The 57470-nt window shown below is 35.5% G+C and carries 62 protein-coding genes and 4 pseudogenes (1 of these 66 running past the window's edge); 19 read left to right on the top strand and 47 right to left on the bottom strand.

The genetic code is table 11. The features are described from left to right. On the top strand, positions 1–545 hold the 3' portion of the coding sequence (locus tag ACIQVU_RS17120) for an L-2-amino-thiazoline-4-carboxylic acid hydrolase (protein ID WP_340808131.1). The gene continues 151 nt to the left of window position 1, outside the view; only the last 545 of its 696 coding nucleotides appear in the window; its start codon lies beyond the left edge, outside the window; its stop codon occupies positions 543–545. 5 nt (positions 546–550) lie between these two features. Further along, on the top strand, positions 551–1762 hold the full coding sequence (locus ACIQVU_RS17115; RefSeq protein WP_340808133.1) for a Zn-dependent hydrolase: 1212 nt from the start codon (positions 551–553) through the stop codon (positions 1760–1762). Positions 1763–2176: 414 nt separating this feature from the next. Here ACIQVU_RS17115 and ACIQVU_RS17110 read toward each other — a convergent pair whose 3' ends face one another. Further along, complete coding sequence (locus ACIQVU_RS17110; RefSeq protein WP_340808134.1) at positions 2177–2725, bottom strand: TetR/AcrR family transcriptional regulator; 549 nt, start codon at positions 2723–2725, stop codon at positions 2177–2179. Between the two features lie 162 nt (positions 2726–2887). Between ACIQVU_RS17110 and ACIQVU_RS17105 the strand changes: the two genes are divergently transcribed. Next, positions 2888–3805, top strand: a complete 918-nt coding sequence (locus tag ACIQVU_RS17105) for an alpha/beta hydrolase (protein WP_402896461.1) — start codon at positions 2888–2890, stop codon at positions 3803–3805. A 59-nt stretch (positions 3806–3864) separates the two neighbouring features. Here ACIQVU_RS17105 and ACIQVU_RS17100 read toward each other — a convergent pair whose 3' ends face one another. The 19 genes and pseudogenes from ACIQVU_RS17100 to ACIQVU_RS17010 all read right to left on the bottom strand — a co-directional run bounded on the left by ACIQVU_RS17100 (position 3865) and on the right by ACIQVU_RS17010 (position 23123). Continuing rightward, positions 3865–4863, bottom strand: coding sequence for a LacI family DNA-binding transcriptional regulator (locus ACIQVU_RS17100; protein ID WP_402896459.1), 999 nt, complete (start codon positions 4861–4863; stop codon positions 3865–3867). 76 nt (positions 4864–4939) lie between these two features. After that, on the bottom strand, positions 4940–5938 hold the full coding sequence (allD, locus tag ACIQVU_RS17095; protein ID WP_340808139.1) for an ureidoglycolate dehydrogenase: 999 nt from the start codon (positions 5936–5938) through the stop codon (positions 4940–4942). Positions 5939–5953: 15 nt separating this feature from the next. Then, positions 5954–6961: a zinc-binding alcohol dehydrogenase family protein gene (locus ACIQVU_RS17090; protein ID WP_402896457.1), complete on the bottom strand. Its 1008-nt coding sequence runs from the start codon at positions 6959–6961 to the stop codon at positions 5954–5956. Continuing rightward, entirely contained in the window at positions 6949–8214 is a 1266-nt protein-coding gene (locus ACIQVU_RS17085; protein ID WP_402896455.1) for a mannitol dehydrogenase family protein, read from the bottom strand. The genes ACIQVU_RS17090 and ACIQVU_RS17085 overlap by 13 nt, the downstream gene beginning before the upstream one ends. A gap of 12 nt (positions 8215–8226) precedes the next feature. After that, positions 8227–9726, bottom strand: coding sequence for a UxaA family hydrolase (locus ACIQVU_RS17080; RefSeq protein WP_340808143.1), 1500 nt, complete (start codon positions 9724–9726; stop codon positions 8227–8229). Positions 9727–9747: 21 nt separating this feature from the next. Further along, positions 9748–11007 carry an MFS transporter gene (locus tag ACIQVU_RS17075; protein ID WP_402896453.1) on the bottom strand — a complete coding sequence of 420 codons (1260 nt, stop codon included), beginning with the start codon at positions 11005–11007 and terminating at the stop codon, positions 9748–9750. A gap of 25 nt (positions 11008–11032) precedes the next feature. Next, positions 11033–11857, bottom strand: coding sequence for an SDR family oxidoreductase (locus ACIQVU_RS17070; protein WP_340808647.1), 825 nt, complete (start codon positions 11855–11857; stop codon positions 11033–11035). Next, complete coding sequence (locus ACIQVU_RS17065) at positions 11850–12881, bottom strand: zinc-binding alcohol dehydrogenase family protein (protein WP_402896451.1); 1032 nt, start codon at positions 12879–12881, stop codon at positions 11850–11852. The genes ACIQVU_RS17070 and ACIQVU_RS17065 overlap by 8 nt, the downstream gene beginning before the upstream one ends. A 9-nt stretch (positions 12882–12890) precedes the next feature. Further along, positions 12891–13955 carry a mannonate dehydratase gene (gene uxuA, locus ACIQVU_RS17060; RefSeq protein ID WP_402896449.1) on the bottom strand — a complete coding sequence of 355 codons (1065 nt, stop codon included), beginning with the start codon at positions 13953–13955 and terminating at the stop codon, positions 12891–12893. Positions 13956–13968: 13 nt separating this feature from the next. Continuing rightward, on the bottom strand, positions 13969–14589 hold the full coding sequence (locus tag ACIQVU_RS17055) for a bifunctional 2-keto-4-hydroxyglutarate aldolase/2-keto-3-deoxy-6-phosphogluconate aldolase (protein ID WP_340808147.1): 621 nt from the start codon (positions 14587–14589) through the stop codon (positions 13969–13971). Between the two features lie 13 nt (positions 14590–14602). Next, entirely contained in the window at positions 14603–15547 is a 945-nt protein-coding gene (locus tag ACIQVU_RS17050) for a sugar kinase (RefSeq protein WP_402896447.1), read from the bottom strand. 301 nt (positions 15548–15848) lie between these two features. Continuing rightward, positions 15849–16895 (bottom strand): alpha/beta fold hydrolase, encoded by a 1047-nt coding sequence (locus ACIQVU_RS17045; protein WP_340808150.1) that lies wholly within the window; start codon positions 16893–16895, stop codon positions 15849–15851. A 57-nt stretch (positions 16896–16952) separates the two neighbouring features. Next, a pseudogene (locus ACIQVU_RS17040) lies at positions 16953–17057 on the bottom strand (helix-turn-helix domain-containing protein); the annotation flags it as partial. A gap of 198 nt (positions 17058–17255) precedes the next feature. Then, positions 17256–18515: an Nramp family divalent metal transporter gene (locus tag ACIQVU_RS17035; RefSeq protein WP_402896444.1), complete on the bottom strand. Its 1260-nt coding sequence runs from the start codon at positions 18513–18515 to the stop codon at positions 17256–17258. Between the two features lie 87 nt (positions 18516–18602). Then, the gene (locus ACIQVU_RS17030) at positions 18603–19235 is read right to left on the bottom strand and encodes a helix-turn-helix transcriptional regulator (protein WP_340808152.1); all 633 of its coding nucleotides are present in this window, start codon (positions 19233–19235) and stop codon (positions 18603–18605) included. Between the two features lie 16 nt (positions 19236–19251). Then, positions 19252–20175 carry a glutaminase gene (locus ACIQVU_RS17025; protein WP_340808154.1) on the bottom strand — a complete coding sequence of 308 codons (924 nt, stop codon included), beginning with the start codon at positions 20173–20175 and terminating at the stop codon, positions 19252–19254. After that, the gene (locus ACIQVU_RS17020; RefSeq protein ID WP_402896442.1) at positions 20141–21115 is read right to left on the bottom strand and encodes an agmatinase family protein; all 975 of its coding nucleotides are present in this window, start codon (positions 21113–21115) and stop codon (positions 20141–20143) included. The genes ACIQVU_RS17025 and ACIQVU_RS17020 overlap by 35 nt, the downstream gene beginning before the upstream one ends. Positions 21116–21310: 195 nt before the next feature. Then, positions 21311–22480 (bottom strand): MalY/PatB family protein, encoded by a 1170-nt coding sequence (locus ACIQVU_RS17015; RefSeq protein WP_402896440.1) that lies wholly within the window; start codon positions 22478–22480, stop codon positions 21311–21313. Between the two features lie 274 nt (positions 22481–22754). Then, positions 22755–23123, bottom strand: a complete 369-nt coding sequence (locus tag ACIQVU_RS17010; RefSeq protein ID WP_340808158.1) for a winged helix-turn-helix transcriptional regulator — start codon at positions 23121–23123, stop codon at positions 22755–22757. Positions 23124–23475: 352 nt separating this feature from the next. Here ACIQVU_RS17010 and ACIQVU_RS17005 point away from each other — a divergent pair, with 352 nt between their 5' ends. Then, entirely contained in the window at positions 23476–24477 is a 1002-nt protein-coding gene (locus tag ACIQVU_RS17005) for a zinc-dependent alcohol dehydrogenase family protein (RefSeq protein ID WP_402896438.1), read from the top strand. 102 nt (positions 24478–24579) lie between these two features. Next, the gene (locus ACIQVU_RS17000) at positions 24580–24960 is read left to right on the top strand and encodes a DUF6220 domain-containing protein (protein ID WP_402896437.1); all 381 of its coding nucleotides are present in this window, start codon (positions 24580–24582) and stop codon (positions 24958–24960) included. A 53-nt stretch (positions 24961–25013) separates the two neighbouring features. Here ACIQVU_RS17000 and ACIQVU_RS16995 read toward each other — a convergent pair. Continuing rightward, positions 25014–25193 (bottom strand): annotated as a pseudogene (locus ACIQVU_RS16995) (winged helix-turn-helix domain-containing protein); the annotation flags it as partial. Here ACIQVU_RS16995 and ACIQVU_RS16990 point away from each other — a divergent pair. From ACIQVU_RS16990 to ACIQVU_RS16980, 3 genes are all read left to right on the top strand, one after another. Next, positions 25170–25469 carry a phosphatase PAP2 family protein gene (locus ACIQVU_RS16990; RefSeq protein WP_340808162.1) on the top strand — a complete coding sequence of 100 codons (300 nt, stop codon included), beginning with the start codon at positions 25170–25172 and terminating at the stop codon, positions 25467–25469. The pseudogene ACIQVU_RS16995 and the gene ACIQVU_RS16990 overlap by 24 nt on opposite strands. A gap of 126 nt (positions 25470–25595) precedes the next feature. After that, positions 25596–25910: a PadR family transcriptional regulator gene (locus tag ACIQVU_RS16985; protein ID WP_340808163.1), complete on the top strand. Its 315-nt coding sequence runs from the start codon at positions 25596–25598 to the stop codon at positions 25908–25910. Between the two features lie 159 nt (positions 25911–26069). Then, positions 26070–26534 (top strand): hypothetical protein, encoded by a 465-nt coding sequence (locus ACIQVU_RS16980; RefSeq protein ID WP_340808165.1) that lies wholly within the window; start codon positions 26070–26072, stop codon positions 26532–26534. Between the two features lie 50 nt (positions 26535–26584). On the opposite strand, the gene ACIQVU_RS16975 is transcribed toward ACIQVU_RS16980, so the two are convergent. From ACIQVU_RS16975 to ACIQVU_RS16960, 4 genes are all read right to left on the bottom strand, one after another. Beyond that, positions 26585–27589, bottom strand: a complete 1005-nt coding sequence (locus ACIQVU_RS16975; protein ID WP_340808167.1) for an anti sigma factor C-terminal domain-containing protein — start codon at positions 27587–27589, stop codon at positions 26585–26587. Beyond that, on the bottom strand, positions 27579–28067 hold the full coding sequence (locus ACIQVU_RS16970) for an RNA polymerase sigma factor (RefSeq protein ID WP_340808168.1): 489 nt from the start codon (positions 28065–28067) through the stop codon (positions 27579–27581). The genes ACIQVU_RS16975 and ACIQVU_RS16970 overlap by 11 nt, the downstream gene beginning before the upstream one ends. A gap of 160 nt (positions 28068–28227) precedes the next feature. After that, positions 28228–28737 (bottom strand): YfiT family bacillithiol transferase, encoded by a 510-nt coding sequence (locus ACIQVU_RS16965; RefSeq protein WP_340808169.1) that lies wholly within the window; start codon positions 28735–28737, stop codon positions 28228–28230. A gap of 328 nt (positions 28738–29065) precedes the next feature. Further along, positions 29066–30364: a CitMHS family transporter gene (locus ACIQVU_RS16960; protein WP_340808170.1), complete on the bottom strand. Its 1299-nt coding sequence runs from the start codon at positions 30362–30364 to the stop codon at positions 29066–29068. 1368 nt (positions 30365–31732) lie between these two features. Here ACIQVU_RS16960 and ACIQVU_RS16955 point away from each other — a divergent pair. Further along, on the top strand, positions 31733–32185 hold the full coding sequence (locus ACIQVU_RS16955; RefSeq protein WP_340808171.1) for a VOC family protein: 453 nt from the start codon (positions 31733–31735) through the stop codon (positions 32183–32185). Positions 32186–32337: 152 nt separating this feature from the next. Here ACIQVU_RS16955 and ACIQVU_RS16950 read toward each other — a convergent pair whose 3' ends face one another. The 17 genes and pseudogenes from ACIQVU_RS16950 to ACIQVU_RS16875 all read right to left on the bottom strand — a co-directional run. Then, a complete protein-coding gene (locus tag ACIQVU_RS16950) occupies positions 32338–32502 on the bottom strand; it encodes a hypothetical protein (protein WP_340808172.1) in 165 nt (54 codons plus the stop codon). A 500-nt stretch (positions 32503–33002) separates the two neighbouring features. Beyond that, positions 33003–33137: a hypothetical protein gene (locus tag ACIQVU_RS16945; RefSeq protein ID WP_340808173.1), complete on the bottom strand. Its 135-nt coding sequence runs from the start codon at positions 33135–33137 to the stop codon at positions 33003–33005. Positions 33138–33148: 11 nt separating this feature from the next. Further along, the gene (locus ACIQVU_RS16940; protein ID WP_340808174.1) at positions 33149–34030 is read right to left on the bottom strand and encodes a helix-turn-helix transcriptional regulator; all 882 of its coding nucleotides are present in this window, start codon (positions 34028–34030) and stop codon (positions 33149–33151) included. A 276-nt stretch (positions 34031–34306) separates the two neighbouring features. After that, positions 34307–34849: an SF0329 family protein gene (locus ACIQVU_RS16935; RefSeq protein WP_340808176.1), complete on the bottom strand. Its 543-nt coding sequence runs from the start codon at positions 34847–34849 to the stop codon at positions 34307–34309. 117 nt (positions 34850–34966) lie between these two features. Then, positions 34967–35368 (bottom strand): DUF4279 domain-containing protein, encoded by a 402-nt coding sequence (locus ACIQVU_RS16930; protein WP_340808177.1) that lies wholly within the window; start codon positions 35366–35368, stop codon positions 34967–34969. Between the two features lie 19 nt (positions 35369–35387). Beyond that, positions 35388–35777 carry a DUF5071 domain-containing protein gene (locus ACIQVU_RS16925; RefSeq protein ID WP_340808178.1) on the bottom strand — a complete coding sequence of 130 codons (390 nt, stop codon included), beginning with the start codon at positions 35775–35777 and terminating at the stop codon, positions 35388–35390. After that, positions 35774–36286, bottom strand: coding sequence for a YcxB family protein (locus ACIQVU_RS16920; RefSeq protein ID WP_340808179.1), 513 nt, complete (start codon positions 36284–36286; stop codon positions 35774–35776). The genes ACIQVU_RS16925 and ACIQVU_RS16920 overlap by 4 nt, the downstream gene beginning before the upstream one ends. A 71-nt stretch (positions 36287–36357) precedes the next feature. Continuing rightward, complete coding sequence (locus ACIQVU_RS16915) at positions 36358–36693, bottom strand: hypothetical protein (RefSeq protein ID WP_340808180.1); 336 nt, start codon at positions 36691–36693, stop codon at positions 36358–36360. A gap of 95 nt (positions 36694–36788) precedes the next feature. After that, a complete protein-coding gene (locus tag ACIQVU_RS20270) occupies positions 36789–36995 on the bottom strand; it encodes a hypothetical protein (protein ID WP_483869654.1) in 207 nt (68 codons plus the stop codon). A 64-nt stretch (positions 36996–37059) separates the two neighbouring features. Continuing rightward, positions 37060–37719 carry a hypothetical protein gene (locus ACIQVU_RS16910; RefSeq protein WP_340808182.1) on the bottom strand — a complete coding sequence of 220 codons (660 nt, stop codon included), beginning with the start codon at positions 37717–37719 and terminating at the stop codon, positions 37060–37062. Between the two features lie 19 nt (positions 37720–37738). Then, positions 37739–39004, bottom strand: a complete 1266-nt coding sequence (locus ACIQVU_RS16905) for a hypothetical protein (RefSeq protein ID WP_340808183.1) — start codon at positions 39002–39004, stop codon at positions 37739–37741. 109 nt (positions 39005–39113) lie between these two features. Then, the gene (locus ACIQVU_RS16900; protein WP_340808184.1) at positions 39114–39995 is read right to left on the bottom strand and encodes a M23 family metallopeptidase; all 882 of its coding nucleotides are present in this window, start codon (positions 39993–39995) and stop codon (positions 39114–39116) included. A 31-nt stretch (positions 39996–40026) separates the two neighbouring features. After that, the gene (locus ACIQVU_RS16895; protein WP_402896429.1) at positions 40027–40380 is read right to left on the bottom strand and encodes a hypothetical protein; all 354 of its coding nucleotides are present in this window, start codon (positions 40378–40380) and stop codon (positions 40027–40029) included. Between the two features lie 43 nt (positions 40381–40423). Next, the gene (locus ACIQVU_RS16890) at positions 40424–40759 is read right to left on the bottom strand and encodes a hypothetical protein (RefSeq protein WP_340808186.1); all 336 of its coding nucleotides are present in this window, start codon (positions 40757–40759) and stop codon (positions 40424–40426) included. 22 nt (positions 40760–40781) lie between these two features. Further along, positions 40782–41210 carry a YhfM domain-containing protein gene (locus tag ACIQVU_RS16885; RefSeq protein WP_340808187.1) on the bottom strand — a complete coding sequence of 143 codons (429 nt, stop codon included), beginning with the start codon at positions 41208–41210 and terminating at the stop codon, positions 40782–40784. A gap of 142 nt (positions 41211–41352) precedes the next feature. Then, a complete protein-coding gene (locus ACIQVU_RS16880; protein WP_340808188.1) occupies positions 41353–41664 on the bottom strand; it encodes a hypothetical protein in 312 nt (103 codons plus the stop codon). Positions 41665–41693: 29 nt separating this feature from the next. Beyond that, positions 41694–42500, bottom strand: a pseudogene (locus ACIQVU_RS16875) (TnsD family Tn7-like transposition protein); the annotation flags it as partial. Between the two features lie 107 nt (positions 42501–42607). On the opposite strand from ACIQVU_RS16875, the gene ACIQVU_RS16870 reads away from it, so the two are divergent. After that, positions 42608–43941 (top strand): IS3 family transposase gene (locus tag ACIQVU_RS16870; protein WP_402896426.1). Its coding sequence is split into 2 segments (ribosomal slippage): positions 42608–42995 and positions 42995–43941, totalling 1335 coding nucleotides; the frame shifts between segments, so codons are not numbered across the junction. Between the two features lie 33 nt (positions 43942–43974). On the opposite strand, the pseudogene ACIQVU_RS16865 reads toward ACIQVU_RS16870, so the two are convergent. The 3 genes and pseudogenes from ACIQVU_RS16865 to ACIQVU_RS16855 form a co-directional block, all read right to left on the bottom strand. Next, positions 43975–45042, bottom strand: a pseudogene (locus ACIQVU_RS16865) (TnsD family Tn7-like transposition protein); the annotation flags it as partial. A 4-nt stretch (positions 45043–45046) separates the two neighbouring features. Beyond that, positions 45047–46642 carry an AAA family ATPase gene (locus tag ACIQVU_RS16860; RefSeq protein WP_340808191.1) on the bottom strand — a complete coding sequence of 532 codons (1596 nt, stop codon included), beginning with the start codon at positions 46640–46642 and terminating at the stop codon, positions 45047–45049. Further along, positions 46632–46988, bottom strand: a complete 357-nt coding sequence (locus ACIQVU_RS16855; protein WP_340808192.1) for a hypothetical protein — start codon at positions 46986–46988, stop codon at positions 46632–46634. The genes ACIQVU_RS16860 and ACIQVU_RS16855 overlap by 11 nt, the downstream gene beginning before the upstream one ends. Positions 46989–47626: 638 nt before the next feature. Between ACIQVU_RS16855 and ACIQVU_RS16850 the strand changes: the two genes are divergently transcribed. Continuing rightward, entirely contained in the window at positions 47627–49600 is a 1974-nt protein-coding gene (locus ACIQVU_RS16850) for a DEAD/DEAH box helicase (protein WP_340808194.1), read from the top strand. Positions 49601–49932: 332 nt separating this feature from the next. Here the strand turns inward: ACIQVU_RS16850 and ACIQVU_RS16845 are convergent, their stop codons facing one another. Further along, a complete protein-coding gene (locus tag ACIQVU_RS16845) occupies positions 49933–50586 on the bottom strand; it encodes a helix-turn-helix transcriptional regulator (RefSeq protein WP_340808195.1) in 654 nt (217 codons plus the stop codon). A gap of 228 nt (positions 50587–50814) precedes the next feature. On the opposite strand from ACIQVU_RS16845, the gene ACIQVU_RS16840 reads away from it, so the two are divergent. From ACIQVU_RS16840 to ACIQVU_RS16825, 4 genes are all read left to right on the top strand, one after another. Beyond that, positions 50815–51096 (top strand): hypothetical protein, encoded by a 282-nt coding sequence (locus ACIQVU_RS16840; RefSeq protein ID WP_402896423.1) that lies wholly within the window; start codon positions 50815–50817, stop codon positions 51094–51096. A 134-nt stretch (positions 51097–51230) separates the two neighbouring features. After that, complete coding sequence (locus ACIQVU_RS16835) at positions 51231–51497, top strand: hypothetical protein (protein WP_402896421.1); 267 nt, start codon at positions 51231–51233, stop codon at positions 51495–51497. A 443-nt stretch (positions 51498–51940) separates the two neighbouring features. Further along, the gene (locus ACIQVU_RS16830; protein WP_340808197.1) at positions 51941–52198 is read left to right on the top strand and encodes a hypothetical protein; all 258 of its coding nucleotides are present in this window, start codon (positions 51941–51943) and stop codon (positions 52196–52198) included. A gap of 42 nt (positions 52199–52240) precedes the next feature. Beyond that, positions 52241–52573, top strand: a complete 333-nt coding sequence (locus tag ACIQVU_RS16825) for a DUF2442 domain-containing protein (RefSeq protein WP_340808198.1) — start codon at positions 52241–52243, stop codon at positions 52571–52573. A 146-nt stretch (positions 52574–52719) separates the two neighbouring features. On the opposite strand, the gene ACIQVU_RS16820 is transcribed toward ACIQVU_RS16825, so the two are convergent. Then, entirely contained in the window at positions 52720–53160 is a 441-nt protein-coding gene (locus tag ACIQVU_RS16820) for a hypothetical protein (protein WP_340808199.1), read from the bottom strand. Positions 53161–53330: 170 nt separating this feature from the next. Between ACIQVU_RS16820 and ACIQVU_RS16815 the strand changes: the two genes are divergently transcribed. The 4 genes from ACIQVU_RS16815 to ACIQVU_RS16800 all read left to right on the top strand — a co-directional run bounded on the left by ACIQVU_RS16815 (position 53331) and on the right by ACIQVU_RS16800 (position 56947). Beyond that, positions 53331–54344, top strand: coding sequence for an HNH endonuclease (locus ACIQVU_RS16815; RefSeq protein WP_340808200.1), 1014 nt, complete (start codon positions 53331–53333; stop codon positions 54342–54344). Positions 54345–54387: 43 nt separating this feature from the next. After that, on the top strand, positions 54388–54840 hold the full coding sequence (locus tag ACIQVU_RS16810; protein ID WP_340808201.1) for a hypothetical protein: 453 nt from the start codon (positions 54388–54390) through the stop codon (positions 54838–54840). 28 nt (positions 54841–54868) lie between these two features. Further along, a complete protein-coding gene (locus tag ACIQVU_RS16805) occupies positions 54869–55738 on the top strand; it encodes a DUF7662 domain-containing protein (RefSeq protein WP_340808202.1) in 870 nt (289 codons plus the stop codon). A gap of 171 nt (positions 55739–55909) precedes the next feature. Next, the gene (locus ACIQVU_RS16800; protein ID WP_340808203.1) at positions 55910–56947 is read left to right on the top strand and encodes a hypothetical protein; all 1038 of its coding nucleotides are present in this window, start codon (positions 55910–55912) and stop codon (positions 56945–56947) included. The last annotated feature ends 523 nt before the right edge of the window (positions 56948–57470 follow it).

Raw genomic sequence — 57470 nt, 5'->3', positions numbered from 1 at the left:
ATGCTGAAGCAATGGCGAAAAAGGCAACAGCAGAAGGCGAAAATCATACATTCTTTGAATACTTACCCCAAATTGTTGAAGGTCAAGAGCAATATGCAGATTTAACAACATTTGCTCGCTTCTCAAAAATGTTTGCACAAATTGCGAAGCCAGTTGTTGATGAATTTGGCGAAGAAGGCGAGCAAGTCATTATGCGTGCAGTAGAACGTTTTGGCAATAAGCGTGGTGCAGGTATTGCTCAACGTGCACGTACAAATGGCTTAGAAAATTCATTGGAAAACTATTTAACAAACTATGACATGGGACGCAGCGATTTATTTGAAATTGAAACGGTTTATAAAGAAAATGAGGTTGAACAAACATTTACACATTGTCCACTTGGTCAGCAATGGGCGGATGATGGAATGGGTAAATACGGTATTTTATATTGTAAAATGATCGACCCTTCAATTGCAAAAGGGTACAATAAAAACTTTGAAGTGGTGCATGATGAGTATGTATTACGTGAAGGGCAATGCCACTTCCAATTCCAAATGAAAGAGTGATAGCTATGATTAATGGAGAAAGACTCTTACAACATCTTGAAGATTTAAGTCAGATTGGCCGCAATGAAGCAACAGGCGGGGTTAACCGTTTCTCTTTTACACCAGAGGAAAAGCAAGCGATTGAATTAGTAACGACTTATATGGAAGAAGCAGGTATGGTTGTGACAATTGATGCTATAGGAAATCTTATTGGTACGTATGGCGAAGGAAATGACACAATTATGCTAGGCTCACATATCGACACAGTACCAGAAGGTGGTAAATATGATGGAGCATTAGGCGTACTAGCTGCCATTGAGGTTGTACACACAATGCATGAACAACAATTAGTCCCATCTAAAAAAATCCAAGTTGTTGCGTTTAAAGATGAAGAAGGCACAAGATTTGATTTTGGGCTAATTGGTAGTAGAGCAATGGCTGGTCTTTTAACAGAGGATCAACTACAGTTCACGGACAAAAATGGTATTTCTATTGAAGAAGCTATGAAGGCATTCCAATTATCACCGTATCCTTTCGAACAACAACCACGTGATGATATTAAAGCTTATTTAGAAATGCATATTGAACAAGGAAAAGTATTAGAAAACGAAGACCTACCTGTTGGTATTGTTACAGGTATCGCAGCTCCTGCTTGGTTAGAGGTAACCGTAACTGGTGTTAGTGAGCATGCTGGTGCAACACCAATGCCGCTTCGTCACGATGCTCTTACAGCCGCAAGTGAAATGATTTTAGCTATTGAACAGCTATTAAATGATACAACTGGCTCCGTTGCGACTGTTGGTAAACTCACTGTATCTCCTAACGGTACAAATGTTATTCCAGGGAAGGTTACATTCACTATCGACCTACGAGATATTGATGAAAGTACGGTCAATGCATTGGAAGCAACCATTTTACAACAGCTACACCAAGTTGCTACACGTAGAAATGTAACGCTATCTTCTAAAGTTTTACAACGTGTGAAGCCAGCGAAAACAGATGCAGCGCTACAACAGCAATTAGCAACAAGCATTGACAAACAAGGAATACAACCCTACTTCCTTGTAAGTGGTGCTGGACATGATGCCATGAATATCGCTGAAATCGCACCAATTGCTATGCTATTTGTACGTTCCAAAGATGGCATTAGCCATAACCCATTAGAATACAGCTCAGATAAAGATATTATCATCGCAACAGATATCTTTTATGATACGGTTGTGGAGCTTGCTAAATAATCCTTTATATAGAACAAAGCTATTCTCTAAACTTTTGAGAATGGCTCAGGCTGTAGACAAACTCAATGAATTTTGAGTTTGTCTACAATTTTTTTCTTTTACAATAAAATAAAGGTAAGTCGTTGATTTCCACTACGGGCGGACACTTTCCGCGGGAGTCGCTGCCCTTCATTCCAATCAACTTCTACATAAAGAACACCTTATGCATAAGTAAGCTTTCGAGGTGATCAACCCTGATGACAAAGCATCAAATCCATGAACGTGAACAAGTAGAAATGCTACCGGTTGTTCCCCAAAACACTTCTTTCTATCTGTTCTACTTTATAAACAAATGACTGCTAAAAAAGGTTCATCTTTTTTGGAAACAACAATAAAATCACCCTGCTCTGAGAAAAGAACAGGGTAATTTTGCTATTAGGATAAATTTCTTTTCACAAGTATACCTACTTGCCTTGCGATAGCTTCAATATCATCATCAATCTCATCTAACGTATAGGATTCTAAAACACCCATAACGGCTGTTCCTAAAAATTTCAAAATCATATACCTGTCTATCTGTTCATTTAGGGCCGTATTGCTATCGAGCTTTTTATCAATTTCGCCCATAATAAATGTTAATAATTTTTTTCGAAACGATAATGTACTTTCACTTCTAAATAAGGCAGCAAAAAAAAGCTTATGCTGCTGAAAATACGAAAACCATATAATCGTACCTTCTATAAAGCCTTTATCCTTTTTAGCGTCACATATTTCTCTTAAACACTTTAAATGATTATCAACAATCTTATCTAATAAATCATATTTATCAATATAATGAAGATAAAAGGTTTTTCTACCAATATTAGCTTTTTCGCTAATATTTTTAACTGTAATGTCATCAAAGCCTTCATGAATCAGCATCGTTAAAAAGGCAGATTGGATTGCCTGCTGAGATTTCAATATTCTTCGATCAATTTTCTCCATGGAAAGACCTCCACTTATTTATTACACACATTTTCATTTATGTGTAATAGCACACAAATTATTAAATATGGTTATTGCAATGATTTGCGCTCTTTTTTATTATAAATATACACGAGTGTATTAAGTCACACAAGTGTATATTTTAAAAAAGGTGGTCTTCATATGACAGTTACAAAGAAAAATGTAAGATTCAATGCACGAGGATTAAAACTTGCTGGAATTTTAAATTTACCAGAGAATGCTGAAGAAAAGAAAGAAAATCCTGCAATTGTTTGTGTACATCCAGGCAGTAGCTGTAAAGATCAAACAGCAGGTCTCTACGCTGAAAAATTAGCAGAACTTGGCTATGTAACGATTGCTTTTGATGCAGCTTATCAAGGGGAAAGTGAAGGAGAGCCTCGATATATTGAAGAGCCCGCTGCACGTGTGGAAGATATTCGTTGTGCAGTGGATTATTTAACGACGCTTGATTATGTAGATGAAAATCGTATTGGCGTTTTAGGCGTTTGTGCAGGCGGTGGCTATGCAGTTAATGCGGCTATGACAGAGCGACGTATCAAAGCTGTTGGTACAGTTGTTGGCGCAAATATCGGTCGTGTAAACCGTGAAGGTGACCCTATTAAAACATTAGAAGGCATTGGACAGCAACGTACTGCTGAGGCACGTGGCGCAGAAACACTCATTACAAATTGGATTCCTAAAAGTCAGGCTGAAAGAGAGCAGGCTGGAATTACTGATATTGATATTAAAGAAGCTATTGACTACTACACAACACCTAGAGGTCAAAGTCCTAACTCACCAAACAAACTAAACTTTACAAGCATGGCATCAGTTATTGCTTTTGACGCTTTCCATTTAGTGGGGGAATTACTAACACAGCCTTTACAAATTATTGTTGGTGATGTACAAGGTGCTTTCGGCTCCTATAAAGACGGTCATGAGCTTTATAATCGTGCAGCCTCTAAAAACAAGGATATATTAGTTGTTGAAGGTGCAAGTCACTATGATTTATACGACCAACCAGAGCCTGTTGGCATTGCAGTTGAGAAATTAGCTAGTTTCTATAAAGAGTATCTATAGTTATTTCCTATAAAATAAGCCATCTAGCATTGATAACGTATCAATACTAGATGGCTATTTTAGTTTGTTGAATCACGTTTCATTACTATTGGCTTGAAACGATATAGTTGTTGCTCATCGGGCATTTGTTCTTTTTTGATTTTACCTAAAAGGAGAGCAGCTGATTTTTTTGCCATTTCTAAAATCGGTTGCTGTAAGGTTGTAATCGAAGGTGTTATAAATTTAGCATATGGGACATCATCTACAGCAATTACCTGCAAATCGTCTGGCACCTGTAAATTGTGCCTCTTGATATACACCATTAATTCCTGTGCAATTCGATCATTTGCTGCAATAATGCCCTTCGGTGGCTGCTCCAATGCAAATAGCTGCTGCAAAATTTCTTCCATCTCTGAAGGATCGCCATTTTTTATATAGCGCTCATCAATAGGGAGCTTACGCTTTTTTAATGCTTGACGAAACCCCTCTAAACGTTCAACCCGAGGTGTAATCGGTAATGCTAAAGACGTTGTTATAATAGCTAATGGCTGCTTTTGAAATAGCTCAACAGCCATATCCATTGCCGAAAAATTATCTAACAAAACAGCAGGAATATCTACCCCTTCGATAAAGCGGTCAATAAATACAATCGGCATTGTTTGCTGGTGAAGTCTTATATAAAGCTCTTTATTTTCGCCTGTTGGAAAAACAATCAGACCATCTACTTGCTTTTCAAGTAATGTTTCAACATGTTCCTTCTCTTTCTTTGGATTATCTGCTGAGTTACAAACAATCATATGGAAGCCTTCTTTATCAAACTCCGCTTCTAGCGCATTTATAATTTTTGTTGAAAAGTCATGAATAATATTCGCTACAATAATACCAATCGTAAAGGTAGATTTCTGTTTTAGGCTACGGGCCATTATATTAGGTCGATATTGCAACGCTTCCACAGCTTCTTCAATTTTTTTTCGGGTTTCTGCACTCATATATTCATATCGCTTATTTAAATATTGCGATACGGTGCTGTTTGAAACGTTTGCATATTGTGCAACATCGGCAATTGTTGTTTTTTTCACTAAAATCAATCTCCTACCTACTAAATATGAAAATTCTGTTTAGTATATATGTAGCATAGCATATTTTCAAGACGAATTAACTATTCAAATATTGATATACCTGTTCTGGTAAATCGATACCTTTTGCCAATGTTTCCTCACTACGTCTTTGCTCCAGTTCACCAGGTACAAAAACTTGCTCAAAGTTCGGTGCTGGTGGTGCATCATGCAGCTCTTGAACCATCTGTGAGATGCTTGCTTTAAATTGCTCAAGATCACCGAAAACTTGCGGATCAATTACATACATATATTGTCCAAGATTGCGTTTTTGCTCGTAATCTCCATACATTTTGGAAATATGAGGTCCAAATGCAGCACTCGCTAAAATGCCAGAAAGCACATCTACTACAAGTGCCATACCGTATCCTTTTGGTCCACCGAATGGTGTTAAAGATTTTACTTGGTGAGGGTCTGCTGTTGGTGCACCTTGTGCGTCAACGCCCCAAGTAGTCGGAATCATTTCACCTTTTTCACGTGCATATAAAATTTTCCCAAGTGCGACATTACTTGTTGCCATATCCAAAATAATTGGCTTATCATTTGTAGGGAAACCAAATGCGATTGGATTTGTACCAAAATATGGCTCCTTGCCACCAAACGGTACAACAGCTGAATCTGTTTGAGAGCACATAATGGCAATTAAATTTTCATTTGTTGCTTGCTCAAGAAAATAGCCAAGTGCCCCGCAATGGCTGCTTTCTTGAATAATTGTTGTACATGAGCCATGCTCTTTGGCGATACGAATCGTTTCATCCATTGCCTCTTGACAAATAACATGTCCAAAGCCATTATCCCCTTTAAAAAGAAGGTGGTTCGTTCCACGTTGCTCTACAGAGAAATTTGGCTCCTTTGTAATACCACCTGCTTTTAAACGTGTAATATAATGCTCTACACGCATAACACCATGAGAGCTTACACCACGTAAATCCGCATAAATCAAAACATCTGCTACCTGTGCAGCCGTCTTTGTATCAATGCCCTCTGCTGTAAACTTATTAACTACTAGCTCTTTTAAAGCTTGAACGGAAATATTCATCCGAACCCCTCCCTATTATTTAAAATAAATTTGTACTTTGTTTGTGTTATATTGTTTAGCTTCAAAGTAGGCAATCGCATCCTCAAAGGCAATTTCCTTTGTTACATAGCCTTCTTTTATCTCTCCTGCTTGCATATGCTTCATCACTGTTTCGAAATCTTCTAATGTTGCATTACGGCTACTTTTCAACGTTAATTCTCTTGAATGGAAATCAGGATCATTAAAGGTAATTGTCTTTTTCATTAAGCCAATAAATACTAATGTGCCACTATGTTCAACATATTCGAACGATGCTTCCATTGATTTTTGATTGCCTGTTGCATCAAACACAACTGTTGGCAATTCCCCATTAAATTTTTCACGAAGCTGAACTAGTACATCATTATTGACAATAATGACATCGTCTGCCTCTGTCCATGCTTGCCCATAGGCTAAACGCTCTTCATTTAAATCCATTAACACCGTTTTTGCCCCACGTAATTTCGCAAAGCGTGCTGCTCCTAATCCAATAGGACCCGCACCAATGACAAGCACTGTATCCTTTTCTGTTAGCTCTGAGCGACGTACTGCATGTGCACCGATTGCTAAAGGCTCAACAATTGCTAATTGCTCTCCAGACACCGCATTATCTGTAATAACAATGCTTTCATCTACAACGATATACTCACCCATACCGCCATCTGTATGCACACCTAATACTTGAATTGTTTTACAGCAGTTTGTTTGACCACGGCGACAAGGTGCACATTTACCACAATGAATATATGGAATAACTGTTGCACGATCTCCTACCTGAATACCTGTTACATCTTCACCAACTGCCTCTACAATAGCAGCAAGCTCATGGCCTAAAACACGTGGATAGCTAAAAAATGGCTGCTCTCCTGCAAAGGCATGTGTATCTGTTCCGCATATGCCGATATGTGTAATTTTCAATAGTACATCATGGCTTTTTTGAATGCTTGGTTTTTCTACCTCGCGCTGGATCATTTGAAATGGTTCATTAATCACTAATTGTTGCATGTTATGTCCTCCAATAATTGCTCAATATTTGAAAATTGTTTGATAACTGCTGCTGGATCACAATGGAAGTATTGCTCAATAAATTGCTGCATTGGCTCGATATTGCCTTCTGTATATTGCGCATGCATATTCGTTAATTTTTCTACGATCTCCTCTGATTCACGCATTGAAAACCGTGCTGGATTCATTGCATACAAACCTAACGCTAAAGCTTGGTAATAAATTTCTGTCATCGCAAATGGCGCAATACGTGTTTGCCACTTCGATAATTCATTTAATTGAATATCATATAGCTGATGCTCAATAAATGGATTCAAAAATCGTTCAAAGACATTATGCTGGTACTGCTCATCCACATGATAGCGCTCTGTAAAATCAGCTGTAACCTTCTCGATAAAGCTACGTACACCTATTTGTGAAAAAGCTTCTCTCACAGTTTTATAGCCATAAATCTTGCCAAATGCTGCGAGCAATATATGACTACCATTTAAAATGGCAACTTTACGCCTGCGATACATTGCTAAATCTGCAAAGACAAAGGGTAAATCTGCGCTTGTTGGCCAATGCTTGAAGGGTGCCTGCTGGTCAATAACAAATAAAAAATATGGTTCACAAACTGTATATAATGCGTCATCGCCACTATAATCCTGTGGGTAGCCTGTTACAATACGATCCACTAATGTATTACAAAAGGCTAATGTCTTGAGCCATTCGATAAAGGCTACAGGTAGCTCCCAGTCCTTTGCATGCTGTAAGCAAATATTTTTTAATGTATCACCATTCTGTTCAATTAGCTCAAGAGGCACAATTGCTAATTGCTTATTGCCTTGAAAATACTTGTAATAGTGTTCTAGGAAAATCGTTAATTTCGCTGCATAGCTTGTAGGACAGACAGTTGGATACGATATTTTTTCGTAATAAATGCCTGCCTCTGTTGTATTTGACACAATCATCTCCAATGCATCTGATTGTGCATATTGCAGGAATTTTTGCCAATCCTCATATGGATTAATCGTATCTTGAATAGCCTGTACAGCAATTTCCTGCTCTACAATTTCGCCATTTTTCAAGCCACGTTCGTTGACAGTAAATTGTAAGTGCTGTTGCTCTAAAAGCTTTACCGTTTTTCCTCTTGCAGTTGCGGCAACAGAAACAATACCAAAAGGTGCTTGTAATTTTTCAATTGCTAAATCAAAAAAGCCTCTCATGAAATTGCCATCACCAATTTGCATAATATTAATAGGGTGCTTCATCATCGCTCTCTCCTACATCGTAACGCCATCTTTAAAAATAGCGATTTCTTTATAGCCAAATTTTTCGTTATTTGTTTGTACTTCTCCTGAAGCTAACGCTAAAATATAATCGACAAATTCATCGACTAAAGCAGCCATTGATTTGCCGTCTACTAATTGACCTGCATTAAAATCAATCCAATTTTTTTTGCGTTCATATAGCGATGTATTTGTTGAAATTTTTACAGTTGGCGTTGGTCCCCCAAATGGTGTGCCACGTCCTGTTGAAAATAGCACGATCTGACAGCCCGTTGAAGCAAGAGCTGTTGTCGAAACAAGGTCATTCCCTGGTCCATTTAATAAATGCAGTCCCTTTGTTGACATACGGTCGCCATAATCAAGCACTTCTTTTACTTCTTGGAATCCACCCTTTTGAATACAGCCAAGTGATTTTTCCTCCAATGTTGTAATGCCACCTGCTTTATTGCCAGGAGATGGGTTTTCATAGACAGGCTGATTATATTTCATAAAATATTGTTTAAAGTTATTCACTAGCTGCACAATATCCTCAAAAACATTCTCGTCTTTTGCACGTTCCATTAAAATTTGTTCAGCACCGAACATTTCTGGAACCTCTGTTAACACAGTTGCACCACCTGCTGCAATCAATTGATCCGAAAATGCACCAATCATTGGATTTGCTGTGATTCCTGAAAATCCATCACTGCCGCCACATTTCAAGCCAATTTTCAGCTCTGAGATTGGTAGCTCTTGTCGTTTGAATGTTGTTACATAATCAAAAGCCCTTTCAAGCAATTGTTGACCTTCTTCCATTTCATCTGCCGCTTCTTGAACATTTAAAAAGGTAACACGATTTTCGTCATAATCACCAATCACCGTTTTAAACAAGTCGATATAATTATTTTCACAGCCAAGCCCTAGGACAATCACAGCTCCTGCATTCGGATGATGAATTAAATCTGCTAAAATTTTTTGCGTATATGTTAAATCATCGCCAAGCTGTGAGCAGCCATATGGGTGAGAAAAATGCTGTACGCCATCAAAGTTGTCTGCCTTCAATAATTGATTGCCTAGCTTCGCTAAATTTTCAGCTACTTTATTAATACAGCCTACTGTATTAATAATCCAAATTTCATTGCGTATACCGACCTGTCCATCCGTTCGGCGATAGCCTTTAAATGTACGATTGACATGACGAGCAGCAGCCACAGCATGTGCTTTTGGTTTAAATTCATAGCTTAACTCGCCTGATAAATTTGTTTTCATATTATGTGAATGTACCCAGCTACCAGCAGCAATATCCTCTGTTGCATGTCCAATTGGGAAGCCATATTTCGTAATATGTGTATCTTTTGCAAGCGCAGTAATCGCAATTTTATGCCCACGCTGTACATCCTCCTGTAACGTAATTTCTGTATCACCCAACGGAAGCAAAAAGCCTTGAGAAAGATCACTCAAGGCTATGGCAACATTGTCCATCGGATGAATTTGAATAACTGATTGATTGTTCATTTGAATCCACCCTTTCCATTTCTAAGCTGTTTTCTGATGTGTAATTGGTCTAACGAATTTAATAACTGCTAATGAAGCAACAACTGCTAAACCGCCTGCTAGTAAGAAAGCTGCAGAGAAAGTTCCTGTTTTATCAACAAGATAACCTGTTAAAGTTGGTCCAATAATACCTGCTGTGTTTGCTAGGAAGTGCATAAACCCACCAACAGACCCAACATATTTTGATTCTACAACGTCATTGATAATTGCCCAATAAATGGCACCTGTTAAATATAAGAAGAACACTGAAATCGCAACAAGTGCAACTGCACTCACTGTTGTTGAAACGATCCCTGCACAGCCAATCGATACAGCTGCTAGGAATAAACATGTAACAAGTACAACTTTACGTGAGAATAAAACACCTTTACTCATAAAGCGTTTGTAAATGAAATCTGAAACAATACCACTTAATGCTAAACCTAGGAAACCTAAAATCCATGGAATAACTGTTACAATACTCATATCTTTTACATCCATACCACGTGCTTCTACTAAATAGCTTGGGAACCACGTTAAGAAGAAGAATAAAATATAGTTATAGGCGAAAAATGAGAATGCTGTAAACAGCACTGTTGTCTGTTTTAAATAGTAACCTAATCCTCGGCCATCATCTGTTTCTACAACATCATCGTTTGCGATTGGCTCGTCCACTACTGCATCCTTTGGCTTTTCTTTTACTACTTTAAACCAAACGATTGCCCAAATAAATCCAATAATCATAATGGCAATAAATGAATATTTCCAGCCATATGCTAATGCGATATAACCAACAATTGGACCAGCAATCGCACCACCAAGTGGTGTACCACTATTTGTAAGCCCAACAACAGATGCACGCTTATCTGCTGGGAACCAGTTATTGACCATTTTATTGATGGTTGATGATAGCGGACCCTCTGCCATACCAAATACGATACGAACGAAAATTAACGAAGCAAACCCAACAACTAATACCATTGCTCCACTGAATAATGACCAAACAATCATTGCTACAAATAATGTTAGCTTTGCACCAAATCTATCAGATGCCATCCCACCTAAAAAGTTAAAGACTGCATAGCCAACAGAGAAACTACTAAAGATAATCCCTAATTGTGTTGATGTTAAATGAATATCCTCTTGAATAAACGGTGCCGCAATCGATAATGCTGAACGGTCTAAATAGTTAATGACACCTGCTAAAAACAACATGACAATAACAATTGTTTTGCCTTCTCCGAAAATACCTTGTTGCTTCATATTAATTCACCCCTAATAGTTAAAGTTAAACACCTGAATAAGCCATAAACCCGCCATCCACAGGAATCGTCACACCAGTAACAAATGCTGAATATGTGTCATCTGCTAAAAATAACAGCGCTCCTAATAAATCTTGCGGCTTGCCAAAACGATTTTGGGGTGTAGCTGCAATAATTTTTTCTGAACGTGCTGTTAATGAGCCATCTTTATTTAGCAATAAATCATGATTTTGTTCTGTAATAAAAAATCCTGGTGCAATGGCATTTACACGTAAGCCTGCTTCCGCAAAGTGTACAGCCATCCATTGTGTAAAATTATTAATAGCCGCTTTTGCAGCACTATACGCAGGCACTTTTGTCATCGGTGCATAGGAGCTCATAGACGAGATATTAATAATTGTTCCTTTTGTTTTTAGCAATGCCTCACCAAAAACCTGAGAGGCTAAAAATGTTCCTGTAAAATTGTTAGAGAATACGCTTTCAAAACCATCTGACTTTAATTCAAAGAAATTTGGTGCATTTGATTCTTCTTGATAAAGTTCATCTGCTGTTATAGCATCTGGATGATTACCACCAGCTCCATTAATCAGTACATCGATTTGCCCATATTGCTGTAAAATGGCTTCGCGCGCTGCAATTAATGATGCTTTATCTAAAACATCTACAGAGAAATTAATGGCCTCGCCCCCATTTTCTTTAATGGCTTGGACAACCGCCTCCCCCTTTTGGGCTGTACGGTTTAAAATAGCGATTCGCATTCCTTGCTTTGCTAGCTCTTTCGCCATTTCTGAACAAAGCACACCGCTACCACCCGTAACAACAGCTACTTTATGCTGTAATGCATTATGCATTTGATCCACCTACTTTTAAAATCACCTTGCGCACTTCATTTGGATTTTTTTCGATAAATTGAAATGCCTCTTGTGCTTGTTGTAATGAGAAAGTGTGTGTAATGAGCCCTTGCTGCTGTAGCTTTCCAGCATCAACAAGCTTCACTACCTTTTCAAATTGGAATGTTTGCAAACGTGAGCCTTTAATTGTCAATTCATTTTTGGTAATTGGTAGTGGAGCAAGCTCAACCGCTTCCTCACCAAAGCTTAGTACAACAACTCTGCCAGCCGCTGACACAACATCCATTGACTGCTTAAATGTTAATGGAATACAAACTGCATCAATGGATACATTGACACCTTCTCCATCTGTCCACTTGTCAACAGCCTCCAATAAGTTTTGCTCCTTCACATTGACAATTTCATCTGCCCCAAGCTCTTTCGCATAGGCAAGCTTAGCAGCATCCAAATCAGAAATCATCACGCGTGCATCCATTAATTTAGCAAGCTTTAAAATACAAATGCCAATTGGCCCTGCACCTTGAATTAACAGCGTATCACCTGCCTGTAATTCACCACGGTAAACAGCCTGTGCACCAATTGTATACGGCTCAATCAAAACCGCTTCCTCTAAAGGTGTATTATCTGCTACCTTATGCAATTGCTTTTCTGTAACAACAAAGCGTTCACGCATCCCGCCATCCTCATGTACACCAAAAACAGATAAATTTTTACATACATTCGGTTGACCTTTGCGGCAAGCATAACACTCACCGCAATAGCGAATTGGTTCAACAACAACTTTGTCACCAGCTTTTAACGCCTGTACAGCCTCACCAACCTCTACCACACGTCCAGCAACTTCATGACCTGGTACACGAGGTAATGTCGCTAATGGATTTGATCCATGATAAATATGCATATCTGAGCCACAAATACCTACATATTCTGTTTGCACAAGAACATCCGTTGGCTTTGTAATCACTGGTTCTGCCACATCAATTAAAGCCATTTCAAAAGGTTTCATTACTTGTAATGCTTTCATAACTGTCACCTATTTCTTTAAATTTTCATAAGCATCCCAAAGACCGTGTAAATACATAATGCCAAGTGCTCGGTCGTATAAGCCGTAGCCTGGGCGACATTGCTCTCCCCAAATATGGCGACCATGATCTGGACGTACATAGCCTTCATAATTTTGCTCGTTTAATGTACGTACGATGTTTTTAATATCAATTGAGCCATCTGCTGTAAAATGAGATGTTTCAAAGAAGCTACCATCCTCTAAAATTTTTACATTACGAATATGAGCGAATGGTGCACGAGATGCATATTTTTCAGCAATGGCTACCATATCATTTTGAGGATCCGCCCCCATTGAGCCTGAGCAGAATGTAAATCCATTTGCTTTTGAATCTGAAATAGCAATTAGTTTTTCATAGCTTTCTGCGCCTGTAATAATACGTGGCAAGCCAAAGATCGAATATGGTGGATCATCTGGATGAATCGCCATTTGAATCTCTGCTTCTTCTGCTACTGGTAAAATTGCTTGTAAAAAGTAAGCTAGGTTATCCCATAATTGATTTTCATCTATTTCTTTGTACTGCTCAAATAATTCTGATAGTCGAGATAGACGCTCTGGTTCCCAGCCTGGAAGCGTTAAATCCGAAGAAGCACTTACTTCATTCACAAGCTCCTGTGGGTCTAAATTCATCACCTTTGATTTATCAAAATATAATGCCGTTGAGCCATCCTCTAAAGGATGGAATAGATCTGTACGTGTCCAGTCAAAAACAGGCATGAAATTATAGCAAATAACCTTTACACCCGCTTCGCCAAGATTGCGAATAGACTGTTTATAATTTTCAATATATTGATCACGAGTCGGTAAGCCTAATTTAATATCTTCATGTACATTTACACTTTCCACAACGTCCGCATGGAATCCGCAAGATTTAATATAGTCTACCTCTTCTTGAATGGCTTCCTTCGTCCATACTTCTCCAGCTGGTAATTGATGTAATGCCCATACAATTCCTTTTACATTTGGAATTTGTCTTACATCCTCTAATGTCACTGTATCATTGCCACGACCATACCATCTAAATGTCATATTCATTATTCAGTACCTCCTAGTTTGCTAGATTTTCTATATATGCTTTTGCTCGTTCAACAACACCTGCATAGCCATCTTTTGCATAGGCTTTATTTAAATCACTGCCAACACCCACTGCAACAGCGCCTGCTTCTAGCCATTCACCCATATTTGCTAAACCAACACCGCCTGTAGGCATAATCGTGACATTCGGTAATGGGCCTTTCACAGACTTAATAAAGCTTGGTTCAAACTGACTTGCTGGGAATAGCTTAATAATATCGCTGCCACCCTCAAGTGCTGTTACCATTTCTTTAATCGTCATACAGCCGGGTAAATATGGTATACTATAGCGATTACAAATAAGTGCAATGTCTGCATTATAGCTCGGACTTACAACAAATTTAGCACCATTTAAAATTGCATGACGCGCTGTTTCAGCATCTAACACTGTACCAGCGCCAATTAATGCATCACTATTGCGTAATGCTTTAAATGTATCTTCGATAAAAGGTGTTGTGTACGTTAATTCGATGGCTTGAATACCACCTTCAATAGCACCTTTTGAAATTTCTATTGCTTCTTCAGGTGAATTGCCTCGCACAACGGCTACAACCTTTGCAGCTGATAACGCTTTCAAAATTTCGATTTTTTGCATTGATCACAGCTCCTTAACGCTCAATTAATTTTTCATCTCCGATAAACTGCTTTAACTCTTGTAATGATGGAAGCCCCTCATTGTCTCCTTTAATTGTGGCAACAAGTGCACCAGCACCATTTGCTAAACGCAGACGCTCTGGAATATCATCACCATTTAAGTAGCTATAGACGTAAGCTGAATCAAAGGCATCCCCGGCTCCAACTGTATCAATTGCACGAATTGAAAATGCTTCACGATCATACTGTTCGGTTGCGGTATAAACGGAGGCTCCTTGCTCACCTTTTTTAATAATCATTTCATCTATGTGATATTGCTGCTGAACGTCCTGTATTGTACGTCCCTTAAATAAAAGTTCAAATTCGTCTTGTCCTGTAAGAAGGAGATTAACAAATGGGTATAGCTTTTCATATGCTGTACGAGCATCTTCTATTGTCCATAGCTTTAATCGTAAATTTGGATCAAAGGACACAGGAATATTTTTTGTCTTTGCTAATTGAATCAATTTTAATGCAACATCAACATTGTGCTCGCATACTGCTAAATACACACCGCTTATATGTAATAAATCAACATCATCCAACACTGATTCATCTAAGCGATCTGCTGTTAATTCAAGTAAAGGTGATGGCTTACGATAATAAAACGATTTACCTGCCCCATCTTCCCGTATTTCCTTAAAATAAATGGAGGTTGGAATATGCGGTGTCCGCATAACATGTGATACATCAATGCCTTCACCACGAGCAAAGTTATAAATGACCTTGCCGAATTCGTCATCTCCGATACAACTGATCCATCTTGCTTCCATATCTAAACGCGTAATGCCTATTGCAAAATTAAGTTCTGCTCCACCCACAGCTCGTTCAAAGGAAGGAACAAATCGTAGAGGACCTGTTTTAGATGGATTAAAAACAACCATTGCATCACCAATCGTTGCAATCCGTTTATTTTTCAAATTTATTCATCCCCTTCATTAATAAAACGATTTAGTAAAACGTTTTATTAATACTAACATGATTTTTTTTATGTTGCAACAATAATCGGATTATTTAGATTGTTAGCACTAGCATTTTTCCTATATGCAAAAAACTCCTACAATCATCTTTTTAATGAATGTAGGGGGCTGATTTATTATGCCTATATGACCTTTCCTTATTTAAATAATAGGTGCGCCTTGATTCGATTGGACGCACCTTCTTATATGCTTTAGCCTTTTATCCCGTATTAATGGCTGTAAGACCCCACTGATTGAAGGTTCACTTTATATTTTCCAAAAAACGAATGACAACATTTGTAAACTCCTTTGGCTTATCATAATGAATATCATGTCCAGGTGAATTGATATTCACTCTTACACCATTCTCTAACAGGCTCACAACTCGATCAGTATCCTCATCTGATAACGCAGCTACTAATAAATCGCCATCATAGCTCGTATTGGCTTTTAAAAATACTGTTGGGCTTTTAATTTTTGTTAGTATTTCAGCCTGATTATAATCCTCAAACCATGAATGATTATAAAATGTTTCCCCAAATTTACGGTCAAATGGATACGTTTCTGCTTCAAACATTCGATTAATTTGTGGTGGCAAATAAATTAAATGCACAGGCTTATTTGGATGCTTTCGATGATAGGCGCTAGCATCCTTTGAAAACTTACGCCATAGAAAATCCCCAAATATATTTTTCCAGTAACTGTTCTTTAATGCATACGTAAAGTAATCTTGAATTTCCTGTTGATTTTTAAAATCCTCATACATTTGAAATCCATAGACCCAAACATAGGTATTTTCACATCTATTCGGCTCTGTTGAAAAGAAAGGTGAATCTTCAATAATAGTTCCTAGCACTAATGCAGGATAATGTGCTGCCATCCAGGCTGCAAGCATTCCTCCTGATGAATGACCAGATATCACAGTAGGCTTACCTATTACTACTTCCATAAACTCAGCAAAATCCTTCGCCATTGCCTTAGCTGTATACTTCTCAGGATTCCAATCCGATTTTCCATGTCCATGACAATCAACAGCATAAACATGATAATGCTGTGCTAATTCAGGCAACACTTTTGAATAGTCCTCCCAAGTCATGCCTTGTCCATGAATTAATAGAAGAGGCGTTTTGCCATTTGCTGGACCTTCACCATAATTGAGTACAGTACCATCCTGTAATTTTATTTGCTTCTCAGAAAATCCTGCATTGTACATTTTCTTTAAAGGCTTCTTGATATACGTTATATTTTGATAAAAATAAGATGCAGCTAGTAGCACAATTAACAATAAGATAATAGCAATAAGCTTCATTCTCACGCCCCTCCCATTACAATAGAAGTTCCTAATTTATGCCCTTTAAAATTTCCAAAAAAGATTCTCTTTTGTTTTAAAATGATAATAGAAGCTCCCTTTACTACTACCAGAGCATTTCACGATATCACCAGCTGTAGTAGCATTGTCACCACCGTTCATTATAACATAGACAATTTATGGGCTACCCTCTCCCATTCTATATAACAGCATTAATAGGCGGCATAATCATGTTAGTCGTTGCAACCAACCCCTTGATATTACAAAGCAAAATCATCATTAAAATAAAATATTTTTCTTAACTAAAAGCCGAATTGTCTTAATCACCATAAGACAATTCGGCTCTTTTAACGGATTATATTATAAAAAGCTTGTCACAACATCTACTAAGCTATAGCCACCTAAGAAAACACAAACAGCTACAATAGCAACACCAATAATATTGCTGACTGTTTTATTCACATAGTTGCCTAGTAAGTCTTTATTATTCATAACAATTAATAGGTAAATTGCAACAATTGGTAATAAAATACCATTCAATGCTTGCGCTAATAATAGCACTTGCATTGGTTCAAAGCCTGTTGCAGATGTAATAATTCCAATCAGCATAACAATAGTAAAGACTAGCTTGAATTTTTTATTTTTCATACCGTCCTTCCAGCCAAAGACACTTGCCAATGTAACAGCTGCTCCAAGAGGGCTGGCAAGAGCGGAAGAAAAACCAGCAGCAAAAATACCAATACATAAAAATACTTTTGCCCATTCACCAAATAAAGGCTCTAGTTGAACAGATAAATCTGCAACATTCTTCACATCAGAGCCTAGCATTGTTGCACCAGCGGTAATTAAAATAGCTGCTGTAATAAGACCACCTACACCAATGGATAAAACTGTATCAAGACGAGCATCTTTTAAATCACTTGGCTTTGACCAATTTTCTTGTACCATAGATGAGTGAATAAAGAAATTATAAGGCACTACCGTTGTTCCAATTAACGCAATAATTGTTACAATGGATCCTGCTGGAATATTTGGCACAACAGAGTTTTTGAAAATGCTTGACCAATCAGGTTGTACAACAAACATCGTTGTGAAAAAAGTAATACTCATAATCACTACTAAAAAAATCATGACACGTTCAATAATTTTATAGCTGCCAGTTAAACCTAAAATCAGAATAAGAACCCCAATAAACGGACTGATAACATTTGCTGGAATACCGCCAAATAATGTAGACAGCCCCATAGATGTTCCAATCAAATCCCCAGATATATATGCTGAACAGCCAACCGCAATAGCAATGGCGATAATCCAAATTGAAGCAAATTTTAATAATGGTTGTTTAAATTGTTCCGAGATTGCTTGCCCTAAATCCTTTTTTGCAATAATACCGATTCTCGCTGCCATTTCCTGCAAAATAATAGTTGTAATAATGGAAAAGACCACTGCCCATAAAAGTGCAAAGCCAAAACTAGCCCCTGCCCGTGTAGCTGTTGTTACTGTTCCAGGACCGATAAAGGATGCTGCAATAACCGCTCCAGGACCGATTACTTTTAAACGTTGAAGCATTGTACGTTTACTTACTACAGTTAGTGTATTGTCATTTAACTCTTGTGTCATAGAACCATCCCCTTGAAATTGAAAGTATCAAGGACGTCTTAAAAAATCTCTATCAAACAAGTTGGATTGGTAGAGAAAATGAATCAATTATTCACTTTCTAAATAATTATAGATGGTCTGTTTTGTAACATTTAAAATATCAGCAACTTTATCTGTAGAACCTTGAACTAAAAATATCCCCTTCTTATCTAGGTTCTGTACAAAAGCAACTTTATCAATCTTTGCTGATATTGGTAAGGTTAAATTCAGCTCTATTAATGTTGTTTGAATAATTTGATCAAACATTTCTGTAATTGACGTCGCATAACTTTCATTAATTTGTGACTTAATATCAAATGGCATTAAAATATTTGTTAATAATTGATGCATATGAGCAAACTGCGTAATGTTGTAGTTGATACCAAATAAGCCGACAACTTTCCCACTATAATCTTTAATATATACAATAGAAGATTTAATTTTTACACCGTCTTTTGTTGTTGAATAAGTGCCTAAAACATCTTCTAAATTAGTAGGGTCTTTTTTTAATTGCTGTAAAACAAAATCTGTAATTGGAGCACCTAATTTACGACCTGTCAAATTACCCTTTATATAAATTAATGACTTTTCCATATTCGAAAAATCATGGACAACGACTTCACAACTTTCATCAAATATAGCGTAAATCGCATCAGCCATACGCAAATATGGGAGAAAAATAGGATTGATGGTTGAATTCATAAATATCCCTCTTTTTTTAGATTTGAGAAAATAGCTGTTTTAGGAAGTGAATACCTTTTACGCTATTTCCTTCATTGTTTAGTAATGGACTGTAAATACCTATACCTATCTTATCGAAAGTTGGATATTGGTTACAAGAAGATAACTTGTAAGAAAATATACTTCCAGAGATTCCACTTTTCGCAGCGATTTGTTGATTGTTCACTGCTAGGGGTGACTCACCATACAAACCACTTGCTAATAATGCTCTATGTGCATATCGAGCTATAGCATCATGAGTAATCAACTGCTGAAATTTATAACCAATTTTCGCCAAATCCTGTGTTGACATTTGTAATGAGCATAAGGTTAGATAGGTTTCTAGTGTATTTTCAATCGCATCTTCTAGTAAATCCAGTTTGTTTAGTGTGTGTAAAATTTCTTTGTTTCGCTCGCTATGCTGCCTCTCATAGGATAAGACATTCTCATCAATTGTTGTGACAACATTAAATTGCTGAGCTATAAATAATTGGATATTTCGAACTTTTTCAATTATTGAATGACCATCAATCATAGAAGTAATCGTTAATGCACCCGCATTAATAAAGGGATTTAAAATTGCACCATTCACATAAAATGCTGTAGCAGATTTTGTATTATAAGCAATAGATGAGGCTGTAATCCCTACTTTTTGCCTCACCTTATTTACACCGCATTGTTTTAAGACATAAAACAGTGAGAAAAACTTTGAAATGCTTTGAATCGTAAAATATTGTGGATATTGTCGATTGCTGAAAATATCCTGCTCTGAAAAAGCAATAGAAACTTCAAAATATTGAGAAGGCAAGTGCTCTAATATCGGTAAATGCGAAGGAAGATAACCCTCGACTTGCTTTGTTTCCCACTCATATGCTTGAGCTAACCACTTAGGCGTGAGCTGTGGCGTGTGCAGCTGTTTCATCTTGGCTTTGCTTGTAAACGATATCGCCGGCTAAAGCATAGAGTAAAAGTGTTGAAGCAAAGTGTGCCGATAATTGAGTAGGGTCTTGTTGAGGATAAATTTCAACAAAGTCTATACCAACAATGCCTTGTTTTGTTAATTCATAGACAAGTGTCAATAGCTCATAAGATGTTAAGCCATTTCCATCCACTGGACCACCTGGATTAAAAGCAAAATCTAATACATCACTACAAATGCTTAAGTACACAACATCAACATCTTTCGAAGCTTGTGCATAAATATCTTTTGCAAGCTGACGAATATCATGATGTTCGCGAATATCATTGACTGTAATTGTCACTGCACCAGCATTTTTAGCATTTTTTCCGCTTTCAGGCTTGTTACGTGGACCATGAATACCTGTATGAATAATGCTTTCATTACGCACATTTTCTTCTTCATATAAGCGTGCAAATGGACTGCAACGAGCAAATTGATCACCATTGTGTGAAGGAAGATTATCATAATGTGCATCTAGATGAACAATACCGACTTTTTTGCCCTTTTGAGTAAGTCCACGAACAATCGGATATGTAACACCGTGATCTCCACCTAAACCAATAATAAATTTCTCTGAATCCCAAAGCTCTGAAGCAAAGTTTGTAATACGGTTCATTGTTTCATCTACATCCGCAGGAACTATATCAATATCCCCTACATCTCCTAAACGAACATGTTCAAAAACATCTATATCATTTAGTTCTGGTAGATAGCCAGAATAGCGTCCTGAGCATAGGCGCATCACTTTTGGCCCTAGTTCACACCCTGTATAATCGCCCCAAGTTACAGCACCCTCCCATGGAATACCATAAATAATTGCATCTACCTGTGAGTAATCTTTTGTTTTTGAAAGATTGGCAGCACCTAACATACAAGGTGTATTACCATAAATATTTGTCATATTTCCAAACCCCTTTTTAATTTTTTTAAAATTATTTATAAAATTATTAAAATCTAATTTTTAATAATTGTCAAACAATTTTTATTAAATTTCAAAATTAATATGTCAAATAATCAGAGATATACGCATATAAAAAGCGTGACAATCAATATTGCTTTTATTGATTGCCACGCTTTATTTTAATTTTTTTAAAATCTATATTTGTGCTAGGGCGTAAGAGAAACGCTGTACAGCCTGTTCTATAATTGCACGAGGTGTAGCAATATTCATACGCACAAAGCCCTTACCTTGTGGGCCATACTTTGAGCCTGGATCTAAGGCTAGTCCCGCTGCTAAAAGTTTTTCCATCATTTGCTGCTCATCAATACCTAATGGACGATAATCAATCCACAATAAATAAGTAGCATCAGATTTAGTGACGCGAATACCAGGAATTTTTGATAATTCATCAACAGCATAGTCCATATTTTCAGAAATATAGCTTAAAACTTCCTCTAACCAAGGTTGTCCATCTTGATAAACAGCAGCAACTACAGCATCAGCAAAAACATTTAAGCCATGGATACCATTGCTCATTGCATGCTCAGCAATTTGGCAATGATTCTCTACTGTAGAGGAAATCAGCATGGCAGCTTGAATACCAGCAATATTAAATGTTTTTGTAGGTGCAATGGCAGCAAAAACCATTGCTTTTTCAGCATCCTTAACAGTTAATATTGGGGTATGCTTTAAAGTTGGATTAATGACCAAATCGCAGTGAATTTCATCAGATAAAATAACGACATCATATTGAATAGCTAACTTAACAATTTGTTCCAGCGTTGAGCGTGACCAAACAATCCCCCCAGGATTATGAGGATTACATAAAATAAATAGCTTACTATGTTGGAAGGCTTCTTCAAGGCGTGCTAAGTCTAGTTGATAGGAGCCATTTTGTTCCTGCAGATGGCAAAATTCTACATGTCGCTTTTTTTGCTTTGTAATTTGAAAGAACGGCGGATAGACAGGAGGCGTCACAACAATCGTATCCCCTACATTTGTGAAACATTCAATAACATTTGCAATAATTGGAATCACACCCGGTTGAAATAGCATTTGCTGTTCTGGGATTGCCCAATGATGGTGCTGCTGATACCAATTTTGAATAGCTGTAATGGTTTTAGATGACACCGTAGAATAACCAAAAATCGGATGCGTAAGACGTTCTGCTACAGCCTGTTGAATAATAGGTGGTGCAGCAAAATCCATATCAGCAATCCACATGGCTAGCATATCATCCGTACTTTGTACATTGTATACTGCATCTAGAGTATCCCACTTAACACAATTTGTTTGTCGACGACTAATAACTTCGTTTAATACCAAAGCATTCACCTTCTATTTCTTATAATATTGATTATTACTAAAATCATGATTGCACTTATTATAGTAGGCACACCAACTATAAATCAAATGAATATTAAAAAAATAATTATGAAAATAATTCATAATTATAGCAGATAAATGATTGATATAAGTTGAGGCTGGTAAATGCTCTTTCATAAAAAAAGAGATGCTGTAGCACCTCTCATTTTAATATTCTTCAGCGTACCAGCTATAATATCTCTTCTCTCAAAGAATCAACATTGTTCAGCTAATACTATAAATTTTCTGAGGCTTTTCGTTTCATTAAAACCTCATTTCCGTATGTATCTCCCCAATCACGCATCAGGTAAATAATTGGTTTTAATGTTTCTCCAAAGGCTGTAAGAGAGTATTCGACTTTTGGCGGAATTTGCCGATATATTTCACGATTTACAATACCATCACGTTCTAATTCACGAAGTTGCAGTGTTAACATACGCTTTGTTGTATAAGGCATCAGTCTTCCTAACTCATTAAAACGTTTAGGTCCAGCAATCAAATTATATAGTATGATTCCTTTCCATTTACCACCTATCACATCTACAGGAATAGCAACGGGACAAGCTGTTTTATCAGGGCATTTTTCAGTTTGAAATTCCTTCACAGTAACACTCCAATCTTTTAAGTATCAAATTATATACCATATTCCAAAATTAATACTATTCAACAAAAATGTGCGTACTATTAATTTTATTTTATATACCGTAATATTAACATTAAAGACTAAATATTTATATTTTTCTATCTATTTATTTCCACATTCTAATATGTATTAGAATATGCGTTATTTGCCTAATCGAGATAAATATTTAGTTATTTTCAACATCCATTACCTTGTATTAGAGGAGGGAGGATATAACAAATTTCAAGTTTTCTGTGCAGCAGAAGCACTCTCGCACCGCTACTACTATTATATAATCCAGAGTGAGGATACTATAACTTAAGGAGTGACCAATATGAAATCACAAATTATTCAATCTTTCGGTGAGCCATCCGTCTTTCAATTAGAGGATATTTCTAAACCTAGTCTAAAACCTGGACATGTACTTCTCGAAGTAAAGGCTTCAAGTGTAAATCCTATTGATACGAAAGTACGTGCTGGTGTTGTGCCAGCAGTCGCTCCAGAATTTCCAGCAGTTTTACATGGAGATGTCGCTGGTATTGTATGTGCAATAGGAGAAGGCGTTACTAAGTTTACCATTGGGGATGAGGTATACGGTTGTGCAGGTGGATTTAAAGGAACGTTTGGTGGGGCACTTGCAGAGTTTATGCTAGCCGACGCTGATTTACTTGCTCATAAACCGAAAAACTTGACGATGGAGGAGGCCGCTGCTTTACCATTAGTATCCATTACTGCTTGGGAAGCATTATTTAATCGCGCACGTCTTACATCTGACCAAAATATATTAATTCATGGGGCTACAGGCGGTGTGGGGCACGTAGCCATTCAATTAGCAAAATGGGTAGGAGCCAATGTTTACACAACTGCCTCTAGCAAGAAAAAATTAGAGATTGCTATGGACCTTGGTGCTGATGTAGCTATTAATTACCGAGAAGAAAGCGTCCAAGACTATGTACAAAAATATACAGATGGAAAAGGCTTTGACGTGGTATTTGATACTGTAGGTGGTGAAAACTTAGACCGCTCTTTTGAAGCAGCAGCAGTGCATGGAACAGTAGCTGCTATTGCGGCTCGTTCCACACACGACCTTTCTCCCGTTCATTCAAAAGGGCTTTCGCTTCATGTTACCTTTATGCTGTTAAAAATCTTAAATCCAGATATGCATAAGGATTACGGGGAAATTTTACAACGAATCACAAATGTAGTGGAGGAAGGAAAGCTACGCCCACTCGTAGATTCAACAATTTTTACGTTTGATGAAGTTGCAGAAGCTCATAGATACTTAGAGTCAGGTGAAGCATTAGGAAAGGTTGTTTTGAGAAATAATTGGTCATAAGCCATTGCTGCCCTAAAAGCATTTAAGGAATATTTAATAATTATCTAATAAATTGTTTATTTTTCAATTGTATCCTTAACTTCAATACGAAAAGGAGGATCATTGAATGCAAAAACAGGGCGCTGGCTTTATAGTATGTTTGCAGCTATTTTTTTCATCTGTATACTAACACAATTTTTTCTAGCAGGTATGGCTATTTTCGGAGGAGGTCAATTCTGGGCTAATCATAAAATGCTTGTTCACTTATTTGGTCTTAATATACCAGTAATCATGATGATTGGTGCTTTCATGGGTAGTGCTAAAAAGAATGATTATTTGGTTATTTTAGGATTATTTATTTCTATTATTACAATGTATGCAAGCGCCAATCTCGGATTTCACTATCCCTATTTAGGCGCATTGCATCCTATTTTAGGTATACTTATTACAATTTTATCTATTATAACTTTATATCGTTCAATCCGTTTATTGAAAGAGGCATAGTTTGCCAATGAAAACTCCGAGCTATCGGGCTTCACAAGATAGTTCGGAGTTTCTTATATTTTTATAAAGCGATAGGCTACGCCCCATACAGTTTCAATAAACTTTGGATTGGATGGGTTTTCCTCTATCTTTTCTCTTAGCTTTCGAATATGTACGGTAACGGTTGTTACATCTCCCATTGAATCCAATCCCCATATTCGTTCAAATAAATGCTCTTTGCTAAACACTCTATTTGTACAACACTATTCTTAAACAGTAAATCAACTAAGCGTATTTTTTATTTAATAGCAGCATCAGTTGTTGGTCTTTCACATATTTGGGGAGGTGTCCACTATCCAATCGATGTGTTAACAGCAGCTTTTATCGGTATTGCCATTGCATGTAGCTTATCTTCTTTTATTACTCGTTCAAGGGTCGTGCTAAGTATAGTCAATCTATACGATCATCTAACAAAAAGGGTTAAAAAAGCGGCTAATGACCAAACGAATATCTCGGAAAGGGAAGGCTAAAGCCCAATATAAGCTCCTACAAAACATTCATCTGAATTTCTTTTTTACTAATTCCTAAATGCTACTTTTGTAAAGAAAAGATTTATGTAAGATTAAGAATAAATGAATGTAAAGGCATGATGTATAGTGAATAAAGAAATGTTAAAGGGAACAATTGATTTATTGATACTTTCCACCTTAGCTCTAGCAGATAATTATGGATACGAAATTTCCAAAGAAATAAAAGACCGAACAGAGGGGATGTTTGAAATTCAAGAAGCTTCCCTCTATCTGTCATTAAAGCGGCTAGAAAAAAATAATTGTATTGAAGCATATTGGGGTACTCAAAGTCATGGAGGAAAACGAAAATATTATCGTTTAACGGACTTAGGGAGTAAACAGTTAGAAGAGATAAAACGTGATTGGATAAAGGTTTCGGAAATGGTAAAACGTTTTTTATAAAGGAGTGGGTTCATTTACATTTTTTCCTTTAATCAATTAAAGTATAAGAGCATATTAATCTTATCCATCTTAATTTTTGGTTTCTCATATTTTATGGATACTTTCAATCAACCCTAGCAATCCCACATAGCCTATTTAGTTGGATATGCATTAGCCATTATGATTGCAAGCTTCTGGGGAATTTTAAACTATATTGATCATTTACGCATCGATCCTCTTTACAAACAGGCAATTACAATTCATAAATTTATCGCTGAGTTGGAGCTTAATGCGGATGATAAATTAGAATTGGCAGCTTATATGGAGGATTATGTAAATGATCAAGTGGTGAACGGCGAAGATACTAAAAGTGCGACGGAAAAGGTAATTAGTCAATTTAAAGTAAAAGAAATTATAGGAAATCAACTGAACAAGGATATGTTCTTTTTCCATTCTCATCATTACTTACTTGGAAATGGGCTAATTTTATTGTTAATAGGTATTGTTTTCTGGTTTTTATTTTCTCAATTTCATTTGATAACATTGGTGACCATACAATTACTAGGAATTTGCTATGCTTTTGGATTTTGGCTATTATTTGTGCTTTACAAATTTTTAAATATAATCTTAAAGAAAAAAGCTTAAAAACATTTAAAGTAGTGACCCTCCCATTTTGTGCGGAGGATCACTATTTTCTATTTTCGATCAAATATTACCCCAAACGTAGATGCTTTTACATATGGCTGATCCTTTAACAACATGAGCTGCTCTGGTGTACCAGATACAACAGCCCCAATAACCTTTATATCATCGCTCTCCAATTTGCCATCCTTCCCTACTAAAGCCTGATAAACCTGATTCGTTTCCCATTCAAAATTCTTACTTTTATGAAGAAGTTCAATATGCTGAATAAAACTATCCACCTCATTGCTTGCAGAGCGTCGGGTTATTGGCTTTGATTGCTCTGATTGAAAGCCGTAAATAAATGGAGAATTAGCTTGAATTGTACTCTGATCTTTCTCCAAAAATGCCGTTATATCTTTTGTAAAGGCATCCACCCACCACCAGTCTGCCTGTACCCCTGATGGCAGCTTGCTTTTTATTTCATCAAAATCATATGCTGAATCAAAGGATATCGCTAACTCAACTAAAGTATTTTCCTCCAATTGGTTGAGCTCACCTATACTATCTTGATAAACATCATATGAAATTTTAGGGTGGTAAAAGAACATTTCTCGATCACCCGTATATTCATTAAACCGTTCCAATTGGGAAGTTTCTGCTAATGATTCTGAGCCTTCGAATTGAATTGGGTCTGAACTATAATTTCGTGTAAGCGCGCCAAATAAATTGTAATCACTTTCAAGAGGTTGCCAAATATATGGTCGATGCTGCTCTCCAAGCACCTTATAGGTTGTTGTTGTTATTCTCCCACCAAGCAAATCATCATCATATAGCTGATTACTAATTTGAACATTTGGAGCACTAATTGCGTTAAATAATTGAATATCATCCATTACCTTTTGAGCACTATTTAATGATAAATACCTAAGACCATACCAAAATACTACTAAAACAATTGGCGTAACGATAATTGCTATACCTGTCATTTTTATCGTTGACCAAAGCTTTGCCCTTCTCATTATTTTTTTCGTCTGCTTGTCATCAAATAAAAAATCAGGCTGCTCCTTATTCATCATCTATCTCCTCCTGAAAGCGTGTTGTAAATTCTTCCTTAGCACGTCTAACATGCGTTTTTAATGTATTTTCATTTTTACTCATTAAGGCTGAAATTTCTTTATACGATAAGCCTAGCTCATATTTAAGGACTAATAATTCCTGATGTAAGATAGACAACGTTTCAAGTGTGCTTCTTATATCCTTTACTCTTTCATTTTTTAGCGCTTGAATTTCAGGGATATTCGTCAATGCGGTCAATTGCATCTCATCCAATTCCGTTGTTGGATGACGCTGCTCTTTTCTTTTCATATCATAAAATTGATTGGTGGCTACGCGATAGAGCCAGCTCATGACCTTATCTGATTGAATGCCATCCTTATGTAACAAAAATTTATAGCATGTATCCTGAACAATATCTTCTGCATCCTCATGGGCTAATCCCCGCTTTCTTAAATAACGATATAACAGGATTCCTGCCTGCTGTAAAAACTTATTCATCGATTGCTTCGCTACGTCCCCCTCCCTTCTGCCTATACAACGCACAACTCTATGGAAAGTTTACATGTGCTGGTAAATAAATTTTTTATTTCATAAAAAAAATTATCTCTCCTCATAGAAGAAAGATAATTTTCAATAAAGCTTATTATAATCAAATGTATTATTTTGCTAAGGCGATTTTTATATGTGCTAAGTGGTGCTCCTCGTGCCAAGAAAGCTTTGCGAGTTTTGCTGCTACCTTAATTTCACCTGCTTGCTGATGTGTGAAGGTGCGGCTTAATTGTTCCTCTACTAAGCTATTCCCTAAAGCAACAATACGCTCATTTATACCTTCTAGCATTTTAATCGAGCTTTCTACAGGAAGCTTTGTGTCTGGCTGAATCGCCCATTTTTCCTCATCAAAGGCAGGCACAGTTGGATTATTATCCGTTAATGCAAGCTTTAAGCGCTGATACATATTGAGCTGTGAGTCGGCAATATGGTGGACAAGCTGGCGCACATTCCAGCTACCCTCACGATACGTTTTGTTTAAATCCGCATCACTTATCCCATCCACTGTTGCACGCAAACGCTCTGTATATGTCGCGATTTGCTTTAACCATTGCTGCACGTCTTCTAGCCTAACATGTTCAGGAACTTGCAATTGACCAATTGGGTATTTTACATCCATTTTCCATCTTCCTTCCTTATTTTGTCTTAGCTTTAACTATACCTAATAGACTTAGTTGTTGCACTCTTTTTGTTTTTCATTTATGTCCTATAAAATTTAACTAGCTATTTTCAACAAGCATTATAGCTTTAAAATAAGTTTGATTAAAAGCTGTTTGAATTTGTTATTGCTAACCTTAAGTGTCCTACAAAGTGCAGTGCAGTACACTATTATTGTTATTTCCCCCACAATAAAAACTATCCTTTACTCATTATTTTTGTAAAGGATAGTTTTATCAAGCGATTCTATATATTCAGAAATTTTAAGTGAAAATATATCACCTACTAACTTAAAGCGAAATTGCGCCTATTAGGACTGCTGTAATGGTCATTACTATATTTGCTCCAAGCGCCCATTTTAAAAGGTATTTTTGATGCTCTCCAAACCCTACTCCTACTAATCCGATAAGAATAAATGTAGCAGGAACCAAGGGCGACAATGGATAGCCAACTGTTGAATGACCTAACAGAGCCGCACGCCCTATTTCAACGGGATCAATTCCAAAGCTAGTCGCTGTTTCACTAATAATCGGAAGAATTCCGAAGTAATAGGCATCAGGTGAAAAGACGAAGCCAAGAGGTATACTCGTTAGCGCCACCACTAAAGGTAAATGTGCGCCAAGCCATTCGGGAATAACCAAAACGATTGTAGAAGCCATTGCATCCATCATACCAGTTCCACTAAATACACCCGTAAATATGCCTGCAGCGAAAACTAATGTACTAATCAGCACAAAGTTATTTGCATGGCTTAAAATCATTTTTTGTTGTTCTACTGGATTAGGGAAGTTTACAAGCAATGCAATAGCGAATGCTGTCGCAAACAAAATTTGAATTGGTAACACTTCCATCACTAACATTACCATAAGAGCAGTTGTCAAAACCAAGTTAAACCAGAATAATTTCGAAGCTGGTCTACTGCCCTCAACTGTAGCAGCTTGTTCTGCTAAAGCTCTAAAAGATTCCGATTGAATAAACCCTAATCTTTCCCGTTCCTTCTTACCCAGTATATAGGCGACAAAAAGCGTCCATAGAAGACCAGCTATCATAACTGGGATAATCGGAATAAATAAATCGTAAATTTCTACATGAAGACTAGCTGCCGCTCTTACTAGAGGTCCTCCCCAGGGAATGATATTCATTATTCCAGCCGCTAATGAAACAACACACGCTAATACAAGCCGATTTAAACCTAGTCTTTTGTAAATCGGAAGCAATGCTGAAATTGTAATCATAAACGTTGAAGAGCCATCTCCGTCCAAACCAACTAATATTGTCATAACCGCAGTAGCTAAAACAAGCTTTAGCGGATCGCCTTTTACGAAATTAAGTATTTTGGCAATCAGAGGGTCAAATAAACCAACATCAATCATCAAACCGAAATATAAAATAGCAAAAACAATCATTACTGCTGTAGGTGTTACTTTTATAATTCCATCCATCATCATTTGTCCCATCTCAGCGCTAAACCCACCAATTAAGGCAAAAACGACAGCAACCAAAACGAAAGCTACTACAACTGAAAGCCGCTTAGTTAAAACTAACAGCAGAAAAGTTGCGATCATACAAAAACCTAAAATAGACAACATTTATAATCCCTCCACTTTATATAACAAGAAACACATATTTTATCGTTTAAGAAGAATTCCTTATATCTTAGCGAAAAATTCCTCCTTCTACGAATTTACACTATTATTCAATAACAACCATCCCGAAAACTTAATAATACAAATATTCTAATAATTTAATTTAAAAATAAATTCTCTTTCATGTTGTCTATTTTCTATCTAATCTGCTTATTGTCTATATGATTTTAAAGGCTCTATCAAACAAAAAACAGTCGCTTTTTATTATATCATCATAAAAGATAGAGTTATTACAATAAAAATGGTAAAAGAGCAATTCTTTGTAGTAGATTTAATGGAAGCGAAAACGAAGCTAATAAAAATCAAGAATCACGGAGTTTTATCGATTATTTTCATTTAAATTATAAAGTAATTTAAAATTTTTGGTGATTATGAGGATGATTTTATGAAAAAACTATATATGCAGAAAGTAATTCTAGGTATGCTCCTTTTTTAGCTGCTTGTGTTCCTTGAGGCAAGGAAAGATATTTTCAAGTATCTTTTGTTCAAGCCGAACCAGATAGTCATTTTGAAGTAGAATTATTACTGCTTACTGACTACGCTGGAAAAACTGCCCCTTCACTAGAAACAGTAAAATTTGAGATTGAGGATACAAATATAAAAGGTACTATTGAGATTGATCGTACTAGTATTACTAATGATAAAGTAAATAGTATTATTGAGGAGGGACAACAACTCAATTTAAAAATTGAATATGCTGAAGGTCAAAATTATATAATAAATAAAACTATAAAGCTGAATAATAACGGCTCTCCTATTGACTATTATAAAGAATGATTAATCATTGAATAGAAGAGCTTACATTATTTTAACGACTTTATTGTAAATTAACTATACTATAATAACTAATATATCTATAAATAATTATCAAAAAATTAACAATAAGAGATATCATGCGTGTTGATTAACCTTTATTTTACAGAGAATCGCTTAGAATTCGTTGATTTCTGTTACAGGTGGACGCTTTCTGCGGGTGCGGCTTCAACTCATTTATTTCGGCAAATGCCGAAATAAATGGATTTTCAGCTCGCACTTTTTCCGCTAGAGTCGCCACCTTTCACGCCAATCAACGAGAGAATGCTTTAGACAAAGCGTTTTCCTTCTAACAACACGCAAATGAATAGCCAATATTTAGATAATCAACACGCTTGAAGAGATATATGTTATTGGATGATGAAATATTTAAAGTATTAAGATAGCAGCAGACATACTATTATGCCTTAAAGCAATATTTTATCTATTTACAAAAGAAAAAATAGTAGTTATGAAGATGTTCAGATAATAAATTTCTACACAGAAGGAGATATGATTATGGAAAAAAGCAAATTACTAAGAATGGACAATGTCGGTATCGTTGTAGAATCTCTTGATGACGCAATCTCTTTCTTTGAGGAGATTGGCTTGAAGCTTGAAGGGCGAACTATTGTCGAAGGTGAATGGGCTGGTCGCGTAACCGGCTTAGGTTCTCAGTGCGTAGAGATTGCTATGATGGTTACTCCAGATGGTCACAGCCGACTTGAGCTTTCACGATTTCTCAACCCACCTACTATATCAGATCACAGGATGGCTCCTGTCAACGCTCTTGGTTATCTACGCGTCATGTTCGCCGTTGAAGACATTGACGAGATGGTATCCAGACTCACTAAGTATGGTGCTCAGCTCGTTGGCGAAGTAGTTCAGTACGGGGACTCGTATCGACTCTGCTACATTCGTGGCATCGAAGGACTGCTAATCGGTTTAGCAGAACAACTCAATAACAAATAAGTAAGTGACATTTTATAAAAAAGCCTTTACTGAAGCAAAATATTTGAACAAAATTCTTAGAGCGTGATTGTTGGACAAGAAGTAAAGGAGTGATAGATATTAGTCATTGACTAATATCTATCACTCCTTAATTTAAATCTCGATAATGTAAATTAAACAACTTTATTATTCGAACAAATGTCCCCACATAATAATACCATTCCCACCCGCTCCACTCCACCTTCACCCCTCAAACCCTTGCCACACTTGCCCTCACGCCCTTTTTTCACCCTTTCCCCATTTCCGTTAAAGAATAATAACATTCCCGCTTTTTTCACCCTTTTTCCTCATTTGTGTAACGATTTTTCACTGATTTTGACATAATAATAACGTGGAATAGATGTAAGGTTCAAGGAGAGAGTAGAGGTAAGATTTAAGGTTAGAAGGAGCGGGTTTCCCTACTTTCTTTCCCACTTTTGCTCATGCTTTTTCTTCTTCTTTTTTGTTGCGAATCCCTTTCGTTGCTTGCTTTCTCATGCTTTTCTTCATGCTTTTTCTCATGCGTTTCTCGCCCTTTTCCCCGCCTTTTTTCGGGCATAAAAAGACCGAAGGTCTGCCTGAATCGAATCAGGAAACTTTCGGTTTTAGGAACGTTCTTTTTATTTAAGGAACGGTTTTATTGTTTAAGAAGCGGTATTAATGTTTTGAGACATAGTAGCTGTAAGGTTTAAGGAAGATCATTCTTATTTCTCCAAACCTTATGTATTAATTCTTCTAACTGATCAATAATTTCAACTAATCAAGCATAGGAGGCTTTTCATTTACAAGACTCATGATTTCATTCACATTTAACTTGTTCTTTTCTTTCCTTCTTTAAATAACCTATTCCAACTACCAAGCAAAGAATAATTGCCATATTAATACCACCAAGATGCAAAAAACTTTTCATTAAAGCCGTTAGAAAATTTAACATATTATCTACTCCTATTCTTCAAAAGATAAATTGACAGGTTCCTCTAACAAATCAGAAGAAAAATCAATGTTAGTTGTTGGTGTTTGTTTATCAACTTCCTCAAATTTAAGTTCATCAATCCACACTTGTCCATTTCCCGATAGTAAAACACCAAAAGCAATGACCGCACTGTTTTCAGGCACATCTAAAACAATATGATAATGATTCCACTCATTATTTCCTACAATTGGGCGATCACTCATATTATCAAATTGCAATACATCCCCAAGTGAATCATCTACACGCATCCAAAATCCACAAGATCCATCAACATCTTTTGTTTTAATAAAACCAGAAAGTTTTATCCTTTTGCCAAGATACTTTTCTGCTTTGAATTGTTGCATCATTGTTGCAAATTCACCTTGTGATTGGACAGTAACAGCTTTTAAGAATCCAGATGCTCTTCCTTTATGAACATTTTCTCTATCAATTCCCATCTTATAATTAAACGGATGACTACCGCTTAAATTCCATCCTTTTAGTAATTGTTCATTTTTCAAATTGATTTCCTCCTTTTGTATGGTTAATTTACCCATGATTTTACGATATTGCCCTGGTGGTAATTGATAATACTTTTTAAACGAACGGGTATATGATTCTTGTGTTTCAAAGCGAAAATAGAAAGCAATATCTATGATCTTTTCATCTGAATAAAGTAGCATGTTAGCTGAATTGGCAATTCTTCTGTACCGAATATATTCAGATGCAGTCACGCCAACCTCCTTTTGGAAAATACGAAGAAAATGGTATTTTGAGAATCCTGCGAACTGAGCAACGCTTTCTAAAGATAACTCTTCATGTAAGTTCATCTCTATATACTCGATTGTTTTTTGAATGATGGGGCTATAGCTCATTTCATGAACCTCCTTACAAATAAGATAACAAAAACAGATAATTGTTTTTTGACATATATTGCTTTGTTATTCAAAGCTCTTGATAAAAACAACTATATGTTGAAGGCAAAAACCAAAAATTAGATTTTGTTTAGGACTATCTTTTTCAACCATAAAAAACCGAAAGTCTGCTGTAGCGATTCAGAAAACTTCGGTTTGAGAATGTTATTTTATTTAAGAGTCGATATTATTATATCGAGACATAACGAGGACAAGATTTATGTAAAAGCTAACCGTTTAAGAACAATCGGAAGCAATATGCATGTTTTCTGCCTGACAACGTAATTTATAAAAATATCTAACTAATTCATGTTCTCCTAAAATAGATACTTCCATATTACGTAATGTTCTCTTTCCTACTCTGCGGTCTAACAAACAGAGTATTTTAATTAGGATATCAGATGACTTTAGGGATTCTTCAATGGGTGAGTTAAAATATTCTTCTAATGCTGAAAAGAAGTCGTATTGAGCAAAGATACCTTCCTTTTTCAATTGTGTGTGGGCTTGATCTTGTATGAATCTATTTTTTGCTACATCATCATAATCAAAATCGTTCAGGTTCCTTCTTATATCTCTTTCTCTACGATACTCTTTCATTTCTGCTGTAATTGTACACATACTTAATTTTTCTACTTTATCAACAGTAATAACGGCTCTACCTAACCTATCATGTGCTTTTCGATAATTAATGACTTGAAAATCCACCCTTGAATGTAACGGCTCACAGATAAAATTTTTTAATTGTTTCTTTGCTTTACTCCATTTAGGCTGATATAACAATTAACCATCTCCTAACTTCTACAAACTCTTGTTTCTCCATATCTTCATCCAATAAAATGTCCTTTTACTTCGGAAGACCACCCATCTATACCAACTTTTTATCATATACCAAATTCATCAGCTATAAATATATTGGGCAAATTCAACTTCTGCCCCTATGGAATCGGTAAAGCGGATAAATCTACTATCTAAGTACATAACTGGTGTTTCATGATTTTCAATGTTAGTAACAATGACAAATCTATAAGCTAAATCATATTTCTTCTTTAATTGATTTAACTCCTCTTCTTTACCCTCCAATTGTCCCAGAACGAAATTTAACTGTTTATTTATATCAAAGGACTCTTCGTAACCTGTACCTAATTCCCATTCAGTACCGAGTCTGAATAGTGTTTCTGTTGTAATGACAATCTTATTTAATGCTCTTGTAGGTTTTATCCCTAATGTATTTGTAAAATCCTCAACTGAAAAATCATCTGCCCACACAAAAAAATAAACTTTTACATTCGTCTTTTCCATCTATACGCTCCCAAAAGGTTCATTCAATTGTTTGTAAAATTTCAATGGCTATTTCATCAAGTTCTTCTAACTTTTCTCCTGCTGTTGGACTTTCAATCAGCCTAATTAAATCACCTTTAAATGACTTCCTTAATTCATTTGGTAATCTTTTGACCAAAATTTCCAAGCACCAATGCTTCCAGACGTTATCATTCGTGGCTAAAACCACTTTAATTAGAAGAACGATTTCATTCGGAAACATAAGTAGTAGTTCCGCTACTTCCTCCGCTATCGGCCAGTTCATGTCCTGAATCCATTCCAGCAAACCAGGTAACAAAGGCAAAAGTTCTTTTCTATTCAATTTTTTTAATTGGTTCACTCGTTCAAAGTCATGCTTATTTCTTGGCAAGTATTCATCGGAAACACTCATTTTTGCACCTTCGATTTAAGATAAGTCTTTATTTCCTCTACGTCATCTAACTCTCTTTTTGGAAGGATGTATGCACTTACCGAGCTGTTATAAAGATAGATGTTATGTTTATCCTCGCTTAGAGTTTGAATACCGAACCAACTTACCTTTGTTTCACCATTAGAAGTCGCATCGATGATTCCTTCTTCTGATAAAATCATATGATGTTCACCTAATAAGCCATCATTCTTGCCCTCTTTTATCATTTTCTTCGTATTTCGGATAACATAAGAATAGAAATATTTTGGATAGAAAATAATCCACAGAATACTTACTACTAAAAAGGTAATGAATACCCCAAGAAAAGACATGCTCCCGACTTTGGAAAATACAAAGGATGCAATGATAAAGATGATAGGCGTTAAGAATCTTTGCATATTCAATGTTCTTTTGACCGCTTTTGAATTTTTTACGTGAAACATATTAAAGTTTAAATAATCTTCTTCTGTTAAGTTGTATCTTATCTCCATTGGAATGCTCCTTTTATATTCTTTACAAGGAAAATTACTATTGTTTGTGAAAATTCCTTTAACACTTACCTTTATAAATAAATGGCAACTGATATTAAAACAAGAATAAACACACTTTTGATTTTGCTTTTCTTCCACGTATCAAATGCCGAAAAGAATCCGCCCAAAGCAAAGAAAACGAGTCCAATCATCTCAATTATACTTACTGAGAATAAAAAACCTAAATGTGCCAGAAAAGCTCCTATTACGATAAAACCAATTGTAAAAATAAAACGAGCTGACTTAAAATCATTGAATGCTGATTTTCTATCATCCTTATTCATCTTTAAATAAGCCCTAACAACCATAAAAGTTGGTATTCCCCATATAATGATAAAAGGTACAAGTGAATCACTATTTACGCTCAATACTTACGTCTCCCATCCACTATCAGCTTAACATTCAACTAAGAATTATCTTAGAAAAATCGTTCCTGTTCCTTATAGAAACGCTCCTGTAATCTTTATCCAAAATTTCTATCTAAAAAAAGCAGTAGATAACTACCTGCACAAAGAAATAGTGCAATTCGAGTGATAACATAAATTGACAACTCAAATGCAGTTAGTTTTCTTTCTCTCTTAATTTTTTTAAAGTGTCTATAATAATAGAATGAGCATAGGAGTAGGACTATCGCTGATATTTGGAAAACACTTTCTAAAAGATTAACCAAAACATCATCTCCTTACATGAATAAAATATTTGTTCTTTCTAATTCTTCGGTTAGAAACATTGACCTATAAAGTACGTGTATTCTTCCCTTCAATTAATTGAAAATGAATATTGCTCGATGCTCCTCCGTCAATGTGTTTAGGAACATCTGATAAATCGAGTAATTCCTTCAAATGAATAGACTTTTTACGATTTGCCTCTATTGTAATACGATATGGGCCAGCTAAATTCATTAGTGACTCCATCCGTACCCCATCTTCCATATAAAAATAGGAATCCAGAAATTCCAATTCAAATGATACGTCTTTACCGCTCCGATTATGTAACACAAAATCACATTCCCCATTCAATAAGTCTTCGCCTACAGTATCAAAATTGCAATTGCCATTCCCATCGTATGAGATAGCTTTAATGCCACTTGCTAACGTTTCTTGGTACATTGCGATTAAAAGATTTGGCAAAATTGCATATATGATTACAGCTATTATAATTGTCCGAAAGCGATATTTCTTCATACCATAGAAAATTAAAATCATGGCGATTATAAACAAAATCGATCCAATAATACCAATGGGAATAAATCCATCTTGATTGCGAATTGGAAACGACATAAATGTGGAACGTGCTTCTAACATTACGTTATTAGGAAACGGAAAATATAAATACATACATATACCTAAAATCACAACTGAACTAATGAGTGCCACTTTACTTCTTATCTTCATATTCCTCCTCCCTATTAAACTATAAATTATCTAACGCTATCACTTCCCCATTTGATGCATTCACCCCATACTTGCAATCTAATTTCCCGCATAAAACGTATTGTTTTTGTTTAAATTCATACACATAGTAAGATTTTAACTCAAACAAGTTTTTCAGTTTTTCATATGCTTCTTCTTTTGTAATTGTTACTTTATCAGGTTCTTGAAAGTCGTCAAAAGTTTCCAACATCGGTTTACTATCCATATAATTTACAACTTGAAAACTTTTTGGATCTATGAAGACCTTTATTTTCCGCTGAAATACACGGACATCCTGAATATTCGCTTTCAATGTAGCGTGAATATACCCTTTATCACGATAACAGTGTTTTAATACCCAATTCCCTGATTCACTTGGATATTCCTGCCGTAAAAGATTTTTAACTGCTATCATACATTTCTCTTGTTCTATCTCTGTAATGGGGAATGAATCAGGAGATGGCTCACATGAAAATGCTTGTTCTGCTGTAAGATCTTCAATCCATTTGATTTCTTTCCGTTCAAACGGTTGATTCATTGGTTCATCCCAATAAATTGTTTGATCGATTTTCAAAAAATAATTTTCATCTGCAAAAACCTCATACGGAATCGTTGTTGCCCCATCATTTGTAACAAAAATCTCTTCCAATGCATATATAGGGTATAATTTTTTCTGTTCATAGGAAGGATATTCGATCAACTTCAATTGTTCCTTTCCCAAATCTTCTAATCGATCAAGAGAAAGAGCATATTTTTCTACCTTAATTAGCTCTTTTGAAGGAAATTGACCATGCATTGAAAACATAGTGAGCTTCCTTTCTTCGTTAAACTCGATGTCAATATATCCAGGTGGTGAAACGGCAATACCATCAAAACACGACATAAAGTAAAGTTCCCCTTCATCTTCTCGTATCAATTGGAATTGTTCCCCATATGTTAATGCTGTTTCGCTCTCAATCCATTTTATAACGGCTTCCTTATTAAGATTGCTAAATGTAATCCCATCTTCTGCATAAGGCTTACCTATTGTAAAAATACGTTCAAATTTAAGACTTTTCAAGTTGATTTCAAAACTTACTGTCCCCTCTGGATTTAATCCATCATCCTCTTGTACAGCATCATTAGGGAACCACTCCATGGACAATGTATAAATTGTCTCATTGAAGATATCTACACTCCGATAAAACTGATGTTCATGTAAATAATAGTGACTTAGTCCGAACTTTTTCTGCGTAAACTCAACTAATTCTTGTATTCTTAAATCCATTCGCTATGACCTCACTTGCAACTTATTTTGAAACATTCAGATATCTGTATCAATAACTACAGCTTTACTATACTTTTGGGAAAATTAGAAAGTTCTTATACTAAATAGTTTAATTATATGGTCTAACAACGTCTCCTTGGATTGGTTCAGATTCGCCTTCAAATTGGATACGAACAGATTTACCAGTATAATAATCAGAAGAATCCATTACTTGAAAGTGCAAATGAGGCTCTGAGGAATTTCCAGAGTTTCCGCATAAACCGATGACTTGTCCCTTTTGTACCCTTTCTCCAACCCTTATAAGAATTGAATTTTTCTTTAAATGTGCAAGCATACTAAATTCATTATTTGGATGTTTAATCACAACACAATTTCCTTCTGGCTGACTTTCATCCATATCACCTGGCACATTGTCCTTCACACCTTCTACAACTTTTACAACCTCACCATCCGCAGGAGCAACTATTTCTTTATTAAAAGCATAATAGTTTTCATTTTTAGTAGGTGCATCACGATAAGATTGACCATCTTTCATAATGACCAAATCATATGCATATCTCTGGGACTCATAAACATAGTGATAATTAATAAATTGATTGGTTCCTCCCCAAAAAACAAACCATTCTTCTTTTATTGGCATGATATAAGTATTCTCAGTGTATCGGTTATCACTTTCTGGATAAGAAACAAATGGGGCAAGAAGCAGACTTTGAATGATGTAATCTCCATCAAATGCTACACTAATTGCCTTTTCCCTCTCATTGTCTAACCATAAAAATTGCTCAATATGTTTACTTAAACGGTTACTCATTTCTAAGTTATACTGCTTAACTTCAAGATTAAAAGACTCTCCTAACTCTATCAATTGCCCCAATGTGACCATTTGTTTAAATTCCTCAGAAGTTTGTTGATATATAGTGGAAAACTCCCCATTTAAAAAACTTTTTCCAAATTCGTCAGGAGTAATCCTTTTTTCTTTTCCCTCTTTCATAAATATCACCTCATATTTTATTGTCCTCACTCTATCTAAAACCGCTTTTCCTGTTTGCATAAGATTTCGCACTGGTAGATGGTATGAACTTTATATGATATCTACCGCCAATTTCTTGTTTTACCCCTTTTGTTAATGAAACTCCTATTTGATTAAATTCATCTTCCAGTTCCATTCCATTAGGGAGCAATATATCTTTGTTCCAATCAATCCATTCTCCATACTTTGTTGCCCAAGACAATAATTCCTCTGTTAATCTTTCTGAGATCGGAACTTCTTCTAAGTCGAGATTGCAACCGCACCTACTACACCAAATTGGATCGGCTCCAACATCCCCTTCTATTTTTAATTCATTTGTTTCTCCACTATCACAACAACAGTTCAAACAATTCACCTCTATTCATTTATAAATATGATGATTTAGGGAATTACCTAAGTTTTTTAACAAGCACATGTGGATGATAAATATTTACTCCTTCTTCGTCAAAAACGACTCCTTGATCCATGTTTTTCCCTGTATAGGGAAGTTTTAATTTATGAAATTGATCCTCTTCATCTTCTTCCACTAAAAGAACATAGGCTTCATAACCTTCTCCATCTGTCGGGGATACATTTGCTATTGCTTGCTTTGATTTCAGGGCCTGATCTATGGCGTTTCTAAGCTCTAATAACCCTTCTTTATTACCAACTATATATGCTTCCGAATGCCAAGAATCTTGTGCATACAAATGTAATATATTCGTACCTTTTAGTTCCCAACTCATAATCATTTACCTCCATTTTTTCCTATTGTTCCGTAAGTATTAATTCCCTGAGTTGATTCGTAGCCTTTGACGATGTTAGATACGTTTCCCCTTCTCCTACCATGTACATAAGGGTACTTTTTTCATCTTCCTCTCCCAACCATAAGTGAATGGCATGCGTAGGTAATCCGCCCTCATATTCAACCATTACATTATAATCAGGGTTTGTTTCATTGATATTTGATTGTTGTTTAACGGCGGTTCTTATCGCTTTTTCAAACACTTTAATTGCTTGTTCGTCTTTGAATGAAAAAATAATGTCTTGATTCATGTCACCAATTCCACCTGATTTAGATACGTTGACTTCTCTAACCTTTTCATCTAAAAGCACCATCGTATTTTCTTGGCTATTTTGACAACCAACAATTAAGGATAAACCTACAAGCAATAGCAAAGAATATAAAATTCTCATTGTTATCTCTCCTAAAAATCTGTTTCACTACTTATCTACGAATCACCGATTATATCGGTCTCACTTTATTTTGGCAGTTAGCAAAAAAAGCGTCTCCACTCATAGTAGAAACGCTATCTTGCATAATACAGATTAAATTTACTTATGTGATCTTTTGGATAATTCCATTTGTGATTTTTTGCAATATATGGTTCAAAGTGAATACAGCAAGCCACAATACTATCATTACTACCGCAAAGCGAATAATTAATATCAGGAATCCATTTTGAAAAGGTTCCGTCAAAAATGAACCACCGTAATGGATACAAATACCTGCAACAATTGTAGTCATGATATAGGAGATTAAAACGCCTATTTTCTGCATTTTGTTAAATTTTTCGAGGGCTTCACTGTGTTTGGATAGAAAATAGATGGCTACTGCAACAAAAGCAATTATTGAAAATATGTCGTTCATTGGAATCCCCTCCTGTCTGTTTCAGTTTATCAAGCATTGGTAATATCTTCAATTCCTTTATCAACTTCTTCCTCATATGTAGCTAATCTTGCTTCTATGAACTCATTATGATTCTCTTCATTTTTTATTCCCGCTTTTCTTAACACCTTCCACAGCACTAATTCGTCACCATTCCTCCTCATTTGTTCAATTGTGTAAGCAATCCTTCTTTGCTGAAAAAGTTCAATTGTTTCGACCTTTCCATTTAAAAATCCTTTTGTTTTTGGTAATTTATCTAATTTCTTTTCTAATAATGCACGTTTCCCTATCAAATACCCAACTTTACTAATCGTAATTCGAACGGGTTTATTTTCTGGATTCAGAAGATCCCCAACAACTTTAGTTACTTGTTCCAACACCTCTTCATCCCGTTTTTTCCAGTCAATTCTTGTAGTTGATGTTCTTTTAAGGGGATTGGGACTATTTGCTTTCAACCATTCCTTGTCATTTCTGTAAAGCCTCATATAAAGAGCTTTTTCAACTTTCCTTAGTTGTTTAATAGTTTTTTGTGGATGCTTCCTTTGCAATGATAACCAAATTTGGCGATCTTCCTTTAGAGGATTAATTTTTTGTTCAATGTTCAACTTACCGTTTTTATCAACATTTAGGAATCGCTTTATTGTATTTGGATCTGCCCCCAGTTTTCGAGATAGCTCTCTCAATCCAAAACCCCTCTGCGAAAACTCTTGTAACTTTGATTCCCATAATGATCCATAAGATTTAACTCTTGTTCTTCGGAATTTATCATCTTCATTTTGATCAGGCCCTCTCCTCGTATAAATAAATCCACACTTCGGGCATTCGAATGTTTAAACTGTACCCTATAAGATAGACACTTTGAAAAAAGTCTATCCTATAGGGTACTTTTGTTTATAATGAGAAAAAAGATGTCGGAGCGGAATAAATGACGAAAAGATTATTTACTAAAAAAGAGCAAGAACAACTAAACTGTAATCCTAATGTCCAGGCTATTAGTGATAAAGCGATTACTTATACCGAGGAATTTAAACGCCATTTTATTGCAGAAAATGAAAAAGGGAAACTTCCAAGAACGATTTTTGAAGAGGCTGGTTTAGATGTTGAACTGATTGGTTTGAAGCGCATTAGTTCAGCGGGAAAGCGTTGGCGTGCAGCTTATCGTACAACTGGAGTAGCTGGTCTACAAGATACGCGTAAAACGAATTCAGGTCGTCCATCAGAACGGGAATTAAGTTTAGAAGAAAAAATTGCACGATTAGAAGCGAAAAATCAATTATTACAAGCGGAGAATGAACTTTTAAAAAAGCTCGATTTACTCGAAAGGCAGATGTTAAAGAAGAAATAACAATCGCAACGGAACTAAAGTTTGAATTAATCAGTAAAACGATTCAAAAATATAAATTAAAACGTTTAGTAAGCTATCTATGTGGAATCATGGGCGTATCACGTTCAGGTTACTATCATTATTTCACAGAGAAATCAATGCAAAAACGTGCAGCAGATGAATTAGCAGATGAAGCAACCAAAGAAATCATCTTAAAAGCGTATCATTTCCGAGGACGTAGAAAAGGTGCACGTCAGATTAAAATGACGTTAGAAAATCAATATGGAATTACATATAACTTAAAACGTATTCGCCGCATTATGAAGAAATTTGAGATGATATGCCCAATTCGAAAAGCGAATCCGGCACGTAGAATGGCCAAAGCAACAAAAGAACATCGTACATGTCCAAATGAATTACAGCGTAACTTTAAACAAGGTGTAGCAGGAAAAGTATTATTAACAGATATCACGTATTTGACGTATGGAAACGGCAAACGTGCTTATTTATCAACGATTAAGGACGCTGAAACAAACGAAATTTTAGCGTATGAAGTATCTGCTTCTTTAAGTATGGATATTGCGCTCAATACTCTTCGTAAATTGAAGCGAAATCACCACCATTTAACGAAAGATGTATTTATTCATTCAGATCAAGGATTCCATTATACGAATCCAAACTTCCAGAAACTTGTGAAGGAAATGGGACTAGGGCAATCGATGTCACGTCGAGGAAACTGTTGGGATAACGCCCCTCAAGAATCATTCTTCGGTCATTTTAAAGATGAAACCAATCTGAAAGCGTGCGAAACATTAGAAGAAGTAAAACGAGAAGTGAAAAGTTATATGATGTATTACAACCATTATCGAGGGCAATGGAACTTGAAAAAGCTGCCGCCTGCAAAATACAGACAACAGCTTCAAAAGGTAGCCTAGCTTTTTTTCAAAATGTCCTTTACAAAGGGTACACTTTATAGTTCCGATGGGCTTTTTTGTTTTCTCGCATAGAGTAATAGATACGTTTTCAATTATTGAAACATTAAAGTAATCACAAACAATATTCTGACATATATAGTTTGGTTGACCAAATGGCTTATTCAATTCATTGTTAAAAACTTCTTCTACTGTAATGTGTAAAGCTGACATTACTAAAAGATGTCTTAAAGGATGAAATGATTTGCGGTTCTTTTGAACGATAAGCGAAAGCCAATCCTGTTCTCCTTTTATTGGAGAACGAAACAGTTGCAGTGTTTCTTCACTATAAATAGTCAGAAAATAATCTCTCCATGCTTTTTGTTTAACACGACCAGTGTAATAAGCCAAATTCAATTCCGCTAACTTATTACTATATTTTTGATCAAACCAATTTAACGGATGATGTTGAAATGGCTGATTCATAAGTTGTAATATACCTTCCTTCAACTTTTTACAATGCTCTATGTATTCCGATATTGTTTTCTCGGCAACTCCATCAAGAACATTCTTTTTTGCAGAACAATTCTCTACTGTAGGAACCGCAAATCGATGTTTATTCGATCCCACCACTTTAATGCTACTGTCATAAAGAGGAGTAAAGTGCTTTAAACAACAGTTTACGCCACTTAACTGATGGCTCCGATGCCAATACAATTCGCCATAAGTCTCCATATCTTCTTTATTACATTCGTTGCAATAACGGAGAAATTCGTTTTGTGGTACTCCACTTGCATTCAAACCTGATTGAACGTAAATTCCTTTACCATCATCGCTACACATAGCTTGATATATACTATCTGCCTGATCATATAGAAATGCTGTATGAAATAAATATAAAGTATGCTGATGAATTAGCTGTTCCTCATTCATTTTTGAATATGGAGGTAGATTTTTAATCAGTGAATCAATACCCGAAGGCAAAGAAATCGAAGCGGTTAGACTTCGATTAGAAAAAAGATCATCCAGAGTGCCTTTATAACTGATATTCCCACTTCTTACAAAGTATCTTGAACATAATGAAAATAAAAGTTCATCTGGATATGGAGTTGGGAAGAAAAGCATTATGTTAAACAACCTCCTTAATTTCCTTGATAAATCCAGATGCTTTTAAAGAAGCATAAGCAGTCAGTTCCTTCTCCTTACCTTCTTTTACTATTGTTCTTAGGTCATTTGCTGAATTTTCCTTTGTTACTTTAGTACCTTCATTCTCTACAATTATTTGTACCGAATACTGATATGCACTTTTCACTAACTCTTGTATCTCTGTAAAAGTTTGCGTTTTGTAAACTTCATTAATTGCTTTTTTGGCATTTTCCTTTGACAGTCCAAGCAAGTTAAGCCGAAACAATGCTTCCTCTTTAAGTTTTGTACTATCAATTGACTTTTGTTTATTTTTCATCGCTTTGATAAAGTCATTTTTCTCTAAGTCAATCCGTTCTCTCTCAACCGCTTCTTGAAAAGGAAAGTAAATATCTTCGTACCGAGCAATTTTACTCATATCACCTGACTTTAGAGCTTGTAACATAGGTTGAACGAGTTTTAAGTGATCCCTTGCTACCTGTCTAATAAGGGGAACAGTAAGAGTTTCACTACCTGTGGAGATAGCTCTTATTTGTGATAAAGAGAAGAGTTTTAAGCAGATATCGATAATTCCCTGGCTCTCTTCATATAGCACATTGGCAATTTCATCAGTTAATTCCACAGGGTTTCTAACCCATTGATATTCCCACATGGACTCCAAAAACAATCTCCAATAAGCATCGTTTTCCATTCTATCCATAATTAAATCACCTTGGCCGCTTCCTCTACGTGCCTGTCGAAACTCTCTTTGTAGAACATTCATAGCAGACGGTGTTCCAATTAAAATCAATGGTATCCCTATTATGTTGCTAAGGGTTGTAAAGAAGTTGAGCATCAGCTTAGAACCCGTACCTTTTAAGCTCAAATGCTGAATTTCATCTATACATAAAATTCCACAAGAGATACTATTACAAATTTGTGTCATAATAGGCATTAATGTATTAACGGATAACTTATTAGAACGACCAAACTTTTCAAAATAATTTGTTCCCAAAATTCCATCAACCGTTATGAAAAACTGATTAACCAATCCTTTTACCGATCCATCATGGGGACATTCCAGACGGAGCCAAACTAATTGTGTAAAAGGAAAATCCTTCCCTTGGTAATTAGAATGAGTGATAACTTGTGGGAGTTGGTCAAGTAATTTCGCTATAGCGGTACTTTTGCCTGTTCCACTTGGCCCAATTATTGTAAAGCCTTTTGGAATAGAGCGATTAAACCAATCCTGATCAATTGTATTCTTTATATGTTCATGCCCTTGAATCAAGGATGTAGCGTAGGAAGGACTAAATGGATTTCTTGCTAAATAACCTTGCCTCAATATCCTTGACAATCTTGACTCCAAATCAAGGTGATAGGGAAGAACCTGAAAAAGTGAGAATAGTCGTTGAATAATATGAAAACGATAATGGCTATCCAACTGTCTTTCATTTTCATCGAAAGAAGGATAATAACTTAGTTTTTCAACCACTTCTTGCTTTGAGAATATAGGCGGGAGTGCTTCAATCAAAGGATTGCCTTTATATTCCTTGACCACTTGTTCGTGGTAATAAGCATGAGTAAATTGATTATTCTTCACGTTTAGCCATTCCCTTCTTTTGCATATTTTTTAGTAAAAGTAAATCATCATTAGACATTCCACTCATTGGAATTACAACTGCTCCTGTTCCTCCCGCTTTCTTTTTAGGATTCTGAAACTCTTGCTTTTCCTGCTGATATAGTTTTTCTTGCTCCACTTTGCGATGTTCCTTGATGTCTTTTATTCTTTTATTGTTGCTCTCCTTTACTCCCTCCGCCTTTGCCTCCTTATCAGCATTTTTCACAATCTTTTCTACCGCTTCTATAAGGTCTACTTTGGCTTTTAATTCATGTTGCCTATATCCCTGCTCTATGCATAAAGTATAGCGGTCTTGCTTTCGTATCATTTAGAGCTTCACCATAGGTTTCATCTAATTGTTGAACACTCTGTTCATCGCTTATATCTCCTCTATAAGACTTTATTTTCTCAATTACTTCATCCACTTTAGAACGATCTGTCATCTTAACTAAAAACCTACGAAATTCATCTTCACTGAGATAGTTTTCACACTCACGTATTATTTTATAAAAGAGGGCGTGAGGTCATGTGGGAGAAGGGATTGAGGAGATGGGGGAGCTTTGCAAGGGAGAGTTCCAAAGGCACATAGTAGACGATAAGGATTAAGGGGAATAGAAATTAAGAGGAATTAACGTTGACAATAGGCAATAATAACATTATAATATGAATTAAATTTAATATATTGTCTGCAAGTTCATATTTTATTTTTTATTTACTAATTTTTTATTTACTTTTTATTTGACTTTTATACAGCCGTATAAGGCTGATTTACTTAGATTTACATTTTTTTGCAGATTATTTCTTCTACTTTTTGCTGTGGGATAAGTATGTCCTCAGACATTTGTAGAATATGGAATAATTCTGTGATTAATCATGTGAAACTAAGTAAATCAGTCTTTTTTGTTTTTCCAAAAATTGTAACGGATAAGTAAAAATACAGCTATGAATGAGTTGGAGGAAAATAGAATGAAAAATTTTAGAACAAGTAAGTATTCAGGTGTTATTCAGGTTCGTGAAGAAAGAAATCCCATTGAGCCATATGTACATCAAAAGGAAGCATTACAAGCATTAGACAAAAAGTTATTAAATAATGAGGCGGTAAGATTTGCAGGGCTTGTCGTGTTACCCACTGGCGGAGGAAAAACACAAACGTCTGTCCAATGGGTGCTTAGAAATGTTATAAATCAAGGTAAAAAGGTGCTTTGGATTGCTCACAGACAGGAGCTTTTGGAACAAGCCTTATCATCTGTTAAAAAGAATGCTATTTCAATATTAATTAATAATAAAAAGCAATTTAATTACAGAATCATATCGGGCAAACATGACAAATGTAGAAATATTAGTAGAGAAGACGATTTTTTAATTGCAAGTAAAGATAGTTTATACAGAGGTAGTGATCATTTAGAGCAAAATTGGTTGAAATATCATGATGATGTTTTCCTTGTAATCGATGAAGCTCACCACGCTACAGCAAAGACTTACAGAAAGATAATTGAGGTAATAGATAAAAGAGCGGAAAGATTTAGAATATTAGGCTTAACGGCGACACCGTTCAGAACTGTTGAAGAGGAAAAGGGATTATTGAAAAAGATATTTAAGGATGACATTATCTACCAAGTTGCATTAAGAACACTTATTAGCAGAGGAATCCTGGCAAAGCCTATTTTTAAAGAATTGAAAACTTATATTAGCATGAGAGCAGAATTGAGCGAAAAAGATATAAAAGCTATTGAAGCATTTGATAGTATCCCCAAAGAAATTGCCGAGCATATTGCTGAAAATAAGATAAGAAACAATAGGATTGTTCAAGCGTATGTGGATAACAAAGATGAATACGGAAAATTGCTTGTGTTCGCTGTTAATAAACTTCACGCAATTGAACTTAATAAATTGTTTAATGAAAGAGGGACTAAGTCTGAGTATGTAATTTCATCTGATACCGATATAGTAGACGATGAAGGTCTTTCCAAGACAAATAAGGAAACTATAGACCGATTTCGAAAGAATGAATTCGATGTGTTAATTAATGTAAATATCTTAACAGAAGGCACAGATATACCAAATATACAAACTGTTTTCTTAACACGACCAACCACTTCTGAAATACTAATGACACAGATGATAGGAAGAGGGTTGAGAGGTGTAGAAGCAGGAGGAACTGAGAAAGCATTCATCGTTAGTTTTGTTGATAGCTGGCAAGATAAGATTCCTTGGGTTAATCCGACAAAACTATACGAAGGTGAAGGGATTTGGAATGATTCTATCAACGTTAATTCAAAAAAAGTAACAAGACTAATCCCACTAAAGAAAATAGAAGAATTCATTAAAATTGCTGATGATTCAGTTGATACCACTGAATTAGAAAGAATGGATTTCATAAAAACTGTGCCAATAGGTTTCTATTCCTTCTCATTGCCAACATCTTCCGAAAACGGTGAGGAGATAGAAAAGAGTTGTGAAGTGCTTGTCTATGAGAATACACAGAAGGCATATCAAACATTAATGGAAACATTACCGAAATGGTTTGAATCAGGGGAATTAGAAAAATTGTTATCTTTAGAAGAGGATTTGGATTTGAGTGACCTAAGTATTGCACAAAAATTCTTTAATGAATTAGATATTATTACAGACTGTGTGATTGAAGATTTAAAGGATATTATAACATATTATTCATTAAATCTTACTGAACCACCATTCTTAGAATTTAAAGATAGAGATAAATATGATATTTCTGCGGTTGCTAAATATATTTATTCTAACGAATTGGGAGGAAGGAGGAAGAAAGAATATATTGATAAAGTTTGGGAAGAGGAAGATCATTTTAAAGAATATTTTGACTATAATAAACTGCCTTTCAGAAAATGTATTGATAATGAGATCTTAAAATTAGAGGAACCAGAGATTTATTTCTATACTCCAAAGGAAAAAGCAGTAAGTTAGTGGTTTCAATGCTTGAAGGGTAATACAAGGTACGGCATCCAAGCTATTGTCTCGTTTCTATTTCCATTATAAAAAAGACATAAGCAAAAGGTGAACTCCCTCAAAGACTGTGCGATTTCCCTTCAAGCACCCCATCACAAGGGAATGGGATAATAACGGTAGTGACTAAGCTGTTGGGTCATGTTGGAAAGTCGTAGTTATCATTAATGACTGTCCAATCCTTGTAATTTTGAATAATGCGGGAAAACAAATTCTCTGATATGATAAAAGTGGTTTCCTCTAAAGAGGAATCAGCACCATACGAAAAAATAAGTCACCTGAACTGACGCTAATCATTCATTCAAGGGTGACTTATTTTTGTTTATGATTGCAGAAATATTATTTGCTTTTTGCACCATGTCTTTATCCAATTTTATTTTTTGAATTAAAGGATTATCTTTGGAGTAAATTTCAACTATTGTGGTAACCCAATTGTTATTATCGACTTGCCGATCTCCAAAAACCCATAGACCCATTTTTTCTAATTCTTTAATTAGGTTAGAAAGATCGTTTTCTAAGTCAAATCTTTGTCCAATTTCAATCATATCCCAGATACCCAAAACATCAGCAACAATAGATAAGAATTCCTGAGCTTTATTGATTTGATCGTCTGTTGTACAATCGTGATAATCATATCCGAATTGATGTGCAGATGTGATAATTCGAACGAGTTCTCTTCCATATTCAATCCGTTTGAGAAATTTTATATCAGTAAATTTTTCTTTACTTTCTTCCTTAATCGTATCGTCATTATTAAACATACTTCCAATTTCCTCTAAATTTGTACCCAATGCTTCTAATACCAATAACAATGTTTCCTTTTCAGTGTTTTCTCCCGCTTCCAACCTACGGATTGTTCTTTCGCTAACGTTAGCGATTTCTGCTAATTTCGCTTGTGTCCATAACTTTAAATTTCTAAGTTCCTTGATTTTTTGACCAATGTGCATTTTTCCCATCTCCTTGATTTCTTAGTTGATTTAATTATATAGCCAATACTACAAGTGTTTAAGGTCAGTAGCAGGACAATAATCGGTCATCTTTAGGAAAACTATTATTTAGCCCTAAAAGTATTTTGTAAAAAATAATTTACCATCAATAATTTGCTTGAATTTGGGAAGAATAGAGGGCTTCTCTCTGCAAATGATAGTAGTAACCACATGAAAGGGGAGTATGTGATGGACATATGTATTGATTTAAACAAGAATGATTCTTTCGATTATACCTTGCGTAATTTACCAATAAATTCTGATTATGATACTAATTTATCGGATAAGTTACAAAAAACTACTATTATGTTTTATCAGCTATACGAAGTCACAAAGAATGAATTACAAAGCATTTTCACTTTTAGTGAAGCTAAATTTATTGTGTCGGTATTGTTGTTAAATAAGGAAGAAAAAGTCGAGAAGTATCAAACATTTATATGTTCTAAAATGCAAGTGTGTAATGCAAAATAAAAGTGCAGAGTATTGCAATACACTTGGCGTTGTAACTTTACATGGAGTGGCGGGCATGATAGCCTCGTTTAGGCAAAAGCCAGCCCTTGATATAGCTGGCTCCGAGGCTTTTTAATCATGCTCGCAGAGGCTCCGTGTCAAGTTGCAACACTCTGCATTTGCAATTGCACTACTGTGTATTTTTTCATTGCAAAACACAGCAAGACGCATGTAAAGAAAAAGATGCAGATATAGCATTTGATGTAGATATGGAAAAGTTACTTGGAAAAATCAACAATCTTACGGAGGGTCAAGCGTTTACATTAGCGACAATGGTGAACGAAATTCAAAGAGAGGTACTGCTGATATCCATTGAAGAACTTGCTGAAATGGTGAAAGATCTCTTTAAACCTGTGGAATAGGTACAATTATCATTGACTTAAAATGAATCGTAATTTACGATAAATTATATGATTACAAATTAAACGATATAGGATGATTTTGATGGCGATTTTATTGGATCGAATCAACAACTCCATACAAAAATTTTGCAACCGCTCATGAATGGGCGGTTTTTGTTTTTCCTAATACAGTTACAAGGATAACAGTATTGGATTGAATACCTGTGAGGTGATAAAGATGAAAGTTTTAATTAAGAAGTTTTTATCAAAGGATGCCGTAGAAAGTTTTGTAATAAACACCACTGGGAAAATAACTATGCTAATGATTGGGCTGATGATTGGATATTACCTAAAAAACTGGTTGTTTTAAGTTTTTTACAAATTCAAGTAAAGAAAAAGGTTTGGGGAGTATTTTGGAATTTCAAAGTAGTAAATATCTTATGAGAATAAAGGAGATGTGTTAAATGTTACTTTACCATGCATTACGCAAGACCTTCGATGACTTTGACGAGGTGTATGAATACCATTTTGATGATAGTAGCGGTACATATATTGAAACTGATAAGGAACTGCAAGTCAACCAGGTCGTATTTTTGAGAGATATAAATGATTATGCCATTATTATCACTGCTGTATGGGAACAAGACGGGAAACGATACTTCTCTCATAAAACTGCTGAGAATGTCGTTGTTCGAGCAAGAACACCAAGGAACAAGTGTTAATGGATAACAGTAGCAAAAAAGTTTAAAAGAAGGATGATGTGCGTGAGAATTGTAGCGTTTTATCCGACAAAAACGTTCAAGTTAATAATTGAATTTGAAAATAGCGATTATCGTCTCTTAGACATGCGAGAGTTCTTGCGAAACGAACAAGGGTTGATGAAAGAGTTAATCAACCATGTAGACGTATTTCTGGCGGCAATGTTAGACGAGGTTGCAGGAACGATTAAGTGGGTAAATGATGTTGACTTCGATCCTGAGATTTTATATAAACGCAGTATCCCCTTAGATAATATTACAAATAATGGTTCTGATGAGAAATTTGAAATATGTTTTGTTAAAAATATGGAAGATAAAAGTGAGTCAGAATCGAAATGAGAAGCTGACAGTATTGAATTGAAGTCAACTTGATATTTGTATAGCAGATGATAATAAAAGATAAATATACTGAAAATAAGTTGAAAATTGATAAAGAAAATCTTCCCGCATAAGTCAGGAAGATTTTTTATGTTCAAAGAAGAATATTAATATACCACGCCAAGATGTTCACTGGCACAACCATGGCATGTATTTTGATCGAAGCGGTGTTCGATTGCGACCCTTTCCCCACAAAATTGACATTTCCGATATTGTCTTTTTCTTGAATTGATTGTTTTCAATAGTAATTCAAGAATCTTTTCTTGCTGATCTTCTTTATTCAATGACTGTATGGATTCCCAAGTTAATGAGTGTTTTTTATATACTCCTGGAAATGGAGAAGGCATATACCCATCCCATCGTGTCGCTTCAAAGCCAAATTCCAACCCTTCATTTGTAGGTCGTATATAAACGTCTGGTTCATCCGCAAATTCTTTTAATTTAAAATAAACAGGACTATCCATGAATACTTTCTCTTTATTATTTATTGAACACTGTTCGCATAGTGAGATAATCCATTCGAGTGCCTTTGCTTTCAGCGGTTTCATATCATTCAATCCTTTTATTTATCATAGTGTTTAGTTTCATTATAGCATCTGCAAATTGTTACATTCCTATGGATAAATATTACTATTGGTGTCCAAGGGTTTTGAATGATTTTGTCGAATAACATTACAAAGAGCGATTGAACATGAGGATTATAGGAGTTGTTGTTTAAATGGCAAAGCATGGGGACAGTGGTTTAGGATATGAAATTGTTAAAGCCGTTATCAGTGGTGAAATAATCGAGCCAATTACATATGAAAAGATAAAACTCTTTTGCAAGAAGAATAACATCGATGCTACCGAAAGTCATATGCGTGTTATTCTTTCAAATGCAAGTGAAAATACGCATAGTCCGACTTATAAGAAATATTTTAAAAGGGTTGGTCGAGGGGAATATGAAGTTCTTCCAGAATATAAAAATGAAAGCAGATTCTATTGGCTAAATGTTGATTCATCGGGATACGACTGGACTTTTTCTGATATAAAGATAGGCAAAACCCAAACATATTCTAACTTTAACCCAAACGGGAACCAACGTAAGAATCCAAGGTGTTTTCAAGAGATTGATGTGGGGGATTTAGTCGTTGCCTATGAAACTGGCGATGTAAAGGCGATTACTACTGTTTGTAAAGTATCTGACAAGTACGAAGAGGATGATGAAATCTTTGTTGAGTTTAAAAAAATTAGGGATTACGAGAATGTTTTAGAATGGAGTATTTTAAGAGATTCTGAGCAATTAGAGAATTGCCAAGCAGTTCATTTTCATCGTGGGACATTATTTGAACTGGAAAAAGAGCATTATGAAATTATCATTCAAATGCTTGAAGAGAGAAACGCAACCATAGATACTGAGGAAGAACTTTATCTTGCTGTTAAACAAGCGATGAAGGATGACAAAATAGAGAGAAAGAGACGCTTAGAAAACAGGAATTCCATGTATCCAGAGGTATATGAAGTGGCAACAAAGGCTTATAAACGCAATCCTTATGTGATAGCAGAGGTGTTAATTAGAGCTAAAGGTGTTTGTGAAAAGTGTAATAAGAAAGCTCCGTTTAATCGAGCATCAGATGGAAGTCCTTACTTAGAAGTTCATCATATAAAAAGACTGGCAGACGGTGGAGAAGATACAGTTGAAAATGCAATGGCAGTCTGTCCCAATTGCCACCGAGAATTACACTTCGGCTGAGATAAACAATTATTTTAAAAATTAGAAAAGGTGGATTATAGATATGATTGGAATAGAGCTGTTCACAAGAATAAAGCTACTTGGTATTGAATCGGGCGTTATAGAGTTCCATTACGCTTCATCTGATTTTATACCCGTTATTCTCATTGAGTTTTATGATGAAGATACAGGTTTTGATTACCTTTTGGAGTCAATTATGTTGGGAGAGTTTTGTCCTACTAAAGAATCCTATGTTATAGGCGATATTAACTTAGATCGTATTAAAAATAGTGATGATGCAAAAATGGTGGAAAAGCTACTTGTTGAAAAAGGAAAAAACATGGAGGTTGAATTAGCATCTAAAGCAAAAAAATATGCCCAAGAAATTAGAGAACGATCAGGAATTCCTGTAGAAATCAATCCTCAGCTAAAGGGAAGTCCAGAAGTTGCTACTGAGTATGACCAGAACATGTGGCATGCAAGCCAAGTCCTGGGAGGCATATATGATGATTATTAATAGAATCTATCATTGGAGTTGGTGAATAATGAGTGTAATAGGCAAGAAATACATTCCCCTACATAATTATTTAAAGAAGTCGGCATTAGAGCATCTTGTATTGCCTTTCAGTGAGATTGAATGCATTTTAAATGCTCCATTACCCCAATCTGCATATAACTATCAAGCGTGGTGGGTAAACAGTGAAAAGGCTCATTCCCATGCTTTAACGTGGCTTGATGCGGGTTACTTGGTGAGAAGTGTTAAATTCGGTGATTATGTAGAGTTCGTTCGAAAAGGAAATATGGATGTTCCAATTCAAACGGGAGTCGAAAAAATTCAGATAGAAAACAGTAACAAATTATCTAAAGAAGAGCTAAACTATATCGAAAGTTTGTCTAATAAATTGGATGAAATTAGGGATTCTCTAACAGGCAATTTAACATCTGACTTTGCTAATAAAGGAGTAATTGAACAATTTGAGGCGATGAAAGGCTTTAGAAGAATGATAGGTAATATAGACAATGATTTGAGCTTTTTGGGTTGCTTGTTAATGAAAGAGTTTCTTATTCAAAGACATTCATGCTTTGGTTTAAATGTGGCGTTGAAGCCCCAAGGTTCACCAGGATTGGATGTTGATGAAACAACAACTGATGGGAAAAGGATAATTGGTGAATTGAAAACAACGTATCCTTACAAAGAAAATGATCTCGGTGCTAATCAAAAAGCAAATTTCATTAAGGACTTTGAGAAATTACAGCAAAATGATGCTGATTATAAATACTTCTTCCTAACAGAAACAAAGACATTCGACATTGTGCGGAGTAAATATAGCCATCATCTCAAAGGAATCCATCTTGTTTTATTGCCACAAGCCATTTCAGATTGTAATTTTGTTATTACTTATTCAAATAAATAGATGAATAGGTTGGTGAGGGTGTTTCTACCATATATCCAACCTTTTTTATAGTGTGTTAGCAACGCTTAGCCTTCAATGATTATTAACGGTTGATAGCTTTCAATTGCTAAATAAAACTGCAATTTTTTCATTATAATAGAATTACATAGATTATGAGGGGAGAAATTGTAAATGAAAATTGAAGTTGGAGAATCATTAATGTTATCTTGGCTACGCCATGTAAAAAAGTGTCAGTCTGTTCAACTGAATTGGAAGCCATCCGTTAATCACTGGGAATTGAGCAATGATGAAGAAATTGAGCAGATTTTGCAAACGGTCAATGCCTATTTTGAAGATAAGTATTCATTCAATATTTTTAAAAATAATAAGTCGTACATGCAACTATTGCAACAAGGTGAATTGGATGCTCTTGGTTTGCAGATAAAAAATGGCAACGTTCAGGAGATTTACGGTGTAGATGTAGCATTCCATGAAGCGGGCCTAAATTACGGTAGTAAAATTGAAACAATTGAAAGAATAATAAAGAAAGTTGTTCGAACTTCCATGCTTTTGTATGGATATTTCAATATGAAGAGCGGGACAATCATATTCGCATCACCAAAGATTAATAATGCTATATATGAGCCATTACAAATCTATGTAAAGGAATTAGAAGAACTTTTTAGGTCAATGGAGCTTGATTTCGAAATTGAGTTATTAGCAAATGAAAACTTTAAAAACCAAGTATTAGATCCAGTTCTTCAAACTTCTTCATCGGTAGCTGATACATCAGAACTATTTCTGAGGAGTATTCAAATGTACAATATGTTTTTGGATACTAATGTTATTTCTATGACTGAAAATAAAATACCGATTAGGAACCAAGCGACAGCAAATATTGCAGGAATAAAAGAAATTTCTATAGCTGATTTTGTCCGTAATACATTCAGTGATCTTGTGGATCAAAACAAATTGTCTAAAGATAATCTTTATCATTTATGTGATGCTCGATACAGTAAGGAAACTTTTTTGCTTCCTTACGCTATGTTAAAAAAAGTTGATGAGGCGAAATCCTTATCGTCTCAACGAAAAGATGAAAATGGGCGTGACCGTTATCTTGCTAAACCCTTGTATGTTGTCCATGGTGAGAGGTATTTTCTTTGTAACCATTGGGTTGAAAAAAGCAGACAACCTTACAAAGTTTGGTTTGAAAATTTGATTGAAAAATAACTTTTTACTGTTTATTATCGAATTTTTAGATAGTATAGCTATATTTTGTAGCTGAAAATGATTTGATTATTTGCCAATCAACTGATAATTAGCGATTAACTTTTAGATACAAAAGTGTTGAAAATGATCAGATATCTTATTCAGATATTATATTTACGAATAAACGTTCCTATGATATGATGCTTGAAAAGTAATGATTATATAGGGAGTAAATAACAATGACTATTTCTAAAAAGAAATGTTCAATTACATATAAAACGAGTAAGGCACTTTCCAATAAATAATTGGCAAGTGCCTTTTTTAATACAGTTACTCTGGCAACAAGAGAAATAGAATCTGAAAAAGAGGTGAGTTTTGTGTATAAAAATCAACAAACTTCCTGGTCGCTGTCGAAACACAGGATGCTGATGGAATGTGAATTAAAATGGGTGGATAGGCTACACTTAGTTGGACAGAATTTTTAAGGTCAAGTAGACTACAAATAACACATTTGAGGAGAATCTACATGACTAAAAGAGAACGC

The organism is Lysinibacillus sp. NPDC098008, assembly GCF_044760715.1.
Lineage (GTDB): Bacteria > Bacillota > Bacilli > Bacillales_A > Planococcaceae > Lysinibacillus.
The sequence above is the reverse complement of the archived record's forward strand: the minus strand, read 5'-3'. Positions and strand labels throughout refer to the sequence as shown.

What these genes read in the sequence shown, in the direction of transcription:
- ACIQVU_RS16920 (WP_340808179.1), bottom strand. Translation starts at nt 36,286, where the DNA reads ATGGAGATAAGATACAACTTAACAGAAGAAGATTATTTAAACTTTAAT.
- ACIQVU_RS16910 (WP_340808182.1), bottom strand. Translation starts at nt 37,719, where the DNA reads ATGAAGATAAGAAGTAAAGTGGCACTCATTAGTTCAGTTGTGATTTTA.
- ACIQVU_RS16975 (WP_340808167.1), bottom strand. Translation starts at nt 27,589, where the DNA reads ATGATGAATAAGGAGCAGCCTGATTTTTTATTTGATGACAAGCAGACG.
- ACIQVU_RS16980 (WP_340808165.1), top strand. Translation starts at nt 26,070, where the DNA reads ATGATTGCAAGCTTCTGGGGAATTTTAAACTATATTGATCATTTACGC.
- ACIQVU_RS16945 (WP_340808173.1), bottom strand. Translation starts at nt 33,137, where the DNA reads ATGTTAAATTTTCTAACGGCTTTAATGAAAAGTTTTTTGCATCTTGGT.
- ACIQVU_RS16960 (WP_340808170.1), bottom strand. Translation starts at nt 30,364, where the DNA reads ATGTTGTCTATTTTAGGTTTTTGTATGATCGCAACTTTTCTGCTGTTA.
- ACIQVU_RS16885 (WP_340808187.1), bottom strand. Translation starts at nt 41,210, where the DNA reads ATGAGAATTTTATATTCTTTGCTATTGCTTGTAGGTTTATCCTTAATT.
- ACIQVU_RS17045 (WP_340808150.1), bottom strand. Translation starts at nt 16,895, where the DNA reads ATGAAGCTTATTGCTATTATCTTATTGTTAATTGTGCTACTAGCTGCA.
- ACIQVU_RS16990 (WP_340808162.1), top strand. Translation starts at nt 25,170, where the DNA reads ATGCTCTTTGCTAAACACTCTATTTGTACAACACTATTCTTAAACAGT.
- ACIQVU_RS17085 (WP_402896455.1), bottom strand. Translation starts at nt 8,214, where the DNA reads ATGAAGCACCCTATTAATATTATGCAAATTGGTGATGGCAATTTCATG.
- ACIQVU_RS16840 (WP_402896423.1), top strand. Translation starts at nt 50,815, where the DNA reads ATGGACATATGTATTGATTTAAACAAGAATGATTCTTTCGATTATACC.
- ACIQVU_RS16805 (WP_340808202.1), top strand. Translation starts at nt 54,869, where the DNA reads ATGAGTGTAATAGGCAAGAAATACATTCCCCTACATAATTATTTAAAG.
- allD (WP_340808139.1), bottom strand. Translation starts at nt 5,938, where the DNA reads ATGAATATTTCCGTTCAAGCTTTAAAAGAGCTAGTAGTTAATAAGTTT.
- ACIQVU_RS17055 (WP_340808147.1), bottom strand. Translation starts at nt 14,589, where the DNA reads ATGCAAAAAATCGAAATTTTGAAAGCGTTATCAGCTGCAAAGGTTGTA.
- ACIQVU_RS16940 (WP_340808174.1), bottom strand. Translation starts at nt 34,030, where the DNA reads ATGAGCTATAGCCCCATCATTCAAAAAACAATCGAGTATATAGAGATG.
- ACIQVU_RS16905 (WP_340808183.1), bottom strand. Translation starts at nt 39,004, where the DNA reads ATGGATTTAAGAATACAAGAATTAGTTGAGTTTACGCAGAAAAAGTTC.
- ACIQVU_RS16880 (WP_340808188.1), bottom strand. Translation starts at nt 41,664, where the DNA reads ATGAACGACATATTTTCAATAATTGCTTTTGTTGCAGTAGCCATCTAT.
- ACIQVU_RS17020 (WP_402896442.1), bottom strand. Translation starts at nt 21,115, where the DNA reads ATGACAAATATTTATGGTAATACACCTTGTATGTTAGGTGCTGCCAAT.
- ACIQVU_RS16855 (WP_340808192.1), bottom strand. Translation starts at nt 46,988, where the DNA reads ATGATACGAAAGCAAGACCGCTATACTTTATGCATAGAGCAGGGATAT.
- ACIQVU_RS16955 (WP_340808171.1), top strand. Translation starts at nt 31,733, where the DNA reads ATGGAAAAAAGCAAATTACTAAGAATGGACAATGTCGGTATCGTTGTA.
- ACIQVU_RS16900 (WP_340808184.1), bottom strand. Translation starts at nt 39,995, where the DNA reads ATGAAAGAGGGAAAAGAAAAAAGGATTACTCCTGACGAATTTGGAAAA.
- ACIQVU_RS17035 (WP_402896444.1), bottom strand. Translation starts at nt 18,515, where the DNA reads ATGACACAAGAGTTAAATGACAATACACTAACTGTAGTAAGTAAACGT.
- ACIQVU_RS16815 (WP_340808200.1), top strand. Translation starts at nt 53,331, where the DNA reads ATGGCAAAGCATGGGGACAGTGGTTTAGGATATGAAATTGTTAAAGCC.
- ACIQVU_RS16830 (WP_340808197.1), top strand. Translation starts at nt 51,941, where the DNA reads ATGTTACTTTACCATGCATTACGCAAGACCTTCGATGACTTTGACGAG.
- ACIQVU_RS16820 (WP_340808199.1), bottom strand. Translation starts at nt 53,160, where the DNA reads ATGAAACCGCTGAAAGCAAAGGCACTCGAATGGATTATCTCACTATGC.
- ACIQVU_RS17080 (WP_340808143.1), bottom strand. Translation starts at nt 9,726, where the DNA reads ATGAACAATCAATCAGTTATTCAAATTCATCCGATGGACAATGTTGCC.
- ACIQVU_RS17105 (WP_402896461.1), top strand. Translation starts at nt 2,888, where the DNA reads ATGACAGTTACAAAGAAAAATGTAAGATTCAATGCACGAGGATTAAAA.
- ACIQVU_RS17005 (WP_402896438.1), top strand. Translation starts at nt 23,476, where the DNA reads ATGAAATCACAAATTATTCAATCTTTCGGTGAGCCATCCGTCTTTCAA.
- ACIQVU_RS17065 (WP_402896451.1), bottom strand. Translation starts at nt 12,881, where the DNA reads ATGAAAGCATTACAAGTAATGAAACCTTTTGAAATGGCTTTAATTGAT.
- ACIQVU_RS16965 (WP_340808169.1), bottom strand. Translation starts at nt 28,737, where the DNA reads ATGGATGTAAAATACCCAATTGGTCAATTGCAAGTTCCTGAACATGTT.
- ACIQVU_RS16800 (WP_340808203.1), top strand. Translation starts at nt 55,910, where the DNA reads ATGAAAATTGAAGTTGGAGAATCATTAATGTTATCTTGGCTACGCCAT.
- ACIQVU_RS16845 (WP_340808195.1), bottom strand. Translation starts at nt 50,586, where the DNA reads ATGCACATTGGTCAAAAAATCAAGGAACTTAGAAATTTAAAGTTATGG.
- ACIQVU_RS17115 (WP_340808133.1), top strand. Translation starts at nt 551, where the DNA reads ATGATTAATGGAGAAAGACTCTTACAACATCTTGAAGATTTAAGTCAG.
- ACIQVU_RS17030 (WP_340808152.1), bottom strand. Translation starts at nt 19,235, where the DNA reads ATGAATTCAACCATCAATCCTATTTTTCTCCCATATTTGCGTATGGCT.
- ACIQVU_RS17070 (WP_340808647.1), bottom strand. Translation starts at nt 11,857, where the DNA reads ATGCATAATGCATTACAGCATAAAGTAGCTGTTGTTACGGGTGGTAGC.
- ACIQVU_RS17025 (WP_340808154.1), bottom strand. Translation starts at nt 20,175, where the DNA reads ATGAAACAGCTGCACACGCCACAGCTCACGCCTAAGTGGTTAGCTCAA.
- ACIQVU_RS16925 (WP_340808178.1), bottom strand. Translation starts at nt 35,777, where the DNA reads ATGAGTGTTTCCGATGAATACTTGCCAAGAAATAAGCATGACTTTGAA.
- ACIQVU_RS16890 (WP_340808186.1), bottom strand. Translation starts at nt 40,759, where the DNA reads ATGAGTTGGGAACTAAAAGGTACGAATATATTACATTTGTATGCACAA.
- ACIQVU_RS16970 (WP_340808168.1), bottom strand. Translation starts at nt 28,067, where the DNA reads ATGAATAAGTTTTTACAGCAGGCAGGAATCCTGTTATATCGTTATTTA.
- ACIQVU_RS17090 (WP_402896457.1), bottom strand. Translation starts at nt 6,961, where the DNA reads ATGCAACAATTAGTGATTAATGAACCATTTCAAATGATCCAGCGCGAG.
- ACIQVU_RS16810 (WP_340808201.1), top strand. Translation starts at nt 54,388, where the DNA reads ATGATTGGAATAGAGCTGTTCACAAGAATAAAGCTACTTGGTATTGAA.
- ACIQVU_RS16850 (WP_340808194.1), top strand. Translation starts at nt 47,627, where the DNA reads ATGAAAAATTTTAGAACAAGTAAGTATTCAGGTGTTATTCAGGTTCGT.
- uxuA (WP_402896449.1), bottom strand. Translation starts at nt 13,955, where the DNA reads ATGAATATGACATTTAGATGGTATGGTCGTGGCAATGATACAGTGACA.
- ACIQVU_RS17075 (WP_402896453.1), bottom strand. Translation starts at nt 11,007, where the DNA reads ATGAAGCAACAAGGTATTTTCGGAGAAGGCAAAACAATTGTTATTGTC.
- ACIQVU_RS17110 (WP_340808134.1), bottom strand. Translation starts at nt 2,725, where the DNA reads ATGGAGAAAATTGATCGAAGAATATTGAAATCTCAGCAGGCAATCCAA.
- ACIQVU_RS16930 (WP_340808177.1), bottom strand. Translation starts at nt 35,368, where the DNA reads ATGGAAAAGACGAATGTAAAAGTTTATTTTTTTGTGTGGGCAGATGAT.